At 74.4% G+C, this 57237-nt stretch carries 46 protein-coding genes and 2 pseudogenes (1 of these 48 only partly in view); 22 read left to right on the forward strand and 26 right to left on the reverse strand.

The window, feature by feature from the left end:
• The first annotated feature begins 264 nt into the window (after positions 1-264).
• Both ACFRAR_RS17000 and ACFRAR_RS17005 read left to right on the forward strand, forming a co-directional pair.
• Positions 265-1482 carry a 3-hydroxybenzoate 6-monooxygenase gene (locus ACFRAR_RS17000; protein ID WP_380698854.1) on the forward strand — a complete coding sequence of 406 codons (1218 nt, stop codon included), beginning with the start codon at positions 265-267 and terminating at the stop codon, positions 1480-1482.
• A 43-nt stretch (positions 1483-1525) separates the two neighbouring features.
• Positions 1526-2581: a ketoacyl-ACP synthase III family protein gene (locus ACFRAR_RS17005; RefSeq protein ID WP_380698855.1), complete on the forward strand. Its 1056-nt coding sequence runs from the start codon at positions 1526-1528 to the stop codon at positions 2579-2581.
• 66 nt (positions 2582-2647) lie between these two features.
• Here the strand turns inward: ACFRAR_RS17005 and ACFRAR_RS17010 are convergent, their stop codons facing one another.
• Both ACFRAR_RS17010 and ACFRAR_RS17015 read right to left on the reverse strand, forming a co-directional pair.
• Positions 2648-3592, reverse strand: a complete 945-nt coding sequence (locus ACFRAR_RS17010) for an oxidoreductase (RefSeq protein ID WP_380698856.1) — start codon at positions 3590-3592, stop codon at positions 2648-2650.
• Positions 3593-3644: 52 nt separating this feature from the next.
• The gene (locus tag ACFRAR_RS17015; protein WP_380698857.1) at positions 3645-5042 is read right to left on the reverse strand and encodes an MFS transporter; all 1398 of its coding nucleotides are present in this window, start codon (positions 5040-5042) and stop codon (positions 3645-3647) included.
• 271 nt (positions 5043-5313) lie between these two features.
• Between ACFRAR_RS17015 and ACFRAR_RS17020 the strand changes: the two genes are divergently transcribed.
• The 5 genes from ACFRAR_RS17020 (at position 5314) to ACFRAR_RS17040 (ending at position 9935) form a co-directional block, all read left to right on the forward strand.
• The gene (locus ACFRAR_RS17020; RefSeq protein ID WP_380698858.1) at positions 5314-6045 is read left to right on the forward strand and encodes a DsbA family protein; all 732 of its coding nucleotides are present in this window, start codon (positions 5314-5316) and stop codon (positions 6043-6045) included.
• 33 nt (positions 6046-6078) lie between these two features.
• Positions 6079-7176, forward strand: coding sequence for a phenazine antibiotic biosynthesis protein (locus tag ACFRAR_RS17025; protein ID WP_380698859.1), 1098 nt, complete (start codon positions 6079-6081; stop codon positions 7174-7176).
• Entirely contained in the window at positions 7176-8561 is a 1386-nt protein-coding gene (locus ACFRAR_RS17030) for an aldehyde dehydrogenase family protein (protein WP_380698860.1), read from the forward strand. Before ACFRAR_RS17025 ends, ACFRAR_RS17030 begins: the two co-directional genes overlap by 1 nt.
• A 20-nt stretch (positions 8562-8581) precedes the next feature.
• On the forward strand, positions 8582-9613 hold the full coding sequence (locus tag ACFRAR_RS17035) for a beta-ketoacyl-ACP synthase III (protein ID WP_380698861.1): 1032 nt from the start codon (positions 8582-8584) through the stop codon (positions 9611-9613).
• Positions 9614-9677: 64 nt separating this feature from the next.
• Positions 9678-9935 (forward strand): acyl carrier protein, encoded by a 258-nt coding sequence (locus ACFRAR_RS17040; protein WP_380698862.1) that lies wholly within the window; start codon positions 9678-9680, stop codon positions 9933-9935.
• A 188-nt stretch (positions 9936-10123) separates the two neighbouring features.
• Here the strand turns inward: ACFRAR_RS17040 and ACFRAR_RS17045 are convergent, their stop codons facing one another.
• Positions 10124-10816, reverse strand: coding sequence for an SDR family NAD(P)-dependent oxidoreductase (locus ACFRAR_RS17045; RefSeq protein WP_380698863.1), 693 nt, complete (start codon positions 10814-10816; stop codon positions 10124-10126).
• Positions 10817-11013: 197 nt separating this feature from the next.
• Here ACFRAR_RS17045 and ACFRAR_RS17050 point away from each other — a divergent pair, with 197 nt between their 5' ends.
• On the forward strand, positions 11014-11496 hold the full coding sequence (locus ACFRAR_RS17050) for an AtaL-like protein (protein ID WP_380698864.1): 483 nt from the start codon (positions 11014-11016) through the stop codon (positions 11494-11496).
• Between the two features lie 91 nt (positions 11497-11587).
• Here ACFRAR_RS17050 and ACFRAR_RS17055 read toward each other — a convergent pair whose 3' ends face one another.
• The 5 genes from ACFRAR_RS17055 to ACFRAR_RS17075 all read right to left on the reverse strand — a co-directional run bounded on the left by ACFRAR_RS17055 (position 11588) and on the right by ACFRAR_RS17075 (position 16609).
• Entirely contained in the window at positions 11588-11965 is a 378-nt protein-coding gene (locus tag ACFRAR_RS17055; RefSeq protein ID WP_380698865.1) for a hypothetical protein, read from the reverse strand.
• Between the two features lie 25 nt (positions 11966-11990).
• On the reverse strand, positions 11991-13886 hold the full coding sequence (locus ACFRAR_RS17060) for an anthranilate synthase family protein (RefSeq protein WP_380698866.1): 1896 nt from the start codon (positions 13884-13886) through the stop codon (positions 11991-11993).
• Positions 13883-14563, reverse strand: coding sequence for an isochorismatase family protein (locus ACFRAR_RS17065; protein ID WP_380698867.1), 681 nt, complete (start codon positions 14561-14563; stop codon positions 13883-13885). The genes ACFRAR_RS17060 and ACFRAR_RS17065 overlap by 4 nt, the downstream gene beginning before the upstream one ends.
• 64 nt (positions 14564-14627) lie before the next feature.
• On the reverse strand, positions 14628-15398 hold the full coding sequence (locus tag ACFRAR_RS17070; protein WP_380698868.1) for a 2,3-dihydro-2,3-dihydroxybenzoate dehydrogenase: 771 nt from the start codon (positions 15396-15398) through the stop codon (positions 14628-14630).
• Positions 15399-15439: 41 nt separating this feature from the next.
• Positions 15440-16609, reverse strand: a complete 1170-nt coding sequence (locus ACFRAR_RS17075) for a 3-deoxy-7-phosphoheptulonate synthase (protein ID WP_380698869.1) — start codon at positions 16607-16609, stop codon at positions 15440-15442.
• Positions 16610-16927: 318 nt separating this feature from the next.
• Between ACFRAR_RS17075 and ACFRAR_RS17080 the strand changes: the two genes are divergently transcribed.
• Entirely contained in the window at positions 16928-17869 is a 942-nt protein-coding gene (locus ACFRAR_RS17080; protein ID WP_380698870.1) for a transaldolase family protein, read from the forward strand.
• A 46-nt stretch (positions 17870-17915) separates the two neighbouring features.
• On the opposite strand, the gene pabB is transcribed toward ACFRAR_RS17080, so the two are convergent.
• Both pabB and ACFRAR_RS17090 read right to left on the reverse strand, forming a co-directional pair.
• Positions 17916-20114, reverse strand: a complete 2199-nt coding sequence (pabB, locus tag ACFRAR_RS17085) for an aminodeoxychorismate synthase component I (protein WP_380698871.1) — start codon at positions 20112-20114, stop codon at positions 17916-17918.
• 42 nt (positions 20115-20156) lie between these two features.
• Entirely contained in the window at positions 20157-20939 is a 783-nt protein-coding gene (locus ACFRAR_RS17090) for a methyltransferase domain-containing protein (protein WP_380698872.1), read from the reverse strand.
• A gap of 260 nt (positions 20940-21199) precedes the next feature.
• On the opposite strand from ACFRAR_RS17090, the gene ACFRAR_RS17095 reads away from it, so the two are divergent.
• Positions 21200-23200, forward strand: a complete 2001-nt coding sequence (locus ACFRAR_RS17095; RefSeq protein ID WP_380698873.1) for a helix-turn-helix domain-containing protein — start codon at positions 21200-21202, stop codon at positions 23198-23200.
• A 427-nt stretch (positions 23201-23627) separates the two neighbouring features.
• Here the strand turns inward: ACFRAR_RS17095 and ACFRAR_RS17100 are convergent.
• Positions 23628-24449 (reverse strand): annotated as a pseudogene (locus ACFRAR_RS17100) (transposase); the annotation flags it as partial.
• A 192-nt stretch (positions 24450-24641) separates the two neighbouring features.
• Here ACFRAR_RS17100 and ACFRAR_RS17105 point away from each other — a divergent pair.
• The gene (locus ACFRAR_RS17105; RefSeq protein WP_380698874.1) at positions 24642-25625 is read left to right on the forward strand and encodes an NADPH:quinone reductase; all 984 of its coding nucleotides are present in this window, start codon (positions 24642-24644) and stop codon (positions 25623-25625) included.
• A gap of 31 nt (positions 25626-25656) precedes the next feature.
• Here the strand turns inward: ACFRAR_RS17105 and ACFRAR_RS17110 are convergent, their stop codons facing one another.
• From ACFRAR_RS17110 to ACFRAR_RS17140, 7 genes are all read right to left on the reverse strand, one after another.
• Positions 25657-26970, reverse strand: coding sequence for an MFS transporter (locus ACFRAR_RS17110; RefSeq protein ID WP_380698875.1), 1314 nt, complete (start codon positions 26968-26970; stop codon positions 25657-25659).
• A gap of 197 nt (positions 26971-27167) precedes the next feature.
• Entirely contained in the window at positions 27168-27902 is a 735-nt protein-coding gene (locus tag ACFRAR_RS17115) for a class I SAM-dependent methyltransferase (RefSeq protein ID WP_380698876.1), read from the reverse strand.
• Between the two features lie 87 nt (positions 27903-27989).
• Positions 27990-29192, reverse strand: a complete 1203-nt coding sequence (locus ACFRAR_RS17120) for an MFS transporter (protein WP_380698877.1) — start codon at positions 29190-29192, stop codon at positions 27990-27992.
• A 110-nt stretch (positions 29193-29302) separates the two neighbouring features.
• Positions 29303-29491 carry a hypothetical protein gene (locus tag ACFRAR_RS17125; protein WP_380698878.1) on the reverse strand — a complete coding sequence of 63 codons (189 nt, stop codon included), beginning with the start codon at positions 29489-29491 and terminating at the stop codon, positions 29303-29305.
• A gap of 173 nt (positions 29492-29664) precedes the next feature.
• Entirely contained in the window at positions 29665-31023 is a 1359-nt protein-coding gene (locus ACFRAR_RS17130; RefSeq protein ID WP_380698879.1) for a glutamate-cysteine ligase family protein, read from the reverse strand.
• Positions 31020-32555, reverse strand: coding sequence for a flavin monoamine oxidase family protein (locus ACFRAR_RS17135; RefSeq protein ID WP_380698880.1), 1536 nt, complete (start codon positions 32553-32555; stop codon positions 31020-31022). Before ACFRAR_RS17135 ends, ACFRAR_RS17130 begins: the two co-directional genes overlap by 4 nt.
• 126 nt (positions 32556-32681) lie before the next feature.
• Complete coding sequence (locus ACFRAR_RS17140; protein ID WP_380698881.1) at positions 32682-33368, reverse strand: DUF6308 family protein; 687 nt, start codon at positions 33366-33368, stop codon at positions 32682-32684.
• Positions 33369-33701: 333 nt separating this feature from the next.
• Here ACFRAR_RS17140 and ACFRAR_RS17145 point away from each other — a divergent pair, with 333 nt between their 5' ends.
• Complete coding sequence (locus tag ACFRAR_RS17145; RefSeq protein WP_380698882.1) at positions 33702-34079, forward strand: hypothetical protein; 378 nt, start codon at positions 33702-33704, stop codon at positions 34077-34079.
• A gap of 269 nt (positions 34080-34348) precedes the next feature.
• A complete protein-coding gene (locus tag ACFRAR_RS17150; protein WP_380698883.1) occupies positions 34349-34978 on the forward strand; it encodes a sigma-70 family RNA polymerase sigma factor in 630 nt (209 codons plus the stop codon).
• Between the two features lie 31 nt (positions 34979-35009).
• Here the strand turns inward: ACFRAR_RS17150 and ACFRAR_RS17155 are convergent, their stop codons facing one another.
• Positions 35010-37850: a BTAD domain-containing putative transcriptional regulator gene (locus tag ACFRAR_RS17155; protein ID WP_380698884.1), complete on the reverse strand. Its 2841-nt coding sequence runs from the start codon at positions 37848-37850 to the stop codon at positions 35010-35012.
• Positions 37851-38151: 301 nt separating this feature from the next.
• Here ACFRAR_RS17155 and ACFRAR_RS17160 point away from each other — a divergent pair, with 301 nt between their 5' ends.
• Positions 38152-40839 (forward strand): BTAD domain-containing putative transcriptional regulator, encoded by a 2688-nt coding sequence (locus tag ACFRAR_RS17160; RefSeq protein ID WP_380698885.1) that lies wholly within the window; start codon positions 38152-38154, stop codon positions 40837-40839.
• 325 nt (positions 40840-41164) lie between these two features.
• Positions 41165-43525, forward strand: coding sequence for an ATP-binding protein (locus ACFRAR_RS17165; protein ID WP_380698886.1), 2361 nt, complete (start codon positions 41165-41167; stop codon positions 43523-43525).
• An 84-nt stretch (positions 43526-43609) separates the two neighbouring features.
• Here ACFRAR_RS17165 and ACFRAR_RS17170 read toward each other — a convergent pair whose 3' ends face one another.
• Positions 43610-44872, reverse strand: a complete 1263-nt coding sequence (locus ACFRAR_RS17170) for a serine hydrolase domain-containing protein (protein WP_380698887.1) — start codon at positions 44870-44872, stop codon at positions 43610-43612.
• 243 nt (positions 44873-45115) lie between these two features.
• Between ACFRAR_RS17170 and ACFRAR_RS17175 the strand changes: the two genes are divergently transcribed.
• On the forward strand, positions 45116-46009 hold the full coding sequence (locus ACFRAR_RS17175; protein WP_380698888.1) for an alkaline phosphatase family protein: 894 nt from the start codon (positions 45116-45118) through the stop codon (positions 46007-46009).
• Positions 46010-46019: 10 nt separating this feature from the next.
• On the opposite strand, the gene ACFRAR_RS17180 is transcribed toward ACFRAR_RS17175, so the two are convergent.
• Entirely contained in the window at positions 46020-47357 is a 1338-nt protein-coding gene (locus tag ACFRAR_RS17180) for an MFS transporter (RefSeq protein WP_380698889.1), read from the reverse strand.
• Between the two features lie 80 nt (positions 47358-47437).
• On the opposite strand from ACFRAR_RS17180, the gene ACFRAR_RS17185 reads away from it, so the two are divergent.
• Positions 47438-47983, forward strand: a complete 546-nt coding sequence (locus ACFRAR_RS17185; RefSeq protein ID WP_380698890.1) for a MarR family winged helix-turn-helix transcriptional regulator — start codon at positions 47438-47440, stop codon at positions 47981-47983.
• 83 nt (positions 47984-48066) lie between these two features.
• On the opposite strand, the gene ACFRAR_RS17190 is transcribed toward ACFRAR_RS17185, so the two are convergent.
• Together ACFRAR_RS17190 and ACFRAR_RS17195 are read right to left on the reverse strand one after the other, a co-directional pair.
• Positions 48067-49266 (reverse strand): hypothetical protein, encoded by a 1200-nt coding sequence (locus tag ACFRAR_RS17190; protein WP_380698891.1) that lies wholly within the window; start codon positions 49264-49266, stop codon positions 48067-48069.
• A 219-nt stretch (positions 49267-49485) separates the two neighbouring features.
• A pseudogene (locus tag ACFRAR_RS17195) lies at positions 49486-49596 on the reverse strand (short-chain dehydrogenase); the annotation flags it as partial.
• Between the two features lie 196 nt (positions 49597-49792).
• Between ACFRAR_RS17195 and ACFRAR_RS17200 the strand changes: the two are divergent.
• The gene (locus tag ACFRAR_RS17200; protein WP_380698892.1) at positions 49793-49936 is read left to right on the forward strand and encodes a hypothetical protein; all 144 of its coding nucleotides are present in this window, start codon (positions 49793-49795) and stop codon (positions 49934-49936) included.
• Between the two features lie 188 nt (positions 49937-50124).
• On the opposite strand, the gene ACFRAR_RS17205 is transcribed toward ACFRAR_RS17200, so the two are convergent.
• Positions 50125-51381, reverse strand: coding sequence for a DUF5685 family protein (locus ACFRAR_RS17205; RefSeq protein ID WP_380698893.1), 1257 nt, complete (start codon positions 51379-51381; stop codon positions 50125-50127).
• A gap of 287 nt (positions 51382-51668) precedes the next feature.
• Between ACFRAR_RS17205 and ACFRAR_RS17210 the strand changes: the two genes are divergently transcribed.
• From ACFRAR_RS17210 to ACFRAR_RS17220, 3 genes are read left to right on the forward strand one after another with little or no spacing between them, the layout of a single operon-like run.
• Positions 51669-52232: a helix-turn-helix domain-containing protein gene (locus ACFRAR_RS17210; RefSeq protein ID WP_380698894.1), complete on the forward strand. Its 564-nt coding sequence runs from the start codon at positions 51669-51671 to the stop codon at positions 52230-52232.
• Positions 52229-53737: an MFS transporter gene (locus ACFRAR_RS17215; RefSeq protein WP_380698895.1), complete on the forward strand. Its 1509-nt coding sequence runs from the start codon at positions 52229-52231 to the stop codon at positions 53735-53737. The genes ACFRAR_RS17210 and ACFRAR_RS17215 overlap by 4 nt, the downstream gene beginning before the upstream one ends.
• A 28-nt stretch (positions 53738-53765) precedes the next feature.
• Complete coding sequence (locus ACFRAR_RS17220; RefSeq protein WP_380698896.1) at positions 53766-54458, forward strand: alpha/beta fold hydrolase; 693 nt, start codon at positions 53766-53768, stop codon at positions 54456-54458.
• A gap of 73 nt (positions 54459-54531) precedes the next feature.
• On the opposite strand, the gene ACFRAR_RS17225 is transcribed toward ACFRAR_RS17220, so the two are convergent.
• Complete coding sequence (locus ACFRAR_RS17225) at positions 54532-55965, reverse strand: DUF2252 domain-containing protein (protein ID WP_380698897.1); 1434 nt, start codon at positions 55963-55965, stop codon at positions 54532-54534.
• 273 nt (positions 55966-56238) lie between these two features.
• Here ACFRAR_RS17225 and ACFRAR_RS17230 point away from each other — a divergent pair, with 273 nt between their 5' ends.
• On the forward strand, positions 56239-56685 hold the full coding sequence (locus ACFRAR_RS17230) for a DUF2809 domain-containing protein (RefSeq protein ID WP_380698898.1): 447 nt from the start codon (positions 56239-56241) through the stop codon (positions 56683-56685).
• A 7-nt stretch (positions 56686-56692) separates the two neighbouring features.
• Here ACFRAR_RS17230 and ACFRAR_RS17235 read toward each other — a convergent pair whose 3' ends face one another.
• Positions 56693-57237: the 3' portion of an SGNH/GDSL hydrolase family protein gene (locus ACFRAR_RS17235; protein WP_380698899.1), read on the reverse strand. The gene runs 238 nt beyond the window's last position; the window shows 545 of its 783 coding nt (coding positions 239-783); its start codon lies off the right edge, out of view; its stop codon occupies positions 56693-56695.

A 57237-nucleotide genomic window follows, 5' to 3' on the forward strand; every position in this document is an offset into this window, starting at 1 on the left:
ACGGAGACCTTAGACAAGCCTCATCGTCCCAGTTCAGAAGGCACTTTCGCGTTCCCGCTCATGATCCGGACACGGCCCCAAGTGAAACGCACAGGCTAGCCGTCCGACCGGAGCCGCTTTCCTTGCCCTTTCGAAGCCCCCGGAATTCCGGGGGCTTTTCCGCATTTCCGGCCAGCTGACGAAGTCAGGTCCCGTTCATTGCTGCAAGGCCCGGCCCGGCGAAACATTTGTGCTATCTCCCGACGACAGGAAAGGGACTCGGAAATGCCGAAGACAGCAATCGCCGGCGGCGGAATCGGCGGTCTGGCGACCGCGCTGAGCCTGGCCCGGCGCGGGCACGACGTTGTGGTGCTCGAACGCCGGGACTGCTTCACCGAGATCGGCGCCGGCATCCAGCTCGGGCCGAACGCGTTCCAGGCGCTGGACCGGTTGGCCGTCGGCGACGCGGTCCGGGCCCGCGCGGTGCACATCGACGAACTCCGCTTCATGGACGGCACGACCGACGAGAAGGTCGTCTCGATGCCGCTCACCGGTGCCTACCGGGCCCGCTTCGGCAACCCGTACGCGGTGGTGCACCGCATCGACCTGTACGAGCCGCTGCTGGCCGCCTGCAGAGCCGAACCCTCCGTGGAGCTGCGCGTCGACTGCTCGGTGGAGCGCTACGACCAGGACGCCGACGGCGTGACCGTCCAGCTGGCCAACGGCGAGCGGGTCCGCGCCGACGCGCTGATCGGTGCCGACGGCATCAACTCCTTCGTCCGCAAGCAGCTCGTGGGCGACGGCTACCCGAAGGTGTCCGGGCACACCATCTACCGCTCGGTGATCCCCATGGAGGAGGTCCCCGAGGAGCTGCGCTGGAACACCGTCACGCTGTGGGCGGGCCCCAAGTGGCACTTCGTCCACTACCCGATCGGCAGCGGCGAGTTCCTCAACCTGGCCGCCACCCGCGACGACGGCGCCACCGAGGCCGTGCTCGGCCTGCCGGTGGAGCGCGACCACGTCCTGAACGAGTTCCCGGGCCTCGGCGAGACCGCCCGGCGCCTGCTGGAGCTGGGCCGGGACTGGAAGTCCTGGGTGCTGTGCGACCGGGACCCGGTGGAGCGCTGGACCGACGGCCGGGTCGTCCTGGTCGGCGACGCCGCCCATCCGATGCTCCAGTACGCCGCCCAGGGCGCCTGCCAGGCCGTCGAGGACGCGGTGGTGCTCGGCGAGCTGATCGGCACCGAGCCGGCCGACTTCGCCCAGCGCTTCGAGAAGTTCAACGCCGACCGCCGCGAACGCACCGGCGCCATCCAGCTGCTGGCCCGCGAGATGGGGCGCCGGCTGTACCACCCGGCGGGCGAGGCCGCCGAGGCCCGCAACGCCATGCTGCGCTCGCTGTCCGACGAGGACCTGTACCGGAAGGTCCAGTGGCTGCACGGCGGCGAGGTCGGCACCGGCCGCGGCCCCGGACCCGTCCCGGTGATCGAGCGCACGGTCTGATCCCGTCCCCCCGACCGCCCCTTGTGAGAGGAGTACATCCACCATGCGTCACGACAACCTGTACATCACGGGCGTGGGGGCCTGGTACCCCAAGCCGGTTCCGGTCGAGGAGGCCATCGAGGCCGGCCTGTACGACGACGCCGCCCGGCGGCGCTCCGGCCAGACCGCCGCGACCGTGGCCGGCGACGAGGACACCCAGCCGGTGATGGCGGTGCGGGCCGGAAAGCTGGCGCTGCGCCACTCCGGCCTGGACACGGGCGAGTTCGGGCTGCTGCTGCACGCCACGGGCGCGTTCTGCGGCCTGGACGGCTGGAACGTCGGCTCCTACCTCCAGCACCAGGTGCTGGACGGCAACGGGCTGTCCTTCGAGGTCAAGCAGCAGTCCAACGGCGCCATGGCGGCGATCGAGCTGGCCGCGGCCTTCCTCGCCGCCCGCCCCGAGCGGCAGGCCGCGATGATCACCTCCTCGGACCGCTTCGTGATGCCGACGTGGAACCGCTGGCGCACCTACCCGGGCCTGGTGTTCGGCGACGGCGCGAGCGCCGCGGTGCTCTCCCGCACCGGCGGCTTCGCCCGGATCGCCTCGATCGTCACGGAGAGCCGGTCCGACCTGGAGCGCGCCCAGCGCGCCGGACTGGAGTTCACGCCGTACCCCGACTTCGACGACCCCAAGGCGTACCCGATCAACCTCATCGACCGGATGCAGGCGTTCGCGGACGAGGAGCACGGCGGCCGCATCTCCGAGGTCTTCAAGCGGATGAACGAGGCCCTGATCCTGTCCGTCGGGCGGGCGAGCGAGGAGGCCGGGGTCCGGCCGGAGGACATCGACCACCTGGTCTTCCCGAACTTCGGCAGGACGATGCTGCGCCAGGAGGTGCTCACCCCGCTGGGGCTGGACGCCGCCAGGACGCCGGTCGAGTTCGTCCGGGAGACCGGACACGTCGGTGCCACCGACCAGTTCGGCGGCCTGGAGTACCTGGTCCGCACGGGCCGCCTGGAGGCGGGCCGGCGGGTGCTGCTGTGCGGCATCGGGCTCGGCTTCAACTGGACCAGCGCGATCCTGGAGATCGACGAGGTCCCCGCCCCGGTCGCCGGCTGACCGGCGGCACCACGGCGAAGGGCCCGGACACCTCCTCGGTGTCCGGGCCCTTTCGGCGTGCGATCGTCAGGAGGCCCGCATGGCCTCCAGCTCCGCCAGGTCCTCCTCGGTCAGCCGCAGCGCGGCCGCGGCGACGTTCTCCTCCAGGTGCCCCACCGACGAGGTGCCCGGGATGCACACCAGGCTGGGGGAGCGGTGCAGCAGCCAGGCCAGGGCCACCTGGTAGGCGGTGACGCCGTGCCGCTCGGCCACCAGGTCGACGGGCTTCGCGTCCAGCGGCACGTTCAGCGGGACCTTGGCGTCCTTGCCCGGGGTCTTCTCCGCGCCCAGCAGGGTGTAGGTGCCGAGCGGGAAGAAGGACATGTACGCGATGCCGGCCTCCTCGCAGGCCCGCAGGGTCGGCTCGTCGTCCCGGCGCACGACGTTGTACTCGTTCTGCACGCACACCACGGGGGCGATGGAGCGGGCCTCGGCGAACTGCGCCGGGGTGACGTTGCTGATGCCCAGGTGCCGGACGAGGCCCTGCTCCCGCAGCTCGGCGAGGGCGCCGAACGGCTCGGCGATCGACTCGTCCGGGCCGATGCCGCCGGCCTCGGCGACGATCCGGAGGTTGACCACGTCGAGGTGGTCACGGCCGAGGTTGCGCAGGTTGGAGTGGACCGCCTCGCGCAGCTCCTGCGGGGACAGGGCGGCCGGCCACTCCATGTCCGGGGTGCGCTTGGCGCCGATCTTGGTGATGATCACCAGGTCGTCGCCGTAGGGGTGCAGGGCCTCGCGGATGAGCTCGTTGACCACGTGCGGGCCGTAGTAGTCGCTGGTGTCGATGTGGTTGACCCCGAGCTCGCGCGCCCGGCGCAGGACGGCGAGGGCGCTCTCGCGGTTCTTCGGGGGGCCGTAGACGCCGGGGCCGGCCAGCTGCATCGCGCCGTATCCCATGCGGTTGATGGTCAGTTCACCGCCGAGGGTGATGGATCCCGCGGCGGCGGCAGGGGCGACGGATTGCGTGGTCATGGATGAACTCTCCTTGTCGGGAACGGATGTGACGGTGGATCGGTGAATCTGGTCAGCGGCCGGCGCGGCGCAGGGCGCGGCCCAGGCAGATCCAGAGCAGCGCGGCGGCCGCCACCACGACGACGGCGTCCACACCGAGGGAGAGCCGGACCCCGGAGAGCACGGCGTCGGCGTGCGAGCCGGCGCCCTCCAGTGTGTGGATCCGGCTGCTGGCGATGGCGCTGAGCACCGGGGTGCCCATGGCGAGCGCCACCTGCTGGGTCATCGTGGCCAGGCCGGTGGCCAGGCCCTGCTCGTCGTTCGGCAGGCCGGTGGTCGAGGTGACCATGTACGCCACCACGCCCATGACGTGGCCGAAGGAGCCCACGGTCATCACGGCCAGCACCAGGACGATGCCACCGCCGCCGCCGGTGACCAGGAACACGCCGAGCGGGCCGACGAGTTGGAACACCAGACCGGCGACCAGGGTGGTCCGGTTGCCGTACCGGCCGATGATGCGCGGGGCGAAGGCGCCGCCCAGGAAGGCGGAGACGCCCAGCGCCGAGAAGGCGATCCCGGTGGCGAGCGCCGAGTAGCCGTGGACCTCCTGGAGGTACAGGGTGACCAGGAAGATCCCGCCGGTCTGCATGGTGATCAGGGCCATGCCGCCGAAGTTGCCCCAGCGGACGGTCGGCCGGCGCAGGATGCCGACCGGGGCGAGGGGCGTCTCGGTGCGCAGCTCGATGCGGTAGAAGGCGACGAGCAGCGCGGCGCCGACGAGGACGCAGCCGAGCACCAGCGGGTCGCCCCAGCCCATGTCGGGGCTGCGGGAGACGCCGTAGACCAGCGCGACCAGGCCCGCGCTCACCGTGACGGCGCCGGGGACGTCCATCCGCGGGCGGTCGGTGGAACGGCTCTCCTTCAGGAGCACCGGCGCGAAGGCCACGATGGCGAGCCCGATCGGCACGTTGAGCAGGAACGACCAGCGCCAGCTGAGCAGCCCGGTGAGCAGGCCGCCGGCCACCGCGCCGACGGTGAAGCCGAGCGAGATCATGGTGCCGTTGACGCCCAGAGCCTTGGCCCGCAGCGGGCCGTCGGGGAAGGACGTGGTGAGCAGCGCGAGCGCGGACGGGGTGGCCATCGCGGTGGCGACGCCCTGGAGGACCCGGGCGACGATCAGCACCGACGGGCTCTGCGCGACCGCGCCGAGGACGGACGAGGCCACCAGCAACCCGATGCCGGCCATGAACATCAGGCGTCGCCCGTAGAGGTCGGCCATCCGTCCGAAGAGCAGGGTGAATCCGGCGGAGGTGAGCGCGAACGCGGTGGTGATCCAGTGCAGGTTCCCGACCGAGAAGCCGAGGCCCGAACCGATCACCGGGATCGCGACGTTGAGCAGGGGGAGGTCCGCCGCCAGCAGGAAGGTGGAGCTGAGCAGCAGGACGAGCACGGACCGCTGGTGCGGGGTCATTCGGGGCGGAGCCGCGGTATCCACATCCACGGTGTGTTCAGCGTCCAGCACGGACATGGTGAAATCCCTTTCGTGCGAGTTTGAGTCATGTTCCGGGAGGATCCGAAGGGCTGTCGATCGGCGGCCTTTCACTTCGTCAGGTAGCCGAAATCCGTCTGACGAAGTGCGGGCTCCCTGACAGAGTCCGCCGCTCGCACTGCGGACGATCACCCGGCGGTGGCCAGAATTCGGCCAGATCCGTTCCGTACGTGCAGCCCGGAGGTTCGCCGCCATGACCCAGCAGGCCGATCTGGAATCCCTCTACTCGTCCGACCCGGCCGTCGTGACCGTCTGGTCCGACATCGGCTGCCCCTGGGCGACCCTGGCCCTGCACACCCTGCACGCCGTGGCCCGGGAGCGGGGCTCGGAGGTCGTGGTCGACCACCGGGTCTTCCCGCTGGAGCTGTTCAACTCCGAGCCCACGCCCAAGCCGATCATCGACGCCGAGACGGTGGCGATCGGCGCGATGGTGCCCGAGCTGGGCTGGCGGATGTGGCCGGGACCGGACTGGCGCTACCCGGTCACCACCCTGCCGGCGATGGAGGCGGTGCAGGCCGCGAAGGCGGCGGCGGTCGGCGGGCTGCCCGCCAGCGACCAGCTGGACGCCGCGCTGCGGCTGGCCTTCTACGGCGGCGGCCGGTGCATCAGCGTCACCTCGGAGATCCTCGCCGTCGCCGCCGAGTGCCCGCTGGTCGACGAGGCCGAGCTGGCCGGGGCCCTGGAGCGCGGCACCGCGCGCCCGGCGATCCACCGCGACCTCGCGGTGGCCCGCGGACCCCGGGTGCAGGGCAGCCCGCACCTGTTCACCGCCGCCGGTGCGGACGTGCACAACCCGGGAGCCACCTTCCGGTGGACGGGAAACCCCTACGAGGGCGGATTCCCGCACTTCCTTTCCTATTCACGGGACTGGGCCGAGGAAATCCTCGACAAGGTGGCGCCCGGCGCCCCGACCCAGGCCGGCTGATCCGTTTCCGCATTCCCTGAAGGGGGCCCGAAGTTGTCCACTGCAGACCCGATTCTCGAACTTCCCTACGGCGTCACGCCCGACCCTGACGAATTCCTCCGCGCCGCGATCCGCTGGCACTTCTCCGAGGAGACCGGGGCGCCGTTCTGGCTGGAGCGCGCCGACCGGCTGGAATTCTCTCCACTGAGAGACGTCCGCACCTTCGACGACCTGAAGCTCTTCCCGAACTTCGCCAACGAGCTCCGCGACGTGCGGGCCGAGGACCTGATACCGCGCGGCTACGGCCCCCGCCCGAAGGTCGTCGGCGTCTTCGACAGCGGCGGCACCACCGGCGCGCCCAAGCGCGTGGTGATGCTCCAGGAGTGGCTCGACCTGCTGCTCGCCCACAGCAACGCCCAGCTCGACGCGCACGGCGTGCCGCGCGACGTGAACTGGCTGATGGCCATCCCCTCGGGGCCGCACATGGTCGGTGCCTCCTTCCAGCAGCTGGTGGCCGAGCGCGGCGGGCTCTCCTTCTCCGTCGACGTCGACCCGCGCTGGGTGAAGAAGATCATCGCCAGGGGCGAGCAGACCGAGGCCGACCTGTACACCGAGCACCTGATCGACCAGCTCCAGCACCCCCTGCGCTCCCAGGACATCGGCGTCCTGATGCTCACCCCGCCGGTCCTGGAGCGGCTGTGCCGCCGTGACGAACTGGTCGACCTGGTGCGCAAGAAGGTCAAGGCCATCATGTGGGTGGGCACCCAGCTCGACCCGGACACCCGCCACCTGTACCGCACCGAGCTGTTCCCGGACGCCGTGCTGTGCAGCGGCTTCGGCAACACCATGACGCTCGGCCACGTCAGCGAGCGCCCCGGCCTCACCGACGACGAGCCGTGCGTCTACGACCCCTTCTCGCCGTACATGACGTACAACGTCATCGACCTCACGGAGCGCCGGCCGGTCGAGTACGGCGAGCGCGGCCGGGTCGTCATGCACTACGTCGGCAAGAGCCTGTTCCTGCCCAACAACCTGGAGCGGGACTTCGGCACCCGGATCCGGCCGCTGCCCGGCCAGGTCGGCGACTCGGTCGCGGACATCGCGCCGGTCGCCGAGTTCGACCAGGAGAAGGTCATCGAGGGGGTCTACTGATGGACGAGCCGCACCTCCTCGACGCGCTGGGCCCCTCCGGCCCGTACCGCTCCCGCAAGCGCGAGACCGTCACCGACACCGCCGGTCTGCCGGTCGCCGAACTCAGCCTCACCCCACGGCTGTTCGTCACCCGCGCGCTGTCGTCCCTGCACCGGGCGGCGCCGCTGCCGCTGGAGCGGCGGCTGGCCGCGCTCGCCGAGGCCGGGCGGATGTTCCGCGAGGACACCGTGAACGGCCTGCCGTACGAGGCGTACGAGCAGACGGTGGCCCGGGTCTCCGGCATCCCGCTGCCCGCCGTGCGGTCCGCCGCCGACGAGATCGCCGACTCCGCGCAGCGCGCGCTGGCCGGCGCGTACGGCGCGCTGCCCGGTGGCGCGGTGCTCGACTGGCGGGACCCGCGCACCCGGACCGGCGCCGCGGTGTGGACCCGGCGCGGCGATGTCCTCGCCGTCAACGCGGCCGGCAACCACCCGGCCCCGCACGCCCTGTGGCTGGAGGCCCTCGCCCTCGGCTACCGGGTCGCGATCCGGCCCTCGCGGCGCGAGCCCTTCACCCCGCACCGGCTGGTGACGGCGCTGCGCGCGAGCGGCTTCGGCGACGACCACGTGGCGCTGCTGCCGACCGACCACGCGACGGCCGACGAGGTGCTGCTGGGCGCCGACCTGGCCCTGGTGTACGGCGGTGACGACGTGGTGCGCAAGTACTCCGCCGACCCCACCGTCCTGGTCCAGGGCCCCGGCCGGACCAAGATCCTCGTCACCGAGGGCGCCGACTGGCGCGCGCACCTGGAGACGATCGTGGACTCGATCGCCCACCACGGCGGCGTCAAGTGCGTCGACGCCACCGCGGTCCTGGTCGAGGGCGACCCGGCGCCGCTGGCCCGCGCCCTCGCCGAGCGCCTCGGCGCGCTGCCGAGCCTGCCCGCCGAGGACGAGAAGTCCGCGCTGCCGGTCCAACCGGTCGACCGGGCGCGGGCGTTGGAACGGCACCTGCTGGAGCGCGCCAGGGGCACGGTGGCCCACCTCGGCGGCGACGGCGTGGTGGAGGAACTTCCGGGCGGGGGAGCGGTGCTGCGCCCGGCGGTGTTCGAGGCGCCCGACCTGAAGGGCGGCTGGCACACCGCGGAACTGCCCTTCCCCTGCGTGTGGGTGGCCCCCTGGAGCCGCGCCGAGGGGACGGGCGAGCTGCGCGACACGCTCGTCCTCGGCGTCCTCAGCGGCGACCGGGACCGGGACGCCGACCTGGTCGACGAACTGGTCGACGACCCGACCGTCGCCAACGTGTACCTCGGCGACCACCCGACCCACTGGATGGACCGCGGTGTGCCGCACGACGGCTACCTCGGCGACTTCCTGATGCGGACCAAGACCGTCATACGCGGCTGAGCGAAAGGCCAGGCATCGTCATGACCGACCCACACCGACCGGAGGCCGACGCCCGGCCCGCCGCCGTCCTCAGGGGCCTCGGCACCTTCCTGCCGCCGCGCGCGGTCACCAACCACGAGCTGTCCCAGCGGCTGGACACCAGCGACGAGTGGATCCGCACCCGCACCGGCATCCGGGAGCGGTACTGGGTGGAGCCCGGCACGGCCACCGGAGACCTCGCCGTCGAGGCGGGGGGCAGGGCGCTGAAGTCGGCGGGCGTGGACACCGTGGACGCGGTGGTCCTCGCCACCACCACGCCGGACCACCCCTGCCCGGCCACCGCGCCCTGGGTCGCCGCCCGGCTCGGCCTCCGCGGGGTGCCGGCCTACGACGTCGCCGCCGTGTGCGCCGGCTTCGTGTACGCCCTGGCCAACGCGGCGGGGCTGATCCTCGCCGGAGTCGCGGACCGGGTGCTGGTGATCGGCGCGGAGACCTACTCCAGCATCCTCGACCCGGCCGACCGCAACACCGCGGTGATCTTCGGGGACGGCGCCGGCGCCGTCGTCCTGGAGGCCGGCCGCTCCGACGAGCCCGGCGCGCTGCTGGGCTTCGACCTGGGCAGCGACGGCGAGCAGCACGACCTGATCGCCATCCCCGGCGGCGGCTCCCGGCAGCGCTCCGGCGGCCTCGCGCCCGACCCGTCGCAGGCCTACTTCACCATGCAGGGCAAGCGGGTGTTCACGCAGGCGGTGACCCGGATGAGCGACTCGTCGCGGACGCTCCTGGAGCGGCTCGACTGGCCCAGCGAGTCCGTCGACCGCCTCGTCGGCCACCAGGCCAACGTCCGCATCCTGCACGCGGTGGCCGACGACCTGGGCATCGCCCGCGAGCGCGCCGTGGTGAACCTGGACCGCGTCGGCAACACCTCCGCCGCGTCCATCCCGCTGGCCCTCGCCGACGCGGCCGCCGACGGCGACCTGAACCCGGGCGAGCGGGTGCTGCTGACCGCGTTCGGCGGCGGCCTGGCCTGGGGTTCCGCGGCCCTGGTGTGGCCCGACGTCACCCCGAACTGACGCGACCCGCACGACGACCGACGCCAAGACGACCGAAGCCGAGACGACCCGAAAGGTGGACCCCATGACCGCCCTCGCCGAGAGCACGCTCGCCGAGCACATCGCCACGATCATGGCCGAGAAGTTCGACATCCCGGTGGCCGAGATCGACATCACCGCCGGCTTCTCCACGATGGACCTGGACTCCCTCGACCTCGTCGAGCTCGCGGTGATCCTCACCCGGCAGTACGGGATCGAGCTGGAGGAGCACGAGATATCCGACGCCGGCTCCATCGAGGCGACCGTCGCGCTGATGCGGGACAAGGGCCTCGAGATCGCCTGAGCCTGAGCCAGAGCCAGAGCCAGAGCCAGAGCCAGAGCCAGGGCCCGGACGTACGCGTCCGGGCCCTTTCGCGTGCCCTCCCGCGCGGCCCGTCCGGCGGGGCCGCCCCCGCCGGCCGCCGCCCCCGCACACGCGACGGTGCCCCGGCCTCTGCCAGGCCGGGGCACCGCGGGGTCGTGCGGGGCGGGTCACACCGTCGTCTTGCGGTCCAGCACGAGGTCGTGGCCCACGATGTACGACGCGTCGTCGGACGCCAGCCAGAGCACCGTGTCGGCGATCTGCTCGACGCTCGCCCCGCGGCCCAGCGGGCAGGGGCTGATGGCGTTGATGCGGATGCCGCGGTCGGCGTACTCGCGGGCCGCGGTCTGGGTGAGCGCGCTGACGGCGGCCTTCGACGCGGCGTACGCGCCGAGCCCGGGCAGCATTCCCTGCGCGCCGATGTTGCTCGCGGTGTTCACGATGACGCCGTGGCCGGCTTTCTCCATGTGCGCGATCTCGTGCTTCATGGCCAGCCAGACACCGGTGAGATTGGCGGTCAGGGTTTCCGACCAGACCTTTTCGCAGATTTCCCCGACGGGCTGGGTCGGGCCCAGTTCCGTCACGTTGTTGAAGGCCACGTCGACGGTTCCGTGCCGGCGCACCGTCTCGGCGATGATGTATTCCGCTCCGTCCTCGCCCAGGCCCGCCGGGTCGGCCACGACCCGGTCGGCCTTTCCGCCCTGGCGGGCGATCGTGTCGCAGGTCGCGTCCAGGGTCTCCAGGTAGCGCCCGGCCACCACCACGGTGGCGCCCTCGGCGGCGAAGGCGATCGCGGCGGCCCGCCCGATCCCCTCTCCGCCCCCCGTCACCAGAACGACCTGGCCGGCGAATCGTGTCGACATCGACGTTCCCCTTTTCTTCTCGCGTCGCCATTCACCTCGAGGCTGCCCCCAACTCCTCCGGGCGGCAACGAAGGGCCGGGTTTCCTGTCAGGTCGTCCCGCACATCTGACGGAGTTCCGGTGGGGCGATTGCCGACGGCTCGGCGGCTCTTCGAAACTTCCCTTCGGCAGGTACCGCTCAGACCGAAGGGAATTCCATTGCTGACGATTTCATGGACCCGGGTCATCGACGGGATGGACTGGGAGACGCACCGGGCACCCACCCGGGACGGGCTGTGGCGGGCCATGCTGCACAAGGCGGAGAACCCCGTCCTGTACGTGCCCGCCATCACCTCCTCCCGGATCGTGGAGCGCTACCCCGACGGCTTCCTGCGCGAGTCCCGGCGCGGCGAGCGCTTCCTCGTCCAGCGGGTCACCCCGAACGAGAGCGCCGGCGTCATCACGTTCCGGCACCGGGACTCGACCGACCTCTCGGTGATCCGCAACCAGATCGGCACCGACGACACGGGCCGGCTCACCCTCACCCTCAGCATCACGCTGGACGAGGGCCCGACCGAGACCGCGCTGTCGCAGAGCGAGTACCTGCGCGACCTGGACAGCGACTTCTGCGGCACGCTCAAGGCGATGACGGTGGTGCTGCGCCGCACGGCGCTGCACGGACGCCCGAACGACGGTCCGTGACCGCCCTCCACCGACGGCGGCCGCCCGCCGACGCCGAATCGCCCGGGCAGGCCCACGGGGGTGGGTCTGCCCGGGCGATCGGGGAGGGGCGTCACGGTACCGGGGACTCCAGCGGAGGCGGCGACTCCAGGGCCAGTCCGTACCCGGCCAGGCGGGTCAGCGAGTGCACTCCCTCGACGGTCGCCTCGACGTCGAACAGCGTCCACTGCGCCGGCGGCCGTCCGATCAGCTCGGCGGCCCGCGGGGGCAGCGGCCGGGCGGCGGCCTCGGCCGACTCCCAGAGCAGCACCGCGCCCCAGCGGTCGGTGGCGGGGTCGGAGATCCAGAACTTCAGCCGGAGCCCCTCCACCCGGGCGAACCGGTCGACGGCCTCCTCGCGCAGGAACTCCCGCAGCGAGTCGATCGTCCGGCCCGTCCCGGCCAGGTCCCACCAGACCACGGCCGCCTTGAGCCCGGGAGTCCCGCTCATGCGCGCCTCCCGACGGCGAACCGGTTCATGCCGCCTGCCTCATCGGCCCGCCGACGAGCGCGCCCAGCGCGTCGCCGAGGATGCGCATCCCGTCCGCGGTGAGCACCGACTCCGGGTGGAACTGCATCGAGCGGAACCCGGGCCCGCGCAGGGCGTGCACCTCGTGGGTGACCGGGTCGCGGCTGACCTCGACCGTGCCGATGCCGGGCGCCTCGTAGCGGGTGCCGGCGTTGCGGGCCGCGAAGGTGTTGTAGAAGCCGACCCGCTCGCGGCGTCCGAACAGGTCGATCTCCCGCTGCACGCCCTGGTTCGGCCGGTCCCGGCGCACCAGTGGCAGGCCGAGCCGCAGGCTGAGCACCTGGTGGCTCAGACACACGGCCGCGAACGGCCGGCCCTCGGCGAGCAGGGTCTCCACCGCCCCGCTCAGGTGCGCGATCTTCGGGTGGCCGGTGTCCCGCGGGTCGCCCGGGCCCGGCCCCAGCACCACCAGGTCGTGGTCGTCGAGGGAGTACGGCTGGTCGAACCGGCGGACCGTCACCTCGGCGCCCAGGGCCCGGAGTTGGTGCCCGAGCATCGCGGTGAAGGTGTCCTCCGCGTCGACCACGATCACCCGCTGCCCGTCGAGCAGCCCGGTACCGTCCTGGCGGTCCGCGTCGGGCGCCAGCCAGAAGCCGGCCAGACCCGAGTTGCGCCCGTCCAGCGCCGCCCGCACCGAGGGGTGGGCGCCGAACCGGCGCGGGGCCGTCTCACCGAAGGCGGCCAGCAGTCCCGAGGCCTTGGCGCGGGTCTCGGCGACCTCGGAGAGCGGGTCGGAGTGGCGCACCAGGGTGGCCCCGACGCCGACGCGCATCCGGCCGTGCGCGTCGATGTCGGCGGTGCGGATCACGATCGCCGTGTCGAGGGTGCGCTCGCCGCTCCCGTCGCGGCCGATCATCGCCAGGACACCGCTGTAGTAGCCGCGGCCCTCGGGCTCGTACCGCTCGATCACCTTGCAGGCGCTCTCCAGCGGGGAGCCGGTGACGGTCGGTGCGAACAGGGTCTCGTGCAGCACCTCCCGGGGGTCGCGGTCGGTGCGGCCCTCGATGAAGTACTCGGTGTGGGCGAGCCGGGCCATCTCCTTGAGGTAGGGCCCGACGACGCTGCCGCCGTTCTCGCACACCCGGGCCATCATCTTCAGTTCCTCGTCGACGACCATGTACAGCTCGTCGGCCTCCTTGCGGTCGGCGAGGAAGTCCATGACGCCGGGCAGCGTGGGCCCCGAGTCCGGATAGCGGTAGGTGCCGCTGATCGGGTTCATCACGGCCAGGCCGCCGACCACGCTGACGTGGCGCTCGGGCGAGGCCCCGACGAGGGTGCGCTCGCCGGTGTGCACGATGAAGGTCCAGTACGCGCCCGACTCCCGCTCCAGCAGCCGCCGGAAGAGGCGCAGCGCGGCGCCGACCGAGTAGTCGCCGATGTCGGCGACGAAGGTCCGCTTGACAACGAAGTTGGCGCCCTCGCCGGTGCCGATCTCGTCCTTGATGATCCGCCGGACGATCTCGGCGTAGGCGTCGTCGTCGACGTCGAAGGCGCCACCGGGGGCGAGCCGCACGGGTGCGTCGGGGACGCGCAGGCGCACCTCGTCGAGGTCGACGACGGCCTGCGCCTCGACGGTCATCGCGAGCAGCGGCGTCCCGTCGTCGCGCGCCGCGAAGCCGCGCTCGGCGATCTGCCGGTAGGGGATGAGCGCCAGCACGTCCTGGTGCGGTCCGTCGCCGGCCGGGGTGGCGGTGTCGAGCGGGATGTCGGCCAGGGTGTCGACCTCGGCCACGCTGCCGAGCAGGACGTCGAGGCGGTCCGGGCCGTTGGTGTCGGGCCGGTAGACGAGGGCGAAGGGGCCCGGTCGCGGTCCGAGGACGCGGCCGAGCAGGTCGTCCGTCACGCCGCACCTCCGGAGAGGGCGAGTTCGCGGTCGGCGGGCAGGGGCAGCGAGGCCAGCAGGCCGTCCGTCAGGGCGATCGAGGCGCAGCGCGCGGTGGCGTACTCCAGGGTCATCCGGTGGTGGCGCCGGCCGAAGTCGGCGATGGCGTCGGCCACCACGAACGGCTGGATGTCGTGGCTGAACGCGTCCAGGGCGGTCATCAGGACACCGACGTGGGCGTACACCCCGCAGATGACGAGCTGGTCGCGGCCGCCGTCGCGCATCCGCTGGAGGAGTTCGGTGTTGTGGAAGGCGCTGTAGCGCCACTTGGTGAACACCCAGTCGCCGTCGGCGGGTGCCACCGGGGCGACGACCTGGCGGTCCTCGGGGCTGGTCGTCATGCCGGGGCCCCAGATGTCCTTGAGCAGCCCGCGCTGCTCCTCGGTCATCCCGCCGGGCTGGGCGGTGTAGGCGACGGGAACGCCGAGGGAGGCGAGGCGCTCGCGCAGTCGCGCGGTGTTGCGCACCATCGACTCGACGGGCTCCTGTCCGGCCGGGAACGCGGCGAGGAAGTACTTCTGGAGGTCGTGCACCAGCAGCACGGCGCGGTCGGGGTCGACCGTCCAGTCCACCGTGTTCGCCGGCAGGTCGGCCGCCGTCGGCAGGGGGTAGGGGCGAATGGGAGGTATGCCTGGCACAGGTGGTGCTCCTTACTGGGACTGGTGGCTGCGGGAGTGCGGTCCGCGGGACGGACCGGAGGGCTCAGACACCGAGGGCCGCACCCCCGTCCACCGTCAGGTCGTGCATGGTGATGTGGGAGGCCTTGTCGGAGAGCAGGAACGCCACCGCGTTGGCGATGTCCCGGGGCCGGGCGAGCTTGCCCAGCGGGATGCCCACCCGGAACGCCTCCGGGACGCCGTCGATGGAGGCCCGGGCGCTGCCCTGGTCGGTCCACATGGCGGTGAGCATCGGGGTGTCGGTGGAGCCGGGGGCGACGATGTTGGCGCGGATGCCGTACTTCGCGACCTCCAGCCCCAGGCACTTGGTGAACATGGTCGCGGCGGCCTTGGAGGCGGCGTACGCCGACATCTCGGTGCGCGCGGTGCCCGCCGAGTTGGAGGCGATGGTGACGATCGCGCCCCGGCGCCGGGGGACCATGCGGTTGACGACGGCGCGGGACACGAAGAAGACACCGGTGGTGTTGACCGCGAAGGTGATGCTCCACTCGGCGTCGGTCAGGGCGCGCGCCTCACCGAGCCTCAGCACGCCCGCGGCGTTGACCAGGTGGTCGATCGGCCCCAGCCGCGCCTCGACGTCGTCCACCAGCGCTTCGACCCGCGCGCTGGAGGTGACGTCGCCGACGAAGGCCGTGACGGACTCGCCCCGTTCGTGGGACTCCTTGACCAGGACGTCGAGTTGGTCGCCGTCCCGGTCGACGGCGGCCACCGTGATCCCCTGGCCCGCGAGCGCCTCCACCACCGCCGCGCCTATGCCGCCGGCCGCGCCGGTGACCAGAGCTATTTGGTTCTGCATGACGGTCGGCTCCTTATTCGGCTGCTGCCGCGGCTGATCGCTCAGCCATGCCAGACGGAGACCACGTCGGCGGCCTGGCAGGGATTCAGTCGCGGGTCGCAGTAACTGGTGTACTTGTCCCCGATCCGGTCGGCCTCGGACGCGTCCTGTGCGCATTCGAAGACATCGTCCGGAGTGGTCTCCAAATGGAGTCCGCCGGCCACTCCGCCGTTCCCGGTGACCGCCGCCTGGAATTCCCGGACTTCCTGCGCGACGGTTTCGACGTACCGGGTCTTGTAGCCGTGCGGGGTGGACACGGTGTTGCCGTGCATCGGGTCGCACAACCAGATCACCGGGTACCCGGCCGCGTGGACGGCGCGCACCAGGGCGGGCAGCCGCTCGGCCGCGTTGCCGGCGCCCATGCGGGAGATGAGCGTCAGCCGGCCGGGCCGGTGCTGCGGGTCGAGGCGCTCGCACAGCTCGATGAGCTGTCCGGGCGTCATGCCCGGCCCGACCTTGACCGAGACCGGGTTGGCGAGCGCGGCGAAGAAGGCGACGTGGGCGCCGTCGAGCCGCCGGGTGCGCTCGCCGATCCACGGCCAGTGCGTCGAGGCCAGCAGCAGGGAGCCGTCCTCCTCGGGGCGCAGCATGGCCGACTCGTAGTCGAGCAGCAGGGCCTCGTGGCTGGTCCACACGGGCGCCTCGACGGGGGGTGCGCCCCCGTCACAGGACCAGCCGAGCAGCGCCGTCACGTCGGAGGCCGCCCGGTAGCCGCTGATCAGCCGTTTCGGGTCCGGTCTACGGGATTCGGGGTCGGCTTCCGGGGCGTTGACCATGTGGCCCCGGTAGACCGGGAGTTCGACCCCGTCGACGACCTCGGTGGGGTTGGAGCGCGGCTTGCCGAACTGTCCGGCGAGCCGGCCCACCCGGATGACGGGCTTGTGGGAACGGCCCTTCATCACCCCGGCGAGGACGTCGAGGAGCGCGCTCTTGCGGGCCACGTGGCCGCTCGTCGCCTCCGCCGGGTCCTCCGCGCAGTCACCGCTCTGGATCACCTGGAGTTCGCCCGCCGCGACGCGGGCGAGCAGCCCGTGCAACGTGCGGACGTCGGCCCCGCGCACCAGCGCCGGGGATTCCCTCAATTCATCGTGGACCTGCCACAGAACCGTCTCGTCCGGCCATGCCGGCTGCTGGTCCGCGGGCCTTGTTTTCCATTGTGCGACTTTATGCACGTGGCACCTCCAGTGCTCTCGTGGTCGCTCAGGCGGGGTCGTGCCGTTGAGTTTGCGAAATCGCACCCTTCGGTCTCCATCGAGATATCCGAACTTCGTCAGGTGGCGATTTTTCAGTCACCTGACGGGCATTAAGTCACATTTTCCCCGGATATTGCGCAGGGGGGCGGCGGGGTGTTATCCGGTGAATGGCGGGGGTGGCCGCCGGCGGAGCGGGGCCCGGTCCGACAGCGCCCGAACGGTCGGTCCGGGCGGGGACCTGACAGATTCGGATCCGGGATATGCACAGCGTCGCCGAGTCGTCCTACGCTGGACCTTATGATCAGCCGGTTAGCCATTGCCATGCTTCACCAGCTGGCAGCCGAGGGAGTTGCCCCGTGGCTGTCGGCCGACGCCACATCAGACTTCGATGTCGAGGTCCTGAGCCATCTTGCCCGTCGCGAGCTCGTCGCGGGCGTGGTGCTCACCGGCGGACCGCCCGCCGTGCTGCACCGTGTCTGCGACGCGCTGTTCCCGGCGTTCCTGGCGACGGACGGGCGGGCCGGGCACGTCTCGGTGGCCCCCGACGTCGGCCACGGGGCGAGCGCCGAGGGCCTCTTCGAGGCGGCCGGCGACCTGCACGAGCAGGTGGGCCGCGCCAACGTCCTGGTCCGGCTACCCGTCGACCCGGGCGGCGTGACCGCGATGCGCGACTGCCTGGCCGAGGGCATCGGGGTGCACGCCGGCCCGGTGTACTCGGAGGAGGGCTACGAGCAGCTCCTCGACGCCTTCTTCGTCGGCATCGAGCGGGCCCTCGTGTCCGGGCTGCCGCTGCACGAGATCACGCTCGTCGCCGGGGTTCCGGTCGGCCGGCTGGACGACGCGGTCGACGCGCGGCTGGCGGCGGTGCCCGGTCCGCGGGCCGTCGCCGCCCGCGGCACCGCCGCCGTCGCGCTGGCCCGCTGTCTGCACCGGCTCCGCGAGGACCGGCTCAGCACGGACTGGTGGCGGGTCATCAGGACGGCGGGGGCCCAGCTCCCGCTGCTGCTCTGGTCGGACCCGTCCCCGCGCCACATGGAGTCCCTGGTGGGCGCGAACACCGCGCACGTGCTGAGCGTGCGACGGCTCGAAGCGGTCGCGGCGGAGACCGAACTGGCGGGGGAGGCGCTGATGGGTTCGACCGCCGAGGGCCGCCGGGTCCTGAAGGAGCTGGCCGAGCTGGGCGTCGACCTGGAGTCGGTGGTCCGTGACCTGGAGCGGGCGGGGCAGGGGTGCGGGTGAACGAGTACGGCGGTGCCCCACCCCGGGGGCACCGCCGTACGGAAGGTCAGGACCTGACGCCGTCCTGCTCGCGCTCGGGGAAGACCGCCCCCGTCAGGTGCAGCAGCGGCGCGGCCTTCACCGCGGTCTCCTCGAACTCGGCGGCCGCGTCGGACAGGGCGATCACCGCGCCGCCGACCCCGTAGCGGACCCGGTCCTCGGTGATCAGCGCGGTGCGGATGACGATGCTCCAGTCCGCGGCGCCGGTCAACGACAGATAGCCGATGGAGCCGGAGTAGACCCCGCGCGCGCCGCCTTCGAGACGGTCGATGATCTTCATCGTGCGGACCTTGGGCGCGCCCGTCATCGAACCCCCGGGGAAGGCCGCGCGGACGCAGTCCACCGCGTCCAGTTCGGGCCGCAGCCGTGCCCGGACGGTGCTCACCAGCTGGTGGACCGTCGCGTAGCTCTCCACCCGGAAGATGTCGTCGGCCTCCACCGAGCCGGGCACGGCGCACCGGCCCAGGTCGTTGCGGACCAGGTCGACGATCATCAGGTTCTCGGCGCGGTCCTTCTCGTCGCCGGCCAGCGCGGCGGCCAGTGCGGCGTCCTGGGCCGGGTCCGCGCCGCGCGGCCGGGTGCCCTTGATCGGCTCGGACACGATCACCCCGTCGGCGCCGACCCGCAGGAACCGCTCGGGCGAGGTGCTCAGCACGTTCAGCCCGTCGAACTGGAGCAGCGCGGCGAACGGTGCCGGGTGGTCGCGCCGCAGCCGGAGGTAGCTGTGCCAGGGGTCGTAACCGCCCCGCACCTCGGCCATGTTGGTCAGGCACACCTCGTACGTCTCGCCCGCGGCGATCTCCTCCTGGCAGGCCTCGATCAGGGCCAGGTAGGACGTCCGGTCGTGCCGCAGCTCGACCGCCGCCGTCTCCTCGACCACCGACCGCTCGACCGCGGTCTCCTCGGCCGGCCCGTCCGCGGGCCCCGACGCCTCCCCGACGCCGGGGACCGCCTCGGGCAGGCGCCCCGCGGCCTCCCGTTCCAAGCGCTCCCGTGCCCAGCCGAGCCAGCCCCGCGCCGCCGCGGTGCTGCCGGTGACGCCGTCCTCGGCCGCCGCCAGCAGGTAGCCGGTCCCGGTGGCGTGGTCGAGCACCAGGGCCCGGCCGGTGAACACCATGGTGGCGTCCGCGTCCGGCGAGCGGTGCACCGCGTCGCCCCCGCACTCCGCCTTGAGCTCGTAGCCGAGGTAGCCGACCCAGCCGAGCGCGAAGTCGAAGGGCAGCGGCGGTACTTCGGTGCGGATGCCGCGCAGGTCCCGCTGGACCCAGTCGAGGAAGCCGCCCGCGGACACCTCGGTGCCCATCTGGGAGCGCACGCTCACCGTCCCGCTGGACACGTCGGCGGTGGCCACCCGGCCCAGGGGCCCGGAGGCGTCTCCCATCACGGAGAACCGTCCGCGTCTCTCGTCGGGCCGGCTGCTGTCCAGCCAGAAGGCGTGGTCGCGGTCGCGGAACAGCGCGGCGTACGCGGCCTCGTCGTTCCAGCGGGTCGGCAGCCGCTCGACCAGCACACTCAGCCGCCGGGTCGACTGCTCCGGGGCCGGCGGCTCCGGCGCGGGCGGCTCCGGGGCGGGCCGCACCGGCCACACGATCCCGGCGGGACGCCGCCGGCGCAGCGGGTGCCGGCCGACGTAAGGACGGCTCAACTCGGCGAAGTTCCTGAGCAGTTGAGTGCCGTCCCGGGTACAGATCGACTCCGGGTGGAACTGGATCCCCCACATCGGGCGCAGCCGGTGCCGCAGCCCCATCAGGACGCCGTCCGGCGTCCAGGCGGTGGCCTCCAGGTCCGTCGGCAGCGCGCTGACCGTGAGCGAGTGGTAGCGCACCACCTCCATCGGGTCGGGAACCCCGCGGAACAGGCCGGTGCCGGAGTGGTGCACCGGGGAGGTCCTCCCGTGCCGCGGCTCCGGTGCCCGGTGGACCTCGGCGCCGTGCAGCAGCCCGATCGCCTGGTGCCCGAGGCAGACGCCGAGCAGGGGCTGCCGTGCGTACGCCACGATCTCGCGGGAGATGCCCAGATCGCTCGCGCGGTGCGGGGTCCCGGGCCCGGGCGAGACCACCACGTTGTCGAACCCGGTGAGCATCGCCGGGCGCCAGGACGGGTCGTCGTTCCGGACGACCTCCGGCTCCCGGCCGTTCACCTCGGTCAGCTGGTGGAAGAGGTTGTAGGTGAACGAGTCGTAGTTGTCGATCAGCAGCGTGCGCACGTGTGTCCTCGGGTTCGTCGTCGGTGGCCGTATCGGTACGTCTCAGACCGTGCGCGGCACGATCTCGAACAGCAGGTGCTCGACCGTCTCGCTGCCGTACTCGGACTCGCGCACCGGGCGGGCGGCCAGCAGGCGCAGCTCGCGGCCGGTCTCCTCCGCCGCCCGGTACAGCGCCCGCACGTCGCCGCGGTCGCTGAAGTGCAGCAGGGCGCGGCCGGTCGGGGTCACGCGCAGCGGCGCCTCGGCCAGGTACCGGCGGTGCGCCTGGTAGCCCGGGTCGACGTAGGCCCGCTCGTGCGAGGAGCGGTAGCTGTAGTCGGCGGGGGCCAGCACGTAGTTGGAGCTCCAGAAGACCACGTCGAACCGCTCGTCGGGCCCCAGGCCGGAGAACAGGTCGCTGTGCACGGCGCGCAGCCGGCCGCCGACGCCGTGCCGGTCGGCGTTCGCCTCCGCGTTCGCCACCGCCATCGGGTTGATGTCCGAGGCCACCGCCCGGTCGAAGCCGGAGAACAGCGCCATCGTGGCCACCAGGCCGGTGCCGCAGCCCATTTCGAGGAAGGAGCCGCCTGCGTGGGAGCCCGGCTCCGCGAGGTCGAGGAACTCGATCCCGACCCGGGTCGAGGGCGAGAAGACCGGAGCGAAGACCTCCGGGAACAGGTCCCACTCCCGGCCGTACATCGTGAAGACCCGCGGCCGGTCCTTGCGGGTGAGCGACTCGCGGCTGCGCCCGAGCGAGCGCTGGTAACTGCCGATCCGGAGCTGTCCGAGGGTGCCTTCGCCACGCGGTCCGGGCGCGATGGCCGATTCCAGCTGTGCCTGCGACATCTGTCTCCCCCATACTCGATCTCGACTGCCCGCCCGAGCGGCCCGTCGTGCCACGACCCTGTGGCGCTGGATTCAGCCTCGTCGTGCAGCGCGCCCACCAGAAGGTGGTCGGGCGACAACGTCCGTGATGGAGGGTGGTGGCCCACCCACCGCGCACGGCGCTCACCTGCACGATGGGCTTGAGCCCCGGTTGACCACTGCCTGAGGGCCAACCTAGATTTTGTCGACTGCTTGCTCGTTTCAAGGGGGGAGCGAACACGGTGCAGGACATCCCGGGAGCGGCTGAGTCGTCTTCCAGCGCGCTCGACATGCTGGAACTGCTGGTCGCGGAGGCCTCCGCGGACCGTTACGAGAAAGTCGTCACCGACGCAAGGGCCGCCGGCGTCACTCCGTACCGGCTGGCCGAATTGGAACGGGCCCGGGACCTCTCACTGCGCATCCGGGACCTCTTCGAACGCCGCCGGCAGCGCGAAGCCGGGCTCGCGGCACTCGTCGACACCGTTCGCGACCTGACCCTTCCGTACACGCTGAGCACCCTGCTGAAGGTGATCGTCCGACGCACCCGGCTGCTGTTCGGCGTCGACATGTCCTGGGTGGCGCTGTTCGACCCCCAGCAGGAGGGATCGGTGGTGCGCGCCGCGGACGGCCAGGCCTCGGCGATCACCGTCGGCTTCCGGATGCCCCTGTCGGGCGGGCTCGGGCTGCGCGCGATGAGGGAGGCCGGGCCCTTCTCGACACCCGACTACCTGAGCGACGAGACGTTCACCCACGCCGAGGAGACCGACGGGGTCGTCCGGGCCGAGGGCCTGCGCGCCATGATGGCGGTCCCGCTCCAGCGCGACAACGAGGTCACCGGCGTCCTGTACGCGGCCGGTCGCTCCGTACGGCACTTCGGCCCGGACGAGATCTCACTGATGGTGTCCCTCGCGGACCTGGTCTCGGTCGCCATCGAGAAGGCCAGCCTGCTCGACCGCACCCGCCAGGAGATCGCCGAGGTGGCCGAGGACACCGAGCGCGAACGGAGCTCCTCGCAGCAGGCCCAGCAGCTGCGCAGCACGCACAGCCGGCTGATCGACCTGGTGCTGGCCGGCAACGACCTCCAGGTGCTCACCACCGAGGCGGGCCGGCTCCTGGGCGGCCCGCTGAGCGTACGGGACACGACAGGACGGGAGTTGGCGGTGGCCGGATCCGTCCCGAAGGCGGCGGTCGCGGACGAGGTCGCCACCGCCTCGCTCGACGCGCACGCCGAACGACGGCCGGTGCGCACGGCCGGCGGTCTGTGGGTGGCCCCGGCGGCCGCCGGCGCGGAGATGCTCGGCACGCTGGTGCTGCTCCCGCCCGAGGAGCCCGGCGCCGACGGGGCGTCAGGCCCGCCCGAGGACGCCGAGGAGGCCGAACGGCACCAGGTCCAGGTGCTCGCCATGGTCGCCCAGTGCATCGCCGTCCTGCTGCTGATGCAGCGCAGCGCGGCCGTCGCCGACGGCCAGGCCCGCGACGAGTTACTCCGCGACCTGATCTCCGGCTCCCCGTCGGCGCTGGAGCAGGTCGCCGAACGCGCCCGACGGCTCTCCCTCGACCTGGACGAACCCCACGTCGTGGTGGCCACCCGCCCCGAGGGGGGCATCCAGGGCCGGGCCATGGTGTGGGCGTCGGCGTACGCCCACCGGCACCGCGGGCTGCGCACCCTGGCCGGGGACTGCCTGGTGTTCCTGCTGCCGGGCGCCGACCCGGGCGCCGCCTCGGCCGCGCTGTCGAAGGAACTGACCTCGGTGCTGGGCCGCCGGGTCACGGCGGGCAGTTCCGGCCCGGCCGGGAATCCGGCGGCCATCGCCACCATCTACCAGGAGGCGAGGCGCTGCCTGGACGCCGTCGTCGCCCTCGGCGGGGTCGGCAGCACCGCCTCGCCGCAGGAACTCGGCTTCCTCGGGCTGCTGTTGTCGGAGAACCCCGACACGGGAGACTTCATCAGCCACACCATCGGCGCGGTGCTCGACTACGACAACCTCCAGCGCACCGAACTGGCGAGGACGCTGGAGGAGTACTTCGCCTCGGGCGGCAGCCCCACCTACGCGGCGGAACGGCTCCATGTGCACCCCAACACCGTGTCACGGCGGCTGGAGCGCATCACCGAACTGCTCGGTGAGAAGTGGCAGGAACCGGCTCAGGCGCTGGAGGTGCAACTGGCCCTCCAACTGCACCGTACCCGACGCGTCCTGACCCGGAAGCAGGAACTCCACCGAGCCGCCCCCGCGCGCGGCTGACGACGGTGGGGCCCTCGTACGGGAACGGCTCACCCCGGTCGGCGGTCCGCGGCTCGCCGACCCGCGACTCGCTCTCGTCGTGCGGCGGTTCGCTCGGTTTCGGGGCCGCCGTCAGGGCGCGGACGGCGTGCGCGGCGGAGGCCAGGGTGATGTGCCGGTGCCAGCCGTTGAAGGACCTCCCCTCGAAGTCGACGAGCCCGACCGGCACCGATATCCGGGCGAAGTCGTGCTCGGCGCGAAGCGTCAGCTTGGTCAGGCGCAGCAGCGCCCCCGCCGTCCCCTCCGTCATGTTGCTGATCCAGTACCGCTGCGGCCAGCCGTGCGGATCGGTCCACTCGCCGAGCAGCAGCACCCTCCCGCCGCCGCCGGCGGGCGACGAAGGCGACAGGGTGACCCGCACGGTCGCCACCAGGCTGGTGCGGGCCGTCCCGGTCTCCGGATCCCGCCAGACGACCGGGCGGCGCATGGCCCGGATCATCTTCAGCAGCTGCTGGGCGGAGACCTCCCGGTCGGTGTCGCCGGGCAGCCGGCCCGGGTCGGCTATCGTCACCCGGGTCGTCCCGCTGACGGCGGCCAGCAGCGGCATCCGCTCGGCGGCGAACCGCCGGACGAGGGCACGCGGGTCGCAGTCCGGAAGGTCCACGACGACGGGGCGGGGGGTGCCCGCGCCCCACCCGCGCACCTCCAGGGCGGTGGCCGCGACACACTCCGCGTCGGTGACCGTGGGGTGTTCGGCACCGGAGCCCGCCCGGCCGGTGCCCGCGCCACGGCGCTCCTCGGGGCACATCAGCCGCCAGTGCACCGGCGCGCTCGCCTCCTCGTCCACGGCCCAGATCCCCAGCGCCTCCTGGCTGTTGACGACCTGGCCGAGGCTGGGCACGAACCGCCGGGCCACCCCGACCGAGTGGCGCCCGGCCTTCGGGATGACCAGCGGCCGCGCCACCCAGGCACGCGGGCGCAGCACCCGCTCCAGGTACCGGCACAGCACCGCCCGCAGCGGCATCCAGTCCCAGGTGGACGAGGAGACGAAGTGATGCAGGCTCTGCTCGGCCGCACCGCCCCCGACGTGGGCGGCGATGTTGCGCGCGGTCTTGCGCCCGTCGGCCGTCAGCAGGCCGTACAGGTACTGTGCCCCTTTCTCCCGCTGGTCCGCACGCGGCAGCAGGGCGAAAAGTTCGGCGCACAGCTCGGCGACAGCGGCGTCCGGCACCTCCGGTCGAAGGCGCCGCATGGTGTTCACGGCAGTCATTTCCACGATCCCCTAACTCCGGCACCCCCGCGTTCTCCTGAGCGGAGGGGGTGTCTTCACGGTGAGGTCGGAGGGGTCGCCGACAACAGGTGAGCCGACCACACACATCCGCCCCGTCGCGCTGGTCCGACCACCGGCGCCGAGGAGGGCGGGCATTCGTACAGCCCGGATCCACTGACCCTGAGGACTGACATGATCGCGTCCTGGTACGACCAGCAAGGCCCCGCCGCCGAGGTGCTCCGGTTCGGCGACCTGCCCGATCCCGTTCCCGGCCCCGGCGAGGTCCGGGTCCGGGTCACCGTCTCGGGCGTCAACCCCGGCGACACCAAGAAGCGGCGCGGCTGGCTCGGTTCGTCGATGCCCTATCCGCGGGTGGTCCCGCACAGTGACGCGGCCGGAGTCGTCGACGCCGTCGGCGAGGGTGCCGACGCCCGCCTGGCCGGCCGCCGGGTGTGGGTGTACGGCGCCCAGTCCTACCGCTCCCACGGCACCGCCGCGCAGTACACCGTGGTGCCCGCCGACCTGGCGGTTCCGCTGCCCGACCACCTCTCCGACGACCTCGGTGCGAGTCTGGGCATCCCCGGGGTCACCGCGCACCGCACCGTCTTCGCCGACGGGCCCGTCGACGGCAAGGTGGTCCTGGTGCACGGCGTCCTCGGCGCGGTCGGCTCGATGGCCGCGCAGCTCGCGCACTGGGCGGGCGCGACCGTGATCGGAACGGTACGGCGCGGCACCGACGTCGAGCGGGTCGACCCGGCGGTCATCGACCACACCGTCGCCCTCGACGGCGCCGACCCGGCCGCCGCCATCCGCGCGTTCGCGCCGGAGGGCGTCGAGCGGGTGATCGAGGTGGCCCTGTCGGACAACGCCGACCTGGACTGCGCGGTGGTCCGCAACGACGCGGTCATCGCCGGGTACGCCACCCGCGCCGACCGTACCGGGATCCCGTTCTGGCCGCTGCTGTTCAACAACGTCACGCTGCGCCTGTTCGGCAGCGACGACTTCCCGGTGGAGGCCAGGCGGCAGGCCGCCCGCGACCTCACCGCCGCCGCTGCCGTCGGCGCCCTCGGCGTGGCGACCGCCGCCCGCTACCCGCTGAGCGACCTCGCCAAGGCCCACGAGCACGTCGACGCCGGGGTCCACGGCCGGGTGCTGGTGGACGTCCCGCAGCCGTAGCGCCGAGGCCGGGGCCCGCCGGCCCGTGGTGTCACGGGACGGCGGGCCCCAGCGGCTGCGCGGTCGCCCGCTCGACCTGGGCGAGCATGTCGCGCGGGAACCAGAGGCTGCTCGCGCCCGCGAGGGCGACGGCCGCGGCGCCGGTCAGCACCGGCACCATGCCGACCCGGGAGGCGAGCCACCCGCCGACGAAGGAACCGACCGGCAGGGTGGCGGTCAGCACCGCCTGGAGGAAGGCGTTCACCCGGCCCAACAGGTGGGCCGGGGTGACGAGTTGCCGCCCGGTGGTCATGGCGATCGACCACACGGTCGCCAGCAGCCCGAACAGCAGCTGGTACAGGACCAGGACCGGGAAGGAGAGTCCCAGGGAGGCCGCAGGGATGAGGAAGAGCGCCGCTCCGGCGCCCACGGCGCACCACCGGATCGCCCGGGCCATGCCCAGCGCCCGGGTGACGGAGGCCGCGACGAGCACCCCGGTGCCCATGCCGACGGCGTACCCCGCGTAGACCGCGCCGAGCTGCCACGAGGGCAGCTCCAGCTCCCGGTCGGCGTACAGCACGAACAGGCCGGCGCCGGCCCCGCCGCCCAGGTTGAGCCCGGCCGCGGCCAGGGCCTGCCGGCGCAGCAGGGTCTCGCGCCGGATCACCTCCAGACCCTCCTTCAGGGCCTCGACGCGCGAGCGCGCTCCGCCGCCCGCCTCGTGCGGCGAGCGGTTCAGCGAGGCCGGCAGCGCGAGGAACAGGGCCCCGCCGACCAGGTAGGCCGCGCATTCGACCAGCAGCGCCGGAGCCGGGTCGACCAGGCTGACCAGCAGGCCGCCCAGGGCCGGTCCGCCGATCAGGCCGATGGTCCGGGCCCCGGTGAGCGAGGAGTTGGCCGGCAGGAGTCGGTCCGGGGGCACCACGCGGGGCAGGCAGGACTGCGCCGCGACGCCCTGGACGGAGCCGAGGGCACCCGAGGCGGCGGCCGCGGCGAACAGGTGCGGCCAGGTCAGGCCGCCCAGTGCGGCCGCGAGCGGCACGCTGCCGATGGCGGGCACCTGGAGCCAGGACACCGAGACCAGCATCCGGCGCAGCCGGGCGCGGTCGACGGCGACGCCGATCAGCGGGCTGAGCAGCACGCCGGGCAGGTAGCTCATCGCCAGCAGCGCCGAGGCGCCCAGTGGCCCGGCGTGCAGATGGGCGATGGCCAGCAGCGGCAGTGCCAGCGCGGTGACCTGACGACCCACCGAACTCGTCAACTGCTCGGTGACCAGCAGGAGCAGCGGACGGCGGTGGCGCGGCGCGGGGACGGACGACTCCTCGGCCGGGGGTGATCCCATGTGTTCGGCCTCCTGTGCGGTCATGTGCGGGAAGCAAAACACGGGGGGCCCGATCGTTCGAACACCCTCGTGGTTCCGGTTCCGCGAATGCGCCAGGCCCCCGGTGCCGGGTGGGTTTCGGGCAAGCGCCGGACGATCGGGTCCTGACCAGCGGAGACCGGGTGGGGCACGGCCGCGGGGAACGGTCCGGTGCGGTGCGGAGGATGGCCGAAAGCAGCCGATCAGGGAGCGGAGTCCGCCGGGCCGGCGACCAGCCAGTGGGCGGGCAGGTCGATCCGGGTGCCGTCGGGGCCGGACTCGGTGGTGGTCAACGGCAGTTCGCCGGTGGCGAGGACGGTGAGACCGGCCGCGCGGAAGAGCTCGGGGAAGGCGGCGTCCGCGACCTCGGCGGGGGCGAGACCGTGGGAGAACACCGGGCGCAGCTTCGGGGGCGGCCCGGCCGGGTCGCGGGCGAGGTCGGTCAGCACGACCTTGGCCGCCTCGGAGAGTTCGACCACGAAGGCCCGGCCGCGCACCCCGAGGAGGGCGGCGATGGCCTCGACCACCCGTGGGCGGTCGGCCGGCTCGCTCTGGTGGATCACGCCGCGCACGTACACGTTGGCGTCGCCGAGGCGCTCGTACAGCGCCCGGACGGCCTCGGCGTCGGTGGCGTCCAGCCGGGCGAACGCGGCCCGCCCGGCCGGGTCGCCTCGCCGGGCGAGGTCGAGGGCGGCGGCGGACAGGTCGACCCCGAGGACGAGCGGGAAGCGCTCGGCGAGGAAGCGGGTCTGGGTGCCGTTGCCGCAGCCCAGGTCGACGACCGGCAGCGCGGGGTCGAGCAGGTGCGGGCGGAACAGCGCGAGGTGGCGCTCGGCGGTGAGGGCCGGCTCCGCGTCCCAGATCACCGACCCGGGCTCCTCAGGGGCGTCGCGCCAGAAGCCCTCCCAGGCGTCGCGGTACCGACTCGTCACGCTCATGGCGGGGACCTCCGGATGTCACGCAAGGTGTCTGGGTCGTGTCTATCGGTACCGGGCCCGGGCGGCAAGCGCGCGCGGGGACGTCCGTCAGCGCGGGGCGTGCGCCTGGCGCAGCAGGTAGACGCCGGAGACGGCGGCGAGAACCGCCATGCAGGCGGCGAAGACCAGACCGGCGTGGGGCAGGCCGACCGGCCCGGTGAGCAGGCCCACCCCGATGACCGGGATCGAGATGCCGAAGTAGGCGACCACGAACAGCGCCGAGAGGACGCCGCCGCGGTGCTCGGCGGGCGCCGCGGCGGCGACCTCGCCCACCGCGCCGCGCAGGCCCATGCCCTGCCCGGCGCCGCCCACCAGGGCGCTGAGCACCAGCGGCGGGAGTGCCTCCCAGGCGAGCGAGGCGGCCAGCAGGGCCAGTCCGCCGATCAGCACCAGGCAGCCCAGCGGGATCGCCCGGGCGGTGCCGAGCCGGGGCACCAGGAGCTGGCCGAGGGTGGAGGCGAGGAACGCCGTGAAGACGACCAGGCCGACCACCGCGCGGTTGTGCACGCCCAGGCCGGTGGCGAGGAACGCGGGGCTGACCGAGGTGAACAGGCCCAGCAGGGAGAAGCCGGCGAAGGCGGCGACCCCGGCCGGCACGAACACCCGGCGGACCTCCGGCGGCAGGGCCGGCCGGTCGGGCCGGGCGGTGCGCAGCGGGCGGGCTCCGGCGACCGTCTCCGGCAGCAGCAGGGTGAGGGCGAACGAGACGGCGAGCAGCCCCAGGTGCACGGCGAACGGCAGGACCAGCGGATGCGGCGCGAACTGCGCGAGCAGGCCGGACAGCAGCGGCCCGCAGCCGAGCCCGCCCATGTTGGCGGCGATCGCGACGAAGCCCGCCCGGGCCGGGTTGCCGGGTGGCGCGAGTTCCAGCACGTACGCCGTCCCGGTGCCGGTGAACAGGCCCGCCGAGAACCCGGACAGCAGCCGGCCCAGGCAGAGCGTCGCGACGCTGTCCTCGGTCAGGAAGACGACGGCGCTGGCGGCCGAGCAGGCCAGTCCGCAGAGCAGCACGGGCCGGCGTCCGACGGTGTCGGAGACGTTGCCGACGAGCAGCAGCACCCCGATGACGCCGAGGGCGTACACCGCGAACACGACCGTCACCGTCAGCTCGGAGAAGCCGAGCTTCTCCTGGTACAGCCCGTAGAGCGGGGTGGGCAGGGTGGTGCCCGCCATGCAGACGGCGAAGGCGAGGGCGGCGACGAGGTGGCCCACCCGGGCGACAGCGGGCCGGGCGGTCCGGCGATCGGTCATTCGCCCACCATAGGCACGCTGCCCGGGCTCGGGCCGTGCCGTGCGGGGGAGCGCTGCGCCGAATGGCCGTGCCGCCGTGGCCCTTTGCCGCTTGCCGCTGCGCCGGAGGGTCAGGCGGAGCCGGCCCGCCGGTCGCCGCCGCTCCCGGCCGGGCGGGGCGCGCCCAGTGCGCCGAGCACGGAGTTGTCGAGCGGGCTGGTGGCCAGCCGCTCCAGCACCCGGGCGCACGCGGTGCGCAGGCCGCGGCCGTGGCGGCGTACGTCGGGGAGGGCGGAATGGAACGCGGCGAGGACGGACATGCGGTTCACCTCCGGGGCGACCTGCGGGTCTTGCAGGTGTGGTGGGTCCAGCTTCCGCCGCCGCGCAGCCGTCGGGGCCCGGATTGACGGGCTGCTGACACTCCGCTGACGATCTGCTGACGCGGCGGTCCGTCAGACGGCCCGGATCCGGTACGCGGCGGTTCGCGAGCGGCTCAGACCCGGTACGCGGCGACGTAGCGGGCCGGGTCGTGGCGGAACTCGCCGTGCCAGCGCTCGCGGCACCGCTCGGCGAAGGTCCGCCCGGTGGCCACGATCTCGTCCAGCGGGTCCAGGTACCCGAGCACATGGGGCGGTTCGAGGCCGGCCGCGATCCGGGCGGCCAGGCCGGCCCGGGCCAGCCGGAGCAGTTCGGCGGCCAGCGGGCGGACCGGATCGCCGCCGAGCCGGGTGGCCAGTCCGAGCGCGGGCAGCTCGGCGAGCGCCGCCCGGTGGTCGTGCGCGGTGTAGTGGCCGAGCAGCTCCCAGGCGGCGGCGCAGGATACGGGGTGGTAGGTGAGCCCGGTCCAGAGGGCGGGGACGGCCGGGATGAACGGGTACGGCGGGCCGTCCGAGGCGCGCAGTTCCAGGGTGTTGCGGACCCTGGTGTTGGTCCAGATCTGGTTCAGGTGGGCGGCCCAGTGCGCCTGGGTCGGCCGTGACCCGTCGTCGTAGCCGTGCCGCAGCAGTCCGCCGAAGGTGCGGTCGGGCGCGCGGTGGTAGCGGCCGTCCGGGGTGCGGAAGTGGATCAGCGGGAGGTCGAGCGCCCAGTCGACGACGGACTCGGCGGTGACGTCCGGGCGCAGCGCCGGCGCCAGCACGCCGCCCCGGCGCGGATCCATCCGCAGCCAGGCCCAGCACCGGTGGGACAGCAGTCCGCTGCTCGGACTCCCCTCCTGGACGGGGGAGTTGACGAGCAGCGCGGAGACCACCGGGGCGGCCGCCATCTGCGTCCGCAGCTTCCGGGTGAAGTCCGCGGGGGAGAGGTAGTCCAGGGTGACCTGGGTGGACAGCGACAGCGCCATGACGTACCGGGCCCGACTGCCCGGCTCGCCCAGCCCGTCGAAGTAGTCCCGCATGATCGCGCCCCGCGTCATCGGGACCCACCGCATGTCGGCGAGCCGGTCGAAGGGCAGGTTGGCGCCGGGCAGCAGGGCGAGGCCGAACCGGCCGACCAGTTCGGCGAGCCGCTCCAGGGCGGCGCGCAGGTCGTCCACCGCCTTGGCGACGGAGGGCACGGGCGTCGAGGAGTACTCGATCTGGCCGCCGTGCTCCAGGGTGATCTGGCTGCCGTCCGGCAGGAGGACACCGGTCAGCCGCCCGGCGTCCTCCTGCCGCTCGCCGCCCCACCTGTCCAGCACCGCCTCCAGGACGGCCAGCACGCCGCGTTCGCCGAAGTAGCGGGCGGCCAGCCCGGTGGCCGGGTCGACCAGGCCGCACTCGACCTCGATGCCGACCAGCTCGCAGCGGCCGGGCCGGAACGGGGCCAGCAGTTCGGCCCGTCCCAGCGGTCCGCCGGCCCCGCCGTCCGTCACACTGCCCCCACCCGGGTGGTGACCCCGGGGTGCCCGGCCCGTTCGAGCAACGCGCCCACCGCGCCGAGGGCGGACTGCGCGGCGCCCTGGCACCAGGCGTGGGCGCCGGACAGGTGCTCGCCGGCGAAGAAGACCCGCGGCCGCTCGACCGGGTACGGGCAGCCGAGCACGGCCAGGTAGCGGCTGTGCTCGCCGGGCGTCAGGTGGGCGAACGCGCCGCCGCCCATGCCGGTCTGCACGTCCCAGTTGCAGTGCACGATGTCGTCCACGTCCGCGGTGATACCCGGGTGGAGGCGTTCCAGACACTCCAGCACCAGGGTGTCCCGGTCGGCCGGCTCCAGCGCGGCGAAGCGGCGGGCGTTGGGGCCCCACAGGTAGGCGCCCAGCAGGGCGGTCGGCTCGGCCGAGCGCAGCGGGTCGCGCACCGCCCAGCGCGGTCCCGAGTCGCCGTTGACCCCGTCCTTCCTGACCCGCACCGCGTTGTCGGAGGGGTACCAGCACTGCTGGATCGGCAGGTCGGTGAAGCTGCCGCCGCCGTGGATGCCGTCCTCCAGCTCCCACCGGCGGCGGGTGAGGTGCAGGACGGTCTTGATGCTGCTCGCGTAGCTGATGCCGCGGACGGCGTGCCGCTGGGCGTGCGGCAGGCCCGGGGTGACGGTGATCCGGTCGAGCGCGGGCGCCGGGACGCAGCACACCGCGAAGTCGACGTCCTCCTGGAACCGGGCGCCGATCCGGCGCCCGTGCAGCCGGACGCCGTCCGTGGTCAGCGCCAGCTCCTCGACCTGGGCGGAGAGCCGGAGCGTGCCGGGGCGCAGCGCGCCGACGAAGGCGTGGATCAGCGCGTCCAGCCCGTCGACCAGTTCGACCTGCCCCCGGTGGAACAGTCCGAAGTAGTCGACCAACACCTCCAGCAGCGAGGACTGCTCGTAGTGGGCGAGGCCGCTGGCGTGGCCGATGAGGTCCCAGGCGTCCTGCGACAGGTGCTCGTGGACGAACTGCCACAGCGACACCGAGGCCGCCCGCTCCAGCGCCGGGTCGTCCCAGTGGCCCTCCAGGGTGCGGCGCTGCTGTTCGACGGTCAGGGTGCGCCACACCGAGCCGAGGAGGTGGTCCAGCACCGGGGCCGGGGGCCGGCGCTCGGCCGGGCGCAGCTCGTACGTGGGGAACAGCGCCGCGACGTCCCGCACCCGGACCCGGTGACCGCGCAGATGGTAGTAGGCGCGCGGGTTGGCGTTGACGAACGGGCGGGTCGCCAGCCGGAACCGGGAGACGTAGTGCAGCACGCAGTGGTGGTTGCCGGGGATGCGCATCGCGCCGAGGTCGACATGGGTGCCGTCCCAGAAGCGGTGGGTGCGCACCCGCCCGCCCGGCCGGTTCGCCCGCTCGTACACGACCACGTCGAACCCGCGGCGCTGCAGCTCGTAGGCGCACACCAGCCCGGCGACGCCTGCCCCGATCACGGCCACCCGGCCCCGGGCGCCGGCCACCGGGTTCTCCAGCGAACGCGGGAACGCAAAGCCCGTATCGAACATCGGCACCGTACCCATCTCCGGCGGGACCCCCGGGCCCAGCCTTGGCCAGACGGCCCGGGCCTGCCACTTCGCGGCGCCGATGCGAGTGACCGGGAGAGGCGGAACGGCCCCGGGCCCCGGGAGCCGCTACCCCGCGGACGCCTGCTCGACCTCGCCCTGGTGCATCCAGGCGATGACGTCCAGCACCCGCAGCACGCCGATGTCCTCGCCGATCCCCGCCCTCGCGCGGAGCTCCGCCAGCCGTCCGCGCAGCGCCCCGCCGTCCGCGCGCAGGGCCCCGGCCAGCGACGACCAGAAGGTGTGGTCGACCTTCGGCCGCCGGAACAGGGTCTTCACCCGGGTGTCGTAGACGGGCACCAGGTGCGGGCGCTTGCGGGCCAGCAGCTTGCCCGCGACCACCGGCCCGGCTCCGTCCGGCTTGCCCGGGTGGGTGCCGCGCGGGTTCACCAGCCGGTCCCACAGCTCCGAGGCCGGCCCGCCGGGGGCGATCAGCGGGGCGCAGGCCGGATCCTCCAGCCGGGCGTCGCGGGGGATGGCGGACAGCAGCCGGTGCCAGTGCCCCGCCGGGTCGGTGAGCAGCTCGACCGCTCCGTGCGGTTCGACCGAGACGCTCAGCATGGTGATCGCGACCAGGTCGTCGGCGGTGAAGCGGTCCGCCGTCTCCGGGCGGTCGCCGCCACCGGCGAGCCGCTCGAAGTGGGCACCGGAGTAGTACGCGTCGCCCTTCGCCCGCTGCCTGGTGAAGTACCGGCGCAGCAGCTCGACCGAAGCCTCCGTGTCCTCGTACACCGGCGGAATCCACAGCGCCGTCATGAGAGCCCCCTTCGATCCGTGCCCGCCGTGCCCGGTCCGTGCGCCGGTCGGCGTGTCCGGGGCCAGTGTGGCAGCGGGGACCGACAGTCCGGTCCGGCGGCCGGACCGGCGCGTGCGGCCCGACCGGCTGCGCGACTGAAGGAACCCTTCCGGTTCACTGAACCGGCAAGGACGGGAGGCCCGTTGAGCAGGACGGGGTGAACTGAGCGCCCCGTCGCATCGGGAGGACCGCGTAGGGAAAACCCTCCGCCCGACCGGCCACCGATCGATACCGTCATCCGGTGGCACCCGGCGCCCGCCGAGTGCCACCGAGTCGGAAGGAGCGTGAGTCCCGTGAACGGGACCGGGGAGGGGTCCGGCATGGCGGCGGACGCGTCGGAGGCGCGGGATCTCGTCGCGGCCCTGGTACGGGCGGGGACGCCCGACCCGTCCGGGCCGGCCGGGCTGATGGTGCCCGAAGGGACGGCGGAGGAGGTGATCGCCGTCGCTCGGCGGCTGGCCCTGCGCGCGGCGCCCGAGCGGCGGTGGCGGCCCAAGCCCGAGCCGGTGCTGCTCCGGGTGGCGAGAGCGCTGGTGGTGGACGAGCACCCGTCGGCACCGGAGTGGCCGGTGGCCGAGCGGCAGCGGCTGGCGCTCTGGGTCGCGGTGCTGATCGAGCACCGGGGCGAGGACGGGGTGCAGGAGCTGATCCGGGAGCTCAACGAGGGCTGACGGCCGCCGGGCCGGCGGCGCGAGCGCCGCGGCTCACGTCCGCTAACGACCGGCCAACGGTGACCGGCTCCCGCCAACGACGGCATCCCGGACCGGGCGGAGTGCCCCGGGCGGCGGGCATTGGCGCAGCCTTGGTGCGGACTTGGCGGCTTCCGGCAGGGTGCTGTCACAGCCACCGCCGGGATGTCCGGCCGGTGCCCAGCATGCCCTGCCCGTGTCCAGCGTGCCCTGCCCGTGCTGCGCCCCCTGCCCGACCTGAGAGGTAGCGCGTGTCGAAGCCGTCCGTCGCTCAGCCCACGACCGTCACCCCGCCGTCCGAGGACCAGGCGGACGCGCCGGTGGCCGCCGCCCGTCCGACCCTCGACCCCGAGACGCTCGCCGAGATCCACCGGTTGCACGGCGGCTACCTGCTGCGCGCGCTGATGCGGGCCACCGGCGGGGACCGCGGCAAGGCCGAGGACATCCTGCAGGAGACCCTGCTGCGCGCCTGGCAGAACCCGGAGGCCCTGGCCGCCGGGCCCGAGGCGAGCCAGCCCTGGCTGTTCACCGTCGCCCGGCGGATCGCGATCGACCACTACCGCCGGGCCGCCGCCCGCGCCCAGGAGGTGCTCGGCGACCCGGTGGAGGACCGTCCGGCCGCCGACGACCCGTACGAGCAGGTCGTGGTGGCGCGGGACATCGCGCTGGCGCTGCGCCGGGTGCAGAAGCACCACCGCGAGGTGCTGGTCGAACTCCACCTCAAGGACCGCTCGGTGCTGGACGCCTCGGCCCGGCTGGGGGTGCCGCCGGGGACGGTCAAGTCCCGCAACTTCTACGCGATCCGGGCGCTGCGCCCGGTGCTGGCGGCGGAGCACGGGTACGCCCCGGCGGAGCACGGGGCGGCTTCGGCCGCCCGCTGACCGGGCCGGGGCCGCTTCGGCGGGGCGCGGTTCAGTCGTCCGTCGGCCGCCGGCCGGCCCGGAGGCCGAGGGCCTCCTCCAGGCCGATGGTGAACTCGCTCAGGTAGCCCGCCTGGCGGTCGACCGCGCGGAAGCGGTCCAGCGCCGAACGCAGCCGGCCCCCCACCTCGGGCCCGCGGCCACGGGCCAACAGGTGGGCGGCGTAGGACTGTTCGGCCACGGCGTGCAGGTACAGCAGCCCGGCCTCCTGGCAGGCCGCGAGCAGCCGGTGCCAGGCCAGGTCGGCGGCATCGTCGCGGACGGTCGGAGGGAGGGCCTGCGCCTCGGTCAGCAGCGACCACAGGTGGACCTGGGTGACCGGGGTGGCCGGCAGCAGCTCCCGGGCCTCGCGGGAGAGGCGCTGGGCGCCCTCCCGGTCCCCGACGGCCAGGCTCACCCAGCCCTGGTGCACCGTGGCGTCGACCAGCCGCCGACGGTCGCCGTACTCCCGCGCGAGGAGGGCGGCGGAGGCCGCCAGCCGCTGCGCCTCGGCGGAGTTGCCGAGCATCGCGGTGACCAGCGCCAGCGTGGCGAGCGCCCGCACGCGCACGGACCCGGCCCCGGGCCCGGCCACGGACTCGACGGTGGCCACCGCCCGGCGCGCCGCCTCCGCCGCCTCCGGCCGGCGCTCCAGCGCCACCAGGGCCTGCGCCCGGCAGTTGAGCAGCAGCGCGACCGCGACCGGATCGCCGCACCGCTCGGCCGCCTCCAGCCCCGTGCGGGCGCAGCCGAGCCAGTCGGAGAAGCGGCCGGCGCCGTAGTACAGCGAGCCGCAGGTCAGCGCGAGCCGCCAGACGCGGGCCGGGTCGGTGTCGGCGGAGGCGATCAGCGCGCCGATCGCGGGCTCCTCGGCGTCGAACCAGTCGAGCGCGGTGCGGATGCCCCCGGCGGCCGGCACGGACCGCGGCGGATGGGCGGGCGGGCCGGTGTCCTCCTGGCCGGGGTCGAGGAAGGAGCCGCAGTGCTGGAGCGCGGCGAGGTAGTAGTCGGCCAGGCGCTCGTGGAGCAGCCGCCGGTCCGGTCCGGGCCGCCCGGCGAGCAGTTCGGCGCCGAACAGGCGGACCAGGTCGGTGCGGGCGTGGCGGCCGGGGGCGGCGGCGGTGAGCAGGTGGTGGGAGGCCAGTTCGCCGATGGCCCGGTGGGCGGTGGCGGTGTCGGCGGCCAGCAGCGCGGTGCTCGCCTGGGTGTCCACCTCCCGGCCGGGGTGGACGGCCAGTGCGGCCAGCAGTTCGGCGGCGGTGGGGGAGAGTCGACGATGGGTCAGCCGGAGCCGGCCGGTGACGGAGAGCGTGCCGTCGGCGTCCAGGACGGCCAGCCGGGTCCGCTCGTCGGCGAGTTCGGCGACCAGCTCGGCCACCGCCCGGTCCGGACGGTCGGCCAGCCGGGCGGCGGCGATCCGCAGGGCGAGCGGCAGGTGGTCGCAGAGCCCGGCGAGGCGGGCGGCGGCCTCCGGTTCGGCGCGCAGCCGCTCGGGCGTCAGAGCGCGCTCCAGCAGGTGCAGGGCGTCGTCCTCGGGCAGCGGGGCCAGGCGCAGCAGGACGGCCCCGTCGAGGGCGACCAGGCCCTCCAGCGAGGACCGGCTGGTGACCACGGCGGTGCTCTCCGGGCCCTCGGGCAGCAGGTCGGCGACCTGGTCGGCGTCGGCGGCGTCGTCCAGCAGCACCAGCAGCCGCCGGCCCCTGGTGTGCTCGCGGTAGCGGGCGGCCCGGGCGGAGCGCCCGGCGGGGACGGCGTCCCCGGGTACGCCGAGCGCGTGCAGGAAGCCGGCCAGCACGTCCTCGGGCCGCGCCGGATCCGAGTCGAGGCCGCGCAGTTCGGCGTGCAGCAGGCCGTCCGGGAAGCGGTCGGCGACCCGGTGCGCCCAGGCGGTGACCAGCGCGCTCTTGCCGACCCCGGCCGGGCCGACCACCAGCACCGGGCCGTCCCCGGCGCGGCCGCCCCCGCCGGGGCCCGGCGCGCAGGCCCGGTCGAGGCGGGCCAGGTCGGGGACGCGGCCGACGAAGTCCGGATGGCGCCTGGGGAGCCGGCGCGGCACGGCGGAGGGCCGCGGGGCCGGCCTGGCGGCCGGGGCGGTGGCGGCGGTCGGCTCCACCGCGCGGTCGTCGGCCAGCACCTCGGCGAGCGCCGCGCGCAGCGCCGGACCGGGGTGGATGCCCAGCTCCTCGTCCAGCCGCACCCGGGCCCGGTGGTAGGCGGTCAGTGCCTCGGCCGGTCGGCCCGCCTGGTGCAGGCAGCGCATCAGCAGGGCCACCAGCTCCTCGCGCAGCCCGTCCGACCGCACGCCCTGCTCCAGCAGCGGCACGGCCGCCGCGCCGGTGCCCTGGCCCAGCCGCAGTCCGGCCCAGCCGAGCAGGGCGGCGGTGCGCGCCCGCTCCAGCCGGTCCACCGCGGCGGCGCGCAACGGGGTGTCGGGCAGATCGGCCAGGGCCTCGCCGCGCCACAGCCGCAGCGCCTCCTCCAGCAGCGTGACCGCCTCGGGGCCGGCGCCCGACTCGATCAGCTCCCCGGCCGTACCGGCGAGCTGCTCGAAGCGCAGCGCGTCGACCGCACCGGCCGGGCCGGTCAGCAGGTAGCCGGAGTCCCGGGTGCCCAGCTCGAACGGCGTGCCGGCGAGCACCTTCCGCAGCGCGGCGACGTGCCCCTGGACGGCGGCCCGCGCGCTGGCCGGCGGCTGCTCGTCCCACAGCAGCTCGCACAGCTGGTCCACGCTGACCAGGTGCCCCAGCCGCAGCGCCAGCAGCGCCAGGACGGCCCGCCGCTGCGCGCCCGCCACGCTCGTGAAGCCGTCCGCCCCGACCCGCAGCTCCACCGGCCCGAGCAGCCGAATCCGCACCAGTACCCTCCGCCTCACCGCACGCCGCGTCGCGCCCCGAGAGGGCCGTGCGGCCCCCGGAAATGGAGCAGTTTAGTGCGAGCACGGGTTCCGCCGGCGCCGGGCGGCCGCCCCCGGCCCCGGTGGACGCGGTCGGCCGGCCCACGGTCGCGGGCGGGCGCACCTCCGCCGGGTCCGACCGGGCGCAACTCGACCGGGCCCTCCCGGGCGCACCTCCGCCGGGCCCGACCGGGCGTGCGGCGCCCGGCCGGGCCTATCCTCGAACGCCGGGACGTCGTCGGCGGGGGAGGAGAAGGGACGCGTGCACATCGATCTGCTCGGACCGGTGGTGGTGCGGCGGGATGACGGCACGGTGGTGACGCCCTCGGCGCCCAAACGCCGGGCGCTGCTGAGCGCGCTCGCCGTACGGCTGAACCGGACGGTGGCCACCGAGGAGCTGATCGAACTGGTCTGGGAGGGGTGCGCACCGCCCACCGCGCGGGCCGCTCTCCAGGGCCACGTCGCGGCGCTGCGCCACCTGCTGGACGGCACCGGGCTGGAGCTGGGCACCCGTGGATCCGGGTACCTGCTGGTCGGCGAGCCCGGCCGGGTCGACGCGCTGCGCTTCGGCCGGCTCTGCGAGCAGGCGGGCGTGCGGCTCCCCGAGCCGCCCGAGCCCGCCGCCCCGGGCGTTCCGGCGGCCGTTCCTCAGTCCGTTCCTCAGGCCGTTTCTTTGGTGGGCGCGCCGCAGGACCCCGCCCTGCCCCTGCTGCGCGCCGCGCTGGACCTGTGGCGAGGCCCGGCACTCGCCGACTGCGGCTCCGCGCTGCTGCGCGAGCGGACCGCCCCGGCGCTGACCGACCTGCGGCTGCGCACCCTGGAGCGGCTGGCCGACGGCCTGCTCCGGGCCGGCCGGGGCGGCGAACTGGCCGCCGAACTCGCCGACGCCGCCGACGCCCACCCGGCCCGGCAGCCGCTGGCCGCCCGGCTGGTGCGCTGCCTGGAACAGGACGGGCGGAGCACCGAGGCGCGGGAGCGCTACGAGCGCGCGGTGGCGCGGCTCACCGGCCCGGTCGGACCGGAACTGCGCCGGATCGGCGAGCAGTCCGGCGCCCGGCTCGCCGCCGACCGCCGGTTCGTCGGCCGGATCACCGAACTCGCCCGACTGGAGCAGGAGTTGCCCGCCGCGAGGGACGGTCGTCCGATCCTGGTCACCGGCCCCGCCGGGATCGGCAAGACCGGCCTGGTCCGGTACTGGACGGCCCGGCGCGGCGACGCGTACTTCCCGGACGGCATCCTCCAGGCCGAACTGCGCGGCTTCGACCCGGACGGGCCACGCGAACCCGCCGACGTCCTGGGCGAGTTCCTCACCGCCCTCGGCGTGGCCCCGGACGCGCTGCCCTCCGAACCCGCGGACCGCGCCCGCCGCTACCGCGAACTCATCGCCGGCAGAAGGATGCTGGTCGTGCTGGACGACGCCGCCTCGTACGAGCAGCTCGTCCCGCTGCTGCCCGATCCACCGGCCACCGACAGCGAACCCGCCCCGGTCGCGATCGTCACCAGCCGCAGCCGGCTGCGCCACCTGCTGGTCCACGCCGGCGGCATCCCGCTGCCGCTGGGCGCGCTCGACCCCGCCGAGGCCGCCGAGCTGCTCGCCCGCACCCTCGGCGCGGAGCGCACGGCCGACGAGCCGGAGGCCGTCGCCGAACTCGCCGAGCGCTGCGACCACCTGCCGCTGGCGCTGCGCCTGGCCGCCGCCCGGCTGGCCGCCAGGCCCGACTGGTCGCCGGCCGACCTCGCCGCCGAACTCGCCGACGAGCAGACCGGGTTGGCGGCCCTCTCCGGCGCCGGGACCGGCGGCGCCCGCGGCCTGTTCGGCCTCACCACCGCGCTGGACGGCACGTACCGCACGCTGCCGCCCGCCGCGGCCCGGCTGTTCACCCTGCTGGGCCTGCACCCCGGCGCGGAGATCGGCGCGGACACCGCCGCCGCGCTCGCCGACCTCCCGCCCGCCACCACCCGCACCCTGCTGACCCGGCTCGACGCCGTCCACCTGCTGGAGGAGACCACGCCAGGCCGGTACGTCCGGAGTGAGCTGGTGCGCCGCCACGCCGCCGCGCAGGCCGCCGAACTCGGCTGCGACGAGCGCTTCCTCGCCCTCGACCGGCTGATCGCCCACTACCTCGACGTCACCGCCGGTTGGACGGCCGAGGGCGCGGCGGTCGGCGGCAGCGCGCGGTCGGCGGACTGGTTCCGCCGTGAGGAGAGCGCCCTGCGTGCCGTCGTGCTCTGCGCCGAGCAGCAGGGGCGGATCGGCGCGGCCTGGCAACTCGCCCACCGCGCCAACCTGTTGTACGAGACCACCGGACACGATCGGGCCCACTGGCGGGCCGTGGCCGAGGCCGGGCTGAGCGCCGCGCACACGGACCGGAACGACACGGCGATCGCCCGGCTGGCCACCGATCTCGCCGTCCTGCACGTCGCCCGCGCGGCCCACCGCACCGCCGCCGACCAGCTGGAGCGCGCCGTCGAGGCCGCCGACCGGACCGGCGACGTGGCGCTGCGCCACCACTGCCGCAGCCGGGTGGCCGCCGCCCTGCTGCGGGCCGGCCGGTACGAGCGGGCGGTGCCGATGCTCGGCGACCTGGTGGCCGCCGCCCGCACCCCGGCCACCGGGCACCTGCTGGCCCGCGCGCTCACCGGCCTCGCCGACGCGCTGGTCCTGGCCGGGGAACCCGGGCCCGCCCTGCGCCACGCGGACGAGGCGGTGCGCACCGCCACCGCCCGCTCCGGCGGCGCCGAGGCCGTCCTCGCCACCCACAGCCGGGCCCGCGCGCTGCACGCCCTCGGCCGCCGGGACGCCGCCCTCTCCTCGGCCCGGCTCGCCGTGGCCCTCGGCCGTGCCGTCGGCGACCAGGCCCTGGAGGCCCGCTCCCACGGCCTGCTCGCCGACCTGCTGGACTCCCTCGGGCGCACCGCCGAGGGCTGCGCGGAGCGGCGGCTGGCCTGAGCGGCGGGCCGCCGCACCGCGCGGCTGCCCGCTGCCCTCCTTCCCGCCCCGCCCCGCCTGCCCGGCCCCGCCGCCGTTGGCGGAAAACCGCTGTTCGACCAGCGGAACCACAGGCGGAACTATCAGCGGTTCCCCCGCCCCGCGACCGCCCCCGCCCGACCGGACCGCCCATGTGAATCCCTTCTGACCTGGGGGGATACCCTGGACAGCGGTCGGCTAGGAGGAACTCCCGCGGCGGGGCATACTTCTGCCTGGGGCGATCCGCCGGAGGCGACTCCAGGCAGAAGTGCGGAACTGCGCAGGACCGAACGAGCGGGGGCGGGGCATGGCGGCCGGGGGCGGCACGGGCACGGACGCGAACGAGTTCAGCCGTCTGCTGGCCGGGCACCGGGTGGCGGCCGGACTGACCCAGGAGGAACTCGCCGCCACGGCCGGGGTCAGCCTGCGCGCCCTCGGGGACATGGAGCGCGGCCGCACCCGTGGACCGCAGCGGCGTACCGTCCGGGCCCTGGCCGAGGCCCTCGGGCTGGACGGTCCGCGGGCGGAGGAGCTGGACCGGGCAGCACAGTCCGGACGCCCGCGCGGAGTGCGGCCGGCCGCCGCCGCAAGCCCTGTCCGGCCCCGTCGCCCGGCCCCGCGCGCGGCCGCCGACCGGGACGCGCCCCGTACCGGGGACCCGGCCGGGGCCTTCGCCGAGACCGTTCAGAGCGCCCTCGCGCTGCCCCGCGACATCGCCGACTTCACCGCCCGCGAGGAGGCCCTCGCGCTGCTCGCCGGCCTGGCCGACGACGAGCACCCCGCCCACCCCCGGGTGGTGCTGATCAGCGGTCAGCCCGGCCTCGGCAAGACCTCCTTCGCGCTGCACGCCGCCCACGTCCTGGCCCCGCGCTTCCCGGACGGCCAGCTGTCCCTGGACCTCGGCGGCATGTCCCCGCAGCCGTTGTCGGCCCGGGACGCGCTCGGGCAGGTGCTGCGCGCCCTGGGCGTCGACGACGCCTCGGTGCCCGCCGGGACGGAGGAGCGGGCCGGCCTCTACCGGGCCCTGGTCCGGGAGCGGCGGCTCGTCCTGGTGCTGGACAACGCCGCCGACGAGAGCCAGGTGCGCCCGCTGCTGCCCGGCTCCGGCCCGGCCGTGACCATCGTGACGAGCCGCAACGTGCTGCCCGGCCTGGAGTCGGTGCTCCGGCTGGGCCTGGACGTGCTGTCCCCGGTCGAGGCGGCCGCCCTGCTCGCCCGGATCGCCGGCCGCGAGCGGACCGAGGCCGCGCCCGACGCCACCGCCGAACTGGCCAGGCTCTGCGGCTACCTGCCGCTGGCGCTGCGGATCGCCGGCCAGCGACTGGTCGCCCGGCCCCACCAGCCGGTCGCCCACCTGGTGCGCCAGCTCACCGCGGAGGAGAGCCGGCTGGACCTGCTGGAGACCGGCGACCTGGCCGTCCGCCCGGCCTTCGAACTGTCCTACCGGCGGCTGCCCGCCGACTCCCGACTCGTCCTCCGCCGTTGCGCGTTGACCGCCGGAGCGGACTTCACCGCGGAGCTGGCCGCCGCCTACGCGGGCCGGCCGGCGGCCCGTACCGAGCTGGTGCTGGAACAGCTCGTCGACGCCGGGCTGATGCAGCCGGCCGCCCCGGACCGCTACCGCCTGCACGACCTGGTGCGGCTCTACGCGGGCGAGCGGCTGACGGCCGACGAGACGGCCCAGGAGCTGGCCGAGGCCCGCACCCGGGCGGGCCGCTGGATCCTCGGCCGGGCCGCCGAGTACGGGCTGCGGTTCGACCCCGACCACGCCAGGGAGGGCGGCGACACCGGGGGCTCCGCACCCGTGCACCTCACCGAGGCGGCCGCCTGGCTGGAGTACGAGCACCCGGAGTGGCTGGCCGCCCTCCACCAGGCGCAGCGGGCCGGCCGGTACCGGGAGGTGGTGGACACCGCCGAGGCGATGCACTGGTTCTCCGACCGGTTGCTGAGCTGGGGCATCTGGGCCGAGGTGTTCCAGCTCTCGGTGCACGCCGCCCGCGCGCTCGGCGACCGGCGACTGGAGGCGGTGCACGTCAACTACCTGGCCTGGACCTACGTCACCTGCCTGCACCGCTACCAGCGCGGCATCGAACTGGCCTCCGAGGCCCTGGAGTCGGCCGTCGCGGTCGGCGACCGCGAGCAGCAGGGCTGGGCGCTCACCTACCTCGCCTCCGGGCTGCGCTACCTCCAGCGGCACCGCGAGGCGACGGACGCCTTCCACCGGGCGGCGGACGCCTTCGCCGAGGTCGCCGGCCGCTCGGCGATGATCGGCCGGCTGGTCACCCTGCGCGGCGCGGCCAACTGCCTGCGGGAGTCCGGCCGGGCGGAGGAGGCGGTGGAGTCGCGCCGCCAGGCCCTGGCCGGTGCGCTGGACCTGGTGGAGCGCTGGTCATCGCCGCTGATCCACCTGCTCGCGGCGATGACCGCGCACGAACTCGGCCTGGACCGGGCGGCGTTGAAGCGCTGGCCGGCCGCCGAGAAGGCCTACCGGCAGGCCCTGGTGCACTTCGAGGCGGTGGGCCGCCCGGACAGCATGACCAAGACCCTGACCGAACTGGGCACCGCGCTGATCGAGCAGGGCCGTGCCGAGGAGGCGCGCGAACTGCTCACCGAGGCGCTCACCGATCTGAGCGCGGAGGGCCCCCGCTCGTCGGGCGCCCGGCACTGAGCGGAGAGCGGCGGGAGCCCGCGCCCGCCCCCTGGTGAACAGGTCCGGGAGCGGGCGCGGGCCGAGCGGCGGATCGGGTCCGGGTCAGATCCGGGTGTCCTCCACCACCGGGAGCGAGCCGACCGGGGCCGAGGCCGGGGCGAAGCCCGTGCGCGGGGCGGCGGCCGGCTGCTTGCCGCAGAAGGCCGGCTCCAGCGTGTTCATCAGGCCCTGGGTCACCGAGCCGTTGTTGGAGGCGTTGGCGAAGACCACCACGCTGCGCCGCCCGTCCGGGGTCGTGAAGGACTGGCTGTTGAAGCCCTGCACGATGCCGCCGTGCCCGTACACGTCCCCGCAGGAGAGGGTGATCCGGCGCAGGCCGAGGCCGTAGGAGATCTTCGCGGTGGGCGTGGGCAGGGCGGCGGTCATCTGCCGGAGCGAGTCGTCCGAGACGAGTCCGCCCTCGCCGCCGGCCATCAACGCGGTGAGGAAGCGGTCGAGGTCCTCGGCGGTGGAGATGACGGCCCCGGCGCTCCACACCCAGGAGCCGGTCTGCCGGGTGGAGTCCAGCAGCGGCTTGGTGCGGTCGTCGTTGCTGAGGTAGCCGGTGACGTGGGCGCCGCGGATCTGCTGGTCGGGTACCACGAAGGAGGTGCCGCGCAGGCCGAGCGGCTGGATGATCCGCTCGTTCAGCACCTCCGGGTACGGCTGGCCGGTGAGGTGCTCGACCGCCAGGCCCATCAGCACGAAGTCGGTGTTGGAGTACGAGTAGCGGGTGCCGGGGGTGTACTGCAGGCCGTGCCCGACCGACATCGCCACCAGCTTGCGGGGGTCGTACACCGTGGTGCGGATGCGCGCCTCGAACGCGCTGGTGGTCTCCTCGCCGGCCTGCTCCAGCAGGTCGTTGGTGTGGTCGTAGACGCCCGCGCGGTGTTCCATCACCTGGCGGCCCGTCATCGTCCAGTCCTGCGGCAGGGTGCCTTCGGGCAGGTACTCGCGCAGCGGCCGGTCGAGGTCGATCCGGCCCTCCTCCGCCAGCTGCATCACGAGAACGGCGGCGAACATCTTGCTGTTGCTGCCGACCCGGAACCTCCACGAGGAGTTCATCGGGGTTCCGTCCAGGTCGGCCAGGCCGACGTTCACCGAGCTGGTGCGGCTGGTGCCGCCGTGGTCGCGGATCACCGCGAAGGCGCCCGGGGCGCCGGCCGCGGTGGTGGCCTGGAGGGCGGCGCGCACCCCGGTGAGGTCGGGGGCGGTCGCGTCGGCGGTGTCCTGGCCGGCGGCCGCGGCGGGCAGGGCGCCGGTCGCCACCAGGACGGCGCCGGCGGCGGCCACCGCGAGGGGACGCAGAAGGCTGGTCTTCGCCATGTTCCTCGGTTCTCTCTCAAGCTGACACGGCGTCGGACCGCGCCGTTCCAAGATCACTATCACCGGTCGGGCGGCCGCTGGCAACGTGAACCGGTTCGCCCGCATTTCACGTTGTCGGTGGTGACTTGGGTGGTCGCACCGTTCGTTTCCCGGTCCGGGGCCAAGGTTTCACCTCCCGTCGTCTACCCGCGTCGACGGAAGGGTCCGATGCTGTTCGGGCCGTTCCCTACCCGAGGATTTGTCATGACTTCGTCCACGAAGCCCCTGAAGCCCCGCTCCCGCCGCACCGCGACCGCGATCGGCTCCGCCGTCGCCCTGGTCGCCGCCTCCGCCGGCCTGTGGGCGGCTACCGCCTCCACCGCGCAGGCGGCCGCCCTGCCCGCGCCCGACCACATCGTGGTCGTGGTGATGGAGAACCACGCCTACTCCCAGGTCATCGGCAGCAGCAGCGCGCCGTACCTCAACACCCTGGTCGCGGGCGGCGCCAACCTCACCCAGTCCTACGGCATCACCCACCCGAGCGAGCCGAACTACTACGCCCTGTTCTCCGGCTCCACCCAGGGCCGCGTCGACGACAGCTGCGTGACGGTCGGCGGCTTCCAGAGCGCCAACCTGGCCTCCGAGGTGATCGCCGCCGGCAAGACCTGGGCCAGCTACAACGAGACCCTGCCCAGCCAGGGCAGCACGGTGTGCAGCAGCGGCAACTACGCGCAGAAGCACAACCCCTGGTTCGGCTTCGGCAACGTCCCGGTCAGCAGCGCCAAGACCTTCGCCCAGTTCCCGACCGACTACAGCACCCTGCCGAACGTCTCCTTCGTGGTGCCGAACCTGTGCAGCGACATGCACGACTGCTCGGTCGGCACCGGCGACACCTGGATCAAGAACAACCTCGGCGCGTACGCCGGCTGGGCGCAGAGCCACAACAGCCTGCTGGTCGTCACCTTCGACGAGGACAACAAGCTGTCCGGCAACCGCATCCCGACCGTCGTCTACGGCGCCCACGTGACCCCCGGCAGCAGCAGCTCCGCCACCTACAACCACTACGACGTGCTGCGCACCCTGGAGGACCTGGCGGGCACGTCCGGCCACGCGGGGAACGCGGCCTCCGCGAGCGACATCACCGGCATCTGGAACTGAGCCGCGGCGATCAGGGCCTGATCCCGGACCGGGTCCGGTCCGGGGGCTGAGCCCGCTCCCCGGGCCGGACCCGCCGCTCCTCCTGCTCCTCCCGCTCATCCCGGGCCCGGGCCGGTGGCCGTTCGGTCGCCGGCCCGGGCGTCCGCGGGGCGCTCTCCCGGGTGCCGTACCGCCGCACCCCCGGCACCGCCGCCGTGCCCGCGCAGACCAGCGTCACCAGCCCGGCCGCCGCCAGCAGCGGCACCCGGTCGCCCCAGGCGTCGGCGGCCAGTGGCGCCAGGACGTACCCGACCGGGGCGGCGGCCAGGGAGAGCAGCCAGTCGTACGAGGTGACCCGGGCCAGCGTCCCCGCCGGGAAGTCCTGCTGGACCACCGTCTTCCAGACCGGGTTGAGGAAGCCCAGCCCGGCCATCGCCACCGCCTGGGCGGCCACCGCGACCGGCGCCGGGGTCGGGACGGCGAGCGCGGCCAGCGGCAGCCCGTACAGGGCGAGGGCGAGGTTGCCGGCCAGTACCGGGCGGCGGGGCCGCAGCCGGCCGGCGATCAGCGAACCGGCCAGCAGGCCCACCGCGCCCGCCTGGGTCAGCGCCACCCAGGTGCCGTCGCCGCCGAGCCGGGTGGCGGCGATCAGCGGGCCGAGGGTGAGCAGGACGGCGCTCGCGCCGTTCCACACCCCGTGGGCGATCAGGCTGGTCCAGTACCAGTCCCGGGAGCGCACCTCGCGCCAGCCCTCGGTGAGGTCCCGGCGCAGCGAGCGCGGTTCGCCGGGGGAGTGGTCGACGCGCAGCCGGGTGAGCAGGGCCGCGCTGAGCGTGAAGGAGGCGCCGTCGAGCACGAACGCCCAGCCCGGTCCGGCGGTGTACACCAGGACGCCGGCGAGTGCCGGGCCGGCCAGCTGGGCGGTGCCGGTCGCGGTGCCGAGCAGCGCGTTGGCCTGCAGTCGCAGCGCGTCCGGGACGGCGGCCACGACCAGCGGCGAGGCCGTGGGCATGGCGAAGGCGGAGGCGGTGCCGCCGACCGCCGAGGCGGCCGCGACGTGCGGCAGGCTCGGGTGCCCGCCGAGCAGCTCCAGGCCGACCATCAGCTGGGCGACGGCCCGGACCAGGTCGGTGGTGAGGGCGACCAGCCGGGGGTCGAAGCGGTCCCCGACCACCCCGCCGACCGGCAGCAGGAGCAGCCTCGGCACCATCGCGCAGCCCAGGACCAGGGCGAGCGAGGCGGAGGAGCCGGTGGCGCGGGTGACGGCGATGGCGAGGGCGGCCGGGACGACCGCGTCCCCGAGGGTGGAGACCGTCCGGCCGGCGAGGAGCAGGCGGAAGCCGCCCAGGCGTAAGGGGTGTCGAGTCACGCCGGGCACTGTATTTCGGTGCCGAAATTTCGGCAACGAATATTTTGGCGCCGTAGTTCTGCGGTTTGTAGACTCCTCCCATGGCCGAGCACCCTCCCCGACAGCACACCGCACCCCACGACGGGGCGGAGCTCCGGGACTGGACGGACGGCCACATCGACCGCTGGCAGCCGGTGCTGCCCGACCTCGACCCGGACATCGAGGCCTCCGTGACCCGCATGTCGCGGCTCACCCGCCACCTCGGCCGGGTCCGCGAGCAGGGCGTCGCCGACTACGGCCTGCACAAGCACGAGTTCGACACCCTGCACGTGCTCGCCGGGCGCGGGGGCCATGCCGCCCCCTCCGACCTGCGGGCGGACCTCAACCTCGCCCCGGCCTCGGTCACCGGCCGGCTGGAGGCGCTGGAGCGACGGGGCTTCGTCCTGCGTACGCCGTCCACGGAGGACCGCCGGAAGGTCGACATCGTGCTGACCGAGGCCGGGCGTGCCGCCTGGCGGGAGGCCCTGGACGTGGTGGGCCGGGAGGAGCGGCGGCTGCTGGGGGTGCTCTCCGAGGAGGAGCGGCGCACGCTGGCCGGGCTGCTGCGCCGGGTGATGCTGGCCCAGGGGGCGGCGGCGGACCGGTAGCCGCCTCCCGTCGGCGACGCCCGCGAGGCCGCCCGGCTGCTGCCGGAAGCGGCGCCGGCCCGGTGGCCGGCGCCGCGCGCGCCCTACAGTTTCCAGCGCATGGAGAGCGGCCGACCGTAGTGCGCGATGCCGCGGAAGAGGGCATTGCCCAGGACGAACCCGTTGTCGGAGACGGAGACCGGCGAGGAGTAGGGGAAGTCCGATGACCACGGGGGGAGCGCGCGGAGGGACCCGTCCGGGTTCCAGAGCTGCGAGTAGAGCTGGACGCGGGCCGGCGGCGGGTCGCTGGTGTATCCGACGACGATGCCCTGGTCGTTGATCCCGGTCGCGGTGCCCGCCAGCGCGGTCGGCGCGAGCGGCAGCGGCGTGCCGTCGACGGCCCAGCGCGCGGCCTGCCCGCCCTGGCTTCCGACCACCGTGCCCGAGTTGTTCACGGCCTTCGCCTCGCCGCTGCCCAGGTCGGTGACGGCGCCGGAGGCGTTCCAGACGAGGGCGTGCGGCAGCCCCGACGGGGTGTCCGCCCGGCCGATCACGACGCCGGAGTCGGTGATGCGGGTCGGGCTGCCGTGCACGTACCCGGCCGGTACGTCGAGCGCGGTGACGGTCCCGTCGGGAGCCCAGGTGACCGCCCGCAGGGAGGTGATGTCGCCGGCCGGGTAGGAGTAGCCGATCGCCGTGCCCGAGCTGTTGACGCCGACGGCCTCGCTCTCGGTGTCGCCCGGCAGCGGCGGCAGGGCGACGGGCGTCCCGCTTGGGGCCCACGCCACGGCGTGCTTCGCGGACGCGTTCCACGAGGATCCCACCGCGGTGCCGTCGTCGCCGACCGAGGTCGCGACCGCCGCGGTGTCACCGGGCAGCGCGGGCAGTTCGACCGGCGTGCTCGGGGAGGTCCAGCGCACCGCGTGCTGCCGGTAGTCACCCGTCTTCGACCGGGAGCTTCCCACCACGGTGCAGTTGTTGTTCATCGCGGTCACGCTCCCGCCGCCGTCTCCCGGCAGCGGGTCGAGCGAGGTCATGGACCAGTCCGACTTCCAGAGCAGCAGGTCGAACTTGAGCGGCCCGCCACCGGCGAAGTCGCCCACGATGATCTCGGAGACGCTGTCCCCGTTGCTGTTGGTGGCCTTGAGCTCCCTGGAGTACGTGCCGGGTTCGGTGGGCGGTGACTCGATCGTGATGCTCCCTGAGGAGGGGTCGGCGACCGCCGGTGCCGAACCCGCGGCCAGGGCCGTGGCGGTGGCCGCGGCGACGACCGCGGCGACTGTGCGAGAGGTGCGCTTGCTCATGGGATGTGCAGCTCCTGTCTCTCGTTGACGTCACGGAGGCGCCGCGGAGCCGCTGAAGCGCCGGCTCCCGCCCCCGTGCCGCCCGCAAGTCTCCACCGGGCCGGCCGGGACGCGCAGCCCGATCGGTGATTTGCCCCCGTCCGGTTCGCGCCCGGATGGATTCCAACTCACCTGCGGAGAGCGGAGGTTGTGAGATGTGGAGCTCCAGGCCCCGAGGACCTACGGCAGGCCGCCGTTGCTCATCAGCAGCTGCCCGTTGACCCACTGGCCCTGCGGCGAGCAGAGGAAGTCCACCAGGTGCGCGGCGTCCACCGGGGTGCCGAGCCGCCCGGCGATCCCGGCGCCGATGCCGACCGTCCGGCCCACCCCGGGCACCAGGGCCACCGGGCGGGGGACCGGGGCCGTCGGATCGTTCTGATGGATCGTCATGGCGGGGATGCTTCCGGGCCGAACCGCACCGGGCAAGTGCTTTTCGCCCGAACGCGCGTTTATCGCCCATTGATCTCCACCGTCTAGCCTCGGGCGCATGGACGAGAGGACGGCCGAGCGGCCGGGGGCGTTGCCCGAGGGACGGATGACGGAGCAGGACACCGAGCGGTTCCGACAGTTGCTGGCGCGGCTGGAGGACTCGCTGGCGGGGGACCGGAGAACGGCGGGGCACGATGCCTGAGTCCGCCGAGCCGCGGCCGGTGGCGGTCCTGCCGCTCTGGCGGCGGGGCGAGGCGGAGGGCGACCGGTACGCGGACCGGCCCGGGGTGCTGCGGGGGCACCCCGGGCCGGTGGTGGTCGCACCGGGCGGTCGGACGAGTGGGGCCGGTCAGAACGGAAGTGACGGGGTGGCCCCGGTCGGCTGACCGGTCAGCTGCAATCGCAGGAGCAGCCGTCGCAGCCGTCGCAACCGTCACAGCAATTGCAGCAGTCACAGCAACCGCCGTCACAGCAGTCACAGCAGTCGCCGCAGTCGTTCCGCTCGCAGAAGCCCTCGCGGCGCTGCCGGCTGAACGGGTCGTCGTGGTCGCAGCAGAGCAGCTGGCAGGAGCAGGCCATCAGGGCCCACATCGCGCACCCGGCGAGCAGGTTGCGCGGGTTCGGCGGCTTCTCGCCGGGCGGGGTGAAGCCGGGACCCTGGGGCACCCACGGCGGGACGGGCGCCCGGCCCGGATCCTGACCGGGCGGAGCCTGCGGCGGCGCCTGGTGCGGGTGTTCGCCGGCGGCATCGCCCGCGGTGCCCGGGCGGCGGCAGCTCGCCGCGTGCCGGGCCCGCCCGAACACCCGCTCCACCGCGCGCTCGGTCTCGTGCGCGAGCAGGACGTGGACCAGCGTGCGGTCCGTCAGCTCGACCTCGCGCAGCGCGAGCCGGATGCCGTGGACGGCGTCCCGGCAGAGCCGTTCGGCCTCGGCGCGGTCGGTGCCGGTGGCGGTGAGCGGGTTCCAGGCGCCCGCGGCCGCGTCGGCGGCCTGGTCCTCGGCGGCGTCGAGGAGGTGGGCGAGCCGGCCGAACAGCCGGCCGGCCTCGGCGAGCGGGGCGGCGTTGCCGGGGCGTCCGGCGATCACCGCGGTGTGCGCGAAGGCGGCCGAGGTGGCCGTCTCGGTGGGTTCGGTGACCAGCAGGACGGACCCGCCGGGCCGCAGGGACCGCTCCAACTCGCCCTGCCGGGCGGCCGCGTCGAGCAGGACGGCGGTGTCGAAGCCCACCGTCGAGGCGCTGCCCGCGCTCTGCCGGTCCCAGCGCCGGGTGACGGCCCGGGCCCCGGCGGCGACCGGCCGGCGGGCGAAGACGCCGTCACGGTCCTCGACGTGGTCGCGGATCTTCACCGAGGCGAGCGCCAGCGAGACGGCGGCGGCGAGCCGGGCGCCCTCGCCCCTGGCGACGGAGGCGGTGCGCATGCCGCGCAGCGGACAGGGTCCTGCGGTGCGCCGCCAGGAGGAGTCCTCCCGGGCGGCCTGGGCCTCCACGAGCACGGAGATGATCAGGCCGTCGTAGTTGGTCGCCGTCCGGGCGAGCTGCCCGTGGCCGTCCCGCAGCGCGAGGCAGAGCCCGCACAGGTGCGCCATCCAGGAGGTCTGCAAGCGCTCGGACAATCGGTGCCTGCACGGTCTGATGATGCCGAACACGCTGGTCCCCCTCGCCTCACGGGCCGCCGACCGGCCACGAGTCGCCGGACATCATATGAAGAACGGCTGCCTCCGGCCCCAGGCGTGCGGTCCGGTGAACAGGGAGGGCCACCGGTCGGCCCCCGTCCGGAGCCCACCCGGCGGCTCCCGCTCGTCCGGCGTCCGCCCCCGGGCGGCTCCCGCTCGCCCGAACCTCCCGCCCGAGTCCGCCCGGCGGCTCCCGTCCGCCCGGAGTCCGCCGCCCACGCCCGGTGAACCGATCTCAGATCCGGGATAGCATCGCGAATATGGGAATCGAAACGGCCGCCGACGAACGGCTGGCGGAGCGGCTCGCCGAGCTCAGGCTCGAACGCGGTTGGACCTTGGAGGAGTTGGCACGGCGGGCGGACGTCAGCCGCTCGACGCTGTCCCGGGTGGAGCGGGCGGAGGTCAGCCCGACGGCGGCGCTGCTCGGCCGGCTGTGCGCCGTGTACGGGCGGACCATGTCGCGGCTGCTCGCCGAGGTGGAGTCCGGCCCGGCGCGGCTGGTGAGGGCCGGGGACCAGCCGGTGTGGCGGGACGAGGCGACCGGCTTCGTCCGCCGCTCGGTCTCGCCGCCGCACGGCTCGCTGCGGGCGGAGATCATCGAGAGCCGGCTGCCGGCCGGCGCGGACATCGCCTACGACCGGGCCTGCACCCCCGGCCGGGAGCACCACCTCTGGCTGTTCGAGGGGAACCTGGAACTGACCGTGGACGGCGAGGTGCAGCCGCTCGGCCCCGGCGACTGTCTGCGCTACGTCGCAGGCCCCAGCCGCTTCCGCAGCCTCGGACCGGGCGAGGCCCACTACGCGCTGGTGGTGGTCGAGCCGTGAGCGCCACCACCGGCCCGATAGCGAAGGGACCCGAACGGCCCGGGCCGCCGAAGGAGGCCAAGGAGCGCTTCGACGCCGCCGGGCGCCGGGTCCTGCTGGTCTGCGTCGCCGGCGGCTTCACCACGCTGCTCGACCAGTCCGTCCTCAACACCTCCATCCCCGCCCTGCGCGGGACCCTGCACGCCGGGCCCGCCGACCTCCAGTGGATCGTCGCCGGGTACTCGCTCGCCTTCGGACTCGCACTGATCCCCGGCGGGCGGCTGGGCGACGTCAAGGGCCGCAAGTGGTTCTTCGTCACCGGCCTCGCCCTGTTCACCCTGGTCAGCCTGGTCTCCGCGACCGCCACCGAGCCCGGGGTGCTGATCGCCGCCCGGCTGCTCCAGGGGGCGGGCGCCGGCCTGGTCAACTCCCAGATGATCGGCACCCTCCAGGACGTCTTCGACGGCCAGCTCCGGGCCCGCGCCCTCGGCATGTACGCCGTCACCGGCGGCCTCGCCTTCGCGCTCGGCCCGCCGATCGGCGGTGTGGTGCTGGCGCTGGCCGGCCCCGAGCACGGCTGGCGGCTGACCTTCCTGCTCAACGTCCCGTTCGGCCTGGCCACCGTCCTCCTGGCAGCCCGGCACCTGCCCAAACCCCGCCCCAGCACCCGGCACGCCGACCTCGACGTCCTCGGGCTGCTGCTGGTCGGCGCGCTCACCCTGGCCCTGATGCTGCCCTTCGTCCGGCCGCCCGGCTGGACGGGCTGGCTCGCCTTCGCCGCCGCGGCCCTGCTGCTGTTCGGCGCACTCGCCTGGTGGCAGCGCCGCTACGCCCGGGCGGGCGGCCACCCGCTGATCCACCCGGCCCTGACCCGCTCCGCGCCCTACGCGCTCGGGACGGCCACCGCGATGGCCCAGTTCGGCTCCTCGCTGGCCGCCTCGCTGGTCCTGACCATGTTCCTCCAGGACGGCCTGGGCCTCTCCCCGATGGGCGCCGCGCTGGTCGCACTGCCGTCCGCCGTGGCCATGGGCGTGTCCTCCGCGTTCGCCTGGCGGATCGTCCAGCGCTACGGCCGACGCACCGTCACCGTCAGCATGGCCGCCTCCGCCCTCGCCGTGCTGCTCAGCGGACTGCTCGCGCACGGGACCCCCGCCGCCGTCCTGCCCTGGCTGCTGGCGCTGCTGCAACTGCTCAGCGGCGCGGCGATCGGCCTGATGGGCCCCAGCAACCAGGCGTACGTGCTGCGCCACGCGCCCGCCGAGGCGGCCGGGGTGAGCGGGGCGATCCTCCAGATGGCGCAGCGGATCGCCGCGGCCGTCGCGGTCTCGGCCCTGTCCGGGGTCTACCTGCGGGAGACCGCCGGCGGCGGCGGTCACCGCTCCGCGTACCTGACCGCCAGCGTGGTCTGCGCCGCGGTGGCCGGACTCGCCGTCCTGGCCTCGGTGTTCGCGGGCCGCGCCACGGCCCGGGAACAGCGCGAGGACGGCCCTGTCGCGATGAGCCGAGGGCGAACACCGGTCCGCTGACCGGGGACCGGCGCCTACCGTGGCGGGCATGACCGACGAACGGACCCGCACCGTGGACCTGCCCGGCGTGACGCTCGCCTACCGCGAGAGCGGCCGGCCCGGCGGCCCGCCGCTGGTGCTGCTGCACGCCCTCGGCGAGCGCGCCGCCGACTGGGCGCCGGTCCTGCCGGACCTCGCCCCCGCCCACCACGTGTACGCGCTCGACCTGCGCGGCCACGGCGACAGCGCCCGCACCGCCGCCTACTCACTGGAGGCGATGCGGGACGACGTGCTGGCCTTCCTCGACGCCCTCGGACTCGCCCGCGTCGACCTGGTCGGCCACTCGATGGGCGGCGCCGTCGCCTACCTGCTCGCCCAGGCGGCGCCGGAGCGGGTCGACCGGCTGGTCCTGGAGGACATCCCGGCGCTGTACCCGCGCCGGGCGAGCGCGCTGCCCGAGGACCAGGACCCGGACGCGCACTTCGACTGGGCGATGGTCCGGGCGGTCAGGGCCCAGCTCGACGACCCGGACCCGGCCTGGCGGGCGGGCCTGGCGGGGATCACCGCCCGCACCCTGGCGGTGGCCGGCGGTCCGGCCAGCCACATCCCGCAGGAACGGATCGCCGAACTCGCGCGGCTGATCCCGGACTGCCGGCTGGTCACCGTCGAGGCCGGGCACCTGGTGCACGGTGCCCGGCCGGCCGAGTTCGTCGCCGTGGTGGCGCCGTTCCTGGCCCGGTGACCGCCGTTCCCGGTGACCGCCGTTCCCGGCCCGGTTGAGCCGCCGGGCCGTCGCGGCAGGGCGGCAGGGCGGGTCAGACGCCCTGCTCGGCGGGCAGCCGCCCGCTGCGCACCGCCGTCAGCAGATCGGCGTGGTCGGCCTCGGTGCGGTCCGCGTAGGCCACGGCGAAGGCGCCGACCGCTTCGTCCAGGGCCTCGCTCTTGCCGCAGTACCCGGCCAGCACGCCCGGGTCGGCGGTGTGCGAGTGCGCCCGGGCCAGCAGGGCACCGGTGATCCGGGCGTAGTCGTCCAGCTGGCCCGGCAGCAGTGCGGCCGGGTCGACGCTGCCCTTGCGGTTGCGGAACTGCCGCACCTGGTAGGGAAGTCCGTCGACCGTGGTCCAGCCCAGCAGGGTGTCGCTGACCACCTGCATGTGCTTCTGGCCGAGCACCACCCGGCGGCCCTCGTGCCCGTCCGACGCCGCCCGCGGTCCGCCCGGCAGGTAGGGCAGCAGCGCGGACGGGCGGGCCTCCTTCACCTGGAGCACCAGCGGCTGGTCCCGGTGGTCGGTGAGCAGCACCACGTACGAGCGGGTGCCCACGCTGCCGGTGCCCACCACCCGGAACGCCACGTCCTGCACCCGGTGGCGGGACAGCAGCGTGCGCACCTCGGGCACCACCGTCTCCACGTACGGGCCGAGCGCGTGCGCGACGGCGCGGGCGGTCGCGTCGGTCACCTCGGTGAGCACCGGGGGAGCGGCCGTGAAGCGCCAACCGCCGTCCGCGGTCCGGGTGGTGTTGCGGGCGGCGAAGCGCGCGCTGGTGTTGCCGAGCGCCTTCGCGCCGACCTTGCGCAGCACCTCGGCGAGGTCGTGCGCCTCGGCGAAGGAGACCAGCTGCTCGTCCGCGATGGCGTTCCAGGCGTCCAGCGCGGGCAGCTTGGCGAGCGTGCGCACGGTGCGGCGGTACGCGCCGGCCGCGTGCTGGGCGGCCTCGCGCGCGACGCTCTCGCTCGCCCCGGCCACCCGGGCGGCCAGCACGAGGCTGGCGGCGAGCCGCTTGAGGTCCCACTCCCAGGGGCCGGGGACGGTCTCGTCGAAGTCGTTGATGTCCAGCACGAGTCGGCCGCGCGCGTCGCCGTACAGGCCGAAGTTCGCGGCGTGCGCGTCCCCGCACAGCTGCGCGTCCACCCCGGTCACCGGCGTGCCCGCGAGGTCGGCGCCCATCAGGCCGGCCGATCCGCGCAGGAACGCGAACGGACTGGCGGCCATCCGGCCGACCCGGATCGGCACCAGCCCGGCTATTCGGCCGGTGTTGGAGGCCTCCAGCGCCGACACGGCGGTCGGTCGCCCGGGTGCGGGCGCGAACTCGGCGTGCCGCTCCCGGGGCACCCGCTCCCGCAGCGCCCTGCCCCGCTCCCGGGCCCGCCCGTCCTGCGTCGAGGCGAACCCGGCCACCGCGAAACCGCGCCGGCTCCGCTCGTCCCGGCCCGTCGACGGCTGCGCCTCGGCCTCACCCACGTGCGCCACTGTTCCCCGCCCGTCCCTTCCGGTCCTCACCCGGCCCGCGACCTGCGCGGACGTTCGTCGGGGGGAGTGACGTGCGGCGGTGCCCGGTGGTTCCGGTGGGTGGGGGTCCGGTTGAGGCGTGCGGGGGCGGGGTGGGGGCGGAGGGGAGTGCGGGGGTGGTGCGTAGTGGCGGGGCGACCTGCGCGGGCGGTGGTGCGCAGTGGCGGGCGTGCGGGGTGGCGGGCGTGCGGGGTGGGGCGGCACGCCCGGGGGCGCGGGGATACCGTGGCGCGGGTGAAGGATCTTGGGGGGAACGGCCTTCGGGCGCACCGGCGCGTCCGCCTGGCCGCCGCACTGGCCGCCGTGTCGACGGTGGCGGCCGGACTCGGAGTACGGGCGGTGCTCGGCGGGGACGTCGCCAAGTACGCCGGGGACGCTCTCTACACCGTGCTGCTGTACACCCTGCTCGTGCTGGCGGCGCCCCGGGTCCGCCCCGGCCGCGCCGCCGCCGTGGCCGCCGCGCTCAGCTGGGCGGTGGAGCTGTTCCAGCTCACCGGCCTGCCGGACGCCTGGGGGCGGCACAGCGCTCTGGTCCGGCTGGTGCTGGGTTCGACCTTCAACCCGCCGGACCTGTTCTGGTACCTGGTCGGCGCGGGCTGCGCCGGGGCGCTCCACCGGCTGCTGCGGACCTCCCGAATCGCAGCAGCCGATGGCTCGGCCCGACCCTTCCGGCAGAGCTGACGTCCCGTCAGAGCGGCAGCAGATCCGGCCGCTTGGGCTCCAGATGGTCGCCCGAGGACTCGCCACGCAGACGCCGGCCGACCCAGGGCAGCAGGTGCTCGCGGGCCCACTGGATGTTCTCCCGCCGCTGGTCGGCGGCGCTGAGCACCCGGGCGTCCGGCCACGGGGCCTCCGGGTCCTGCTCGGTGTACAGGCCCAGCGAGCGGGCGGCCAGCAGGGCGACCCGCTGGTGGCCCTCGGGGGACAGGTGCAGGCGGTCCTCGCTCCACGCCCGGCGGTCCTGCACGGCGCGCAGCGACCACAGGTCGGCCACCTGGCAGCCGTTGCGGTCGGCGACGGCCCGCATGTGGCCGTTGTAGGTGGCGATCTTGCCGCGCAGGTGCTTCAGCAGCGGTACGTCCTTGGTGTCGAAGCCGGTGCAGATCAGCACCGTCCCGGCGTTCTCGGCCAGCCGGACGATGGCGGCCTCGAAGCGCTCGGCCACCTCGTCGGGGTCGGCGCCGGGCCGGAGGATGTCGTTGCCGCCGGCGCAGAAGGTGACCAGGTCGGGCT

The sequence above is a fragment of the Kitasatospora sp. NPDC056651 genome (genome assembly GCF_042792155.1).
Classification (GTDB): Bacteria; Actinomycetota; Actinomycetes; order Streptomycetales; family Streptomycetaceae; genus Kitasatospora.

Excerpts from the sequence above, each read along its gene's own strand:
- ACFRAR_RS17000 (WP_380698854.1), top strand. The coding sequence starts at position 265 with ATGCCGAAGACAGCAATCGCCGGCGGCGGAATCGGCGGTCTGGCGACC.
- ACFRAR_RS17005 (WP_380698855.1), top strand. The coding sequence starts at position 1,526 with ATGCGTCACGACAACCTGTACATCACGGGCGTGGGGGCCTGGTACCCC.
- ACFRAR_RS17010 (WP_380698856.1), bottom strand. The coding sequence starts at position 3,592 with ATGACCACGCAATCCGTCGCCCCTGCCGCCGCCGCGGGATCCATCACC.
- ACFRAR_RS17015 (WP_380698857.1), bottom strand. The coding sequence starts at position 5,042 with ATGACCCCGCACCAGCGGTCCGTGCTCGTCCTGCTGCTCAGCTCCACC.
- ACFRAR_RS17020 (WP_380698858.1), top strand. The coding sequence starts at position 5,314 with ATGACCCAGCAGGCCGATCTGGAATCCCTCTACTCGTCCGACCCGGCC.
- ACFRAR_RS17030 (WP_380698860.1), top strand. The coding sequence starts at position 7,176 with ATGGACGAGCCGCACCTCCTCGACGCGCTGGGCCCCTCCGGCCCGTAC.
- ACFRAR_RS17035 (WP_380698861.1), top strand. The coding sequence starts at position 8,582 with ATGACCGACCCACACCGACCGGAGGCCGACGCCCGGCCCGCCGCCGTC.
- ACFRAR_RS17040 (WP_380698862.1), top strand. The coding sequence starts at position 9,678 with ATGACCGCCCTCGCCGAGAGCACGCTCGCCGAGCACATCGCCACGATC.
- ACFRAR_RS17045 (WP_380698863.1), bottom strand. The coding sequence starts at position 10,816 with ATGTCGACACGATTCGCCGGCCAGGTCGTTCTGGTGACGGGGGGCGGA.
- ACFRAR_RS17055 (WP_380698865.1), bottom strand. The coding sequence starts at position 11,965 with ATGAGCGGGACTCCCGGGCTCAAGGCGGCCGTGGTCTGGTGGGACCTG.
- ACFRAR_RS17070 (WP_380698868.1), bottom strand. The coding sequence starts at position 15,398 with ATGCAGAACCAAATAGCTCTGGTCACCGGCGCGGCCGGCGGCATAGGC.
- ACFRAR_RS17080 (WP_380698870.1), top strand. The coding sequence starts at position 16,928 with ATGATCAGCCGGTTAGCCATTGCCATGCTTCACCAGCTGGCAGCCGAG.
- ACFRAR_RS17090 (WP_380698872.1), bottom strand. The coding sequence starts at position 20,939 with ATGTCGCAGGCACAGCTGGAATCGGCCATCGCGCCCGGACCGCGTGGC.
- ACFRAR_RS17105 (WP_380698874.1), top strand. The coding sequence starts at position 24,642 with ATGATCGCGTCCTGGTACGACCAGCAAGGCCCCGCCGCCGAGGTGCTC.
- ACFRAR_RS17110 (WP_380698875.1), bottom strand. The coding sequence starts at position 26,970 with ATGACCGCACAGGAGGCCGAACACATGGGATCACCCCCGGCCGAGGAG.
- ACFRAR_RS17115 (WP_380698876.1), bottom strand. The coding sequence starts at position 27,902 with ATGAGCGTGACGAGTCGGTACCGCGACGCCTGGGAGGGCTTCTGGCGC.
- ACFRAR_RS17120 (WP_380698877.1), bottom strand. The coding sequence starts at position 29,192 with ATGACCGATCGCCGGACCGCCCGGCCCGCTGTCGCCCGGGTGGGCCAC.
- ACFRAR_RS17125 (WP_380698878.1), bottom strand. The coding sequence starts at position 29,491 with ATGTCCGTCCTCGCCGCGTTCCATTCCGCCCTCCCCGACGTACGCCGC.
- ACFRAR_RS17135 (WP_380698880.1), bottom strand. The coding sequence starts at position 32,555 with ATGTTCGATACGGGCTTTGCGTTCCCGCGTTCGCTGGAGAACCCGGTG.
- ACFRAR_RS17140 (WP_380698881.1), bottom strand. The coding sequence starts at position 33,368 with ATGACGGCGCTGTGGATTCCGCCGGTGTACGAGGACACGGAGGCTTCG.
- ACFRAR_RS17165 (WP_380698886.1), top strand. The coding sequence starts at position 41,165 with ATGGCGGCCGGGGGCGGCACGGGCACGGACGCGAACGAGTTCAGCCGT.
- ACFRAR_RS17170 (WP_380698887.1), bottom strand. The coding sequence starts at position 44,872 with ATGGCGAAGACCAGCCTTCTGCGTCCCCTCGCGGTGGCCGCCGCCGGC.
- ACFRAR_RS17175 (WP_380698888.1), top strand. The coding sequence starts at position 45,116 with ATGACTTCGTCCACGAAGCCCCTGAAGCCCCGCTCCCGCCGCACCGCG.
- ACFRAR_RS17185 (WP_380698890.1), top strand. The coding sequence starts at position 47,438 with ATGGCCGAGCACCCTCCCCGACAGCACACCGCACCCCACGACGGGGCG.
- ACFRAR_RS17190 (WP_380698891.1), bottom strand. The coding sequence starts at position 49,266 with ATGAGCAAGCGCACCTCTCGCACAGTCGCCGCGGTCGTCGCCGCGGCC.
- ACFRAR_RS17200 (WP_380698892.1), top strand. The coding sequence starts at position 49,793 with ATGGACGAGAGGACGGCCGAGCGGCCGGGGGCGTTGCCCGAGGGACGG.
- ACFRAR_RS17210 (WP_380698894.1), top strand. The coding sequence starts at position 51,669 with ATGGGAATCGAAACGGCCGCCGACGAACGGCTGGCGGAGCGGCTCGCC.
- ACFRAR_RS17220 (WP_380698896.1), top strand. The coding sequence starts at position 53,766 with ATGACCGACGAACGGACCCGCACCGTGGACCTGCCCGGCGTGACGCTC.